Raw genomic sequence first — 57,671 nt, 5'->3', positions numbered from 1 at the left:
GCCGCGTAGGTACCGGGGTCGAGGAGGTCGACGCGTGCCTGCACCCCGGCCTCGGCCAGCAGACCGGAAAGGGCCTCCGCGACATTGGAGTCGACGTTGGACGCGGTGAGTGTCGTGGCGAAGCCGTGCGGGTAGCCGGCCTCGGCGAGCAGGGCGCGCGCGGTCTTCACCGAGCGGGTGAACGGCTTGACGGAGGCGTCGAAGCCGAAGGCGCCGCGCGGGATGAGGGCGGGGGTCTCGGTGGCCTTCCCGTCGAGCACCGCCTTGATCAGCAGGGGCACGTCGACGGCGTGGTTGAGCGCTTGGCGCACCCGGCGGTCCTGGAGCGGGCCCTTCTCCAGGGTGTTCAGGGAGAGATAGGAGGTGCGGATCCCGGTGAAGCCGTCCAGGGTGATGCCGGAGTAGCCGTCGAGCTGCTGGGCGGCGTCCGGGGTGAGGCCGGCGACGAGGTCGACGCCGCCGCTCTGCAAGGAGGCCAGTGAGGACGAGGCGTTGGGGGCCGGGCTGAAGACGAGGCCGTCGACGCTCGGGCGGCCCTGCCAGTGGCCGGCATAGGCCCGCATCCGCAGTTCGTGGTCGCGCTGCCAGCTGACGAAGGTGAACGGGCCGGTGCCGACGGGGTGTTCGGCGAATCCGGCGTCGCCGACCTCGGACAGGTGGCGGGGCGGCACGACCACTCCGCCGAACAGGGAGAGTTTGGCGGGCAGGATCGGGTCGTGCACCGTGGTGTGGAAGTCCACGGTGAACCGGTCGACGACGGTGACGTCCTCGACGTAGCGGAGCTCGACGATCGGAGACTTCGTCGCCGGGTCGAGCAGGCGCTTGATGCTGAACGCGACCGCCTGCGCGTCGCACGCCTCACCGTTGTGGAAGGTCACCCCGGGACGGATCCTGAACCGCCAGGTGCGCGTGTCGGTGGCCGCCCAGGACAGGGCGAGCCTGGGATGCAACTGGTTGTCCCGGCCGCGGGTGGTGAGCGTGTCGAAGATGTTGATCAGGACGTTCATCGACACCATGTCGCCCTGCTTCTGCGGGTCCAGCGTCTTCGGGTCCCCCGGTTGGGAGACCCGCAGGACGTTCCCGGCCCGGGTCGCCGACGTGCCGCAACCGCTCAGGAGCGCCGGAGCGCCGAGAGCCCCGATCAGCAGACCACCGGACCGCAGGACGTCGCGTCGGGGCAGAGGGATACGGTCCACGATGCGCCCCTGACGTATGCGTTCCATTAAGCAACACATCCGTTTCGTCAGATGGAATGTGGTTGCGCTAAGCTAAGCGACATGGCGAAAGCGGTCAACACCCGATCGGTCGAGCAGGAACCCGCGAAGGGCCCCGTCGACAAGGCGATGGAAGTGCTCGAAGCGCTCGTCCAGCCCGGCGGACCCCACCGGTTGGGCGAGATCGCCCGACGCACGGGCCTCGCCAAACCGACCGTCCACCGGCATCTGCGGACGATGGCGGAGTACGGTTTCGCCGAGTCCGCGGAAGGCGGCAGCTACCGTGCGGGCCCCCGGCTGCTGGGCCTGGCCGCCGCCGCCCTCAACGACGCCGCCGCCCTCGAACTCGCTCGGCCCGTCCTCGTCGACCTGCGCCGGCGCACCGGGCACGTCGCGCTCTACGCGGTACGGCACGCGTCCGACGCCGTGTACCTGGAGCAGTCCGAGCCGGCGCGCGAATACCGGATGAGCGCGCGACCGGGGCACCGATCGCCGCTCTACGCCTGCGGCGTGGGGCTCGCCATGCTCTCGGCCCTGACCGCCGAGGAGGTCGCCGCCTTCCTCCACACCTGCGCCTGCGAGGCCCGGACACCGCGCACGGTCACCGAACCGGCCGCGCTCCGCGCCCTCCTGGCGCAGGCGGCCTTGAGCGGCTACGCCGTCGAGGACGAGTACGACGAGCCGGACGTACGGTCGGTGGCGGCTCCCGTCCTGAACGCGCAGGGGCACGCCGTGGGCGCGATCGGCATCTCCGGGCTGACCTTCACCCTGGACGCCGAGAGCGTGGAGGTGTTCGGACCCATGGTGCGCGCCGCCGCCCGGACGGTCTCCGCCGGTCTCGGCGCGCGGACACCGGCCCTGGGCGTGGTGGACACGGCCGTCCGGGGTGAGCGGGGATGAGCGTCCTGCCCGAACTGATCGCCGCCGGACGTGAACAGCACGTCTACTCGGGTGCCGCCTGGTCCGTCGGCGACGCCGGCGGGCCGTTCGACCGCGGCCGGCACGGCACCCGGAGCCGGGACGGACACCCCCTGGACGGCAGTGAGCTGTGGGACCTCGCCTCGGTGACGAAACCGATCGTCGGGCTCGCGGTGATGGCGCTCGTCGAGCGCGGCACACTGACGCTCGACACCACCGTGGGCGCCTGTCTGCCCGGATACCGGGACGGCGACAAGGCAGACCTGACGATACGTCAACTCCTCACCCACACCTCGGGCATCCCCGGCCAGGTACCCCTCTACCGCGACCACCCCACCCGCGCGTCCCTGCTGGAAGCCGTACGCCTGCTGCCCCTGAGCGCGCGGCCGGGCACCCGCGTCCAGTACTCCTCGCAGGGGTTCATCATCCTCGGCCTGATCGCCGAGGCCGTGACCGGGCGGCCACTGGACACCCTGGTGGACCAACTGGTGTGCGCTCCGCTCGGCATGGCACACACCTTCTTCCGCCCCGCTCCCGAGCAGCGCGTACGGGCCGTGGCCACCGAGGACTGCCCCTGGCGCGGCCACCTGGTCGTCGGCGAGGTCCATGACGAGAACGCGGTCGTGCTCGGCGGAGTCGCCGGCCACGCCGGACTGTTCGCCACGCTCGAAGACATGGAACTGCTCGGCGCCGCACTCGTCGCCGACGGCCGGGGAATACTGCGCCCGGAAACCTTCGCCGTCATGACCGCCGCCCATACCGACCACCTCGCGCTACGGCGCGCGCTCGCCTGGCAGGGCCGCGACCCGGCCGACTCGCCCGTCGGAACCGCCTTCGGCCCGGACTCGTACGGACACACGGGATTCACCGGCACCAGCCTCTGGATCGACCCCGCCGCGAAGCGCTACGCCGTGCTGCTGACCAACCGCGTCCACCCGACCAGGCACGGCGACGGGATCACCACCGTACGCCGCGCGTTCCACGACGCCGCCGCGGCGCTGCCCGCCCCCGCACGGGCCGACGTGGAGCGGCGCCCGCGTGCCACCGGGTGCTGATCGGCTCTCGCCCCGCAACGGCACGTTCGCTGGTGGGCACGCACACACACCCTGCGTCACGGGGTCGGACCTGACCGTGGTGGCGGTGGTCGCGTAGGACGGGGCGGCAGGCGCCGGGCGGAAACCGGTCCCGCTCTCGAACACTGTTCAAGCACCTCGACGGCGGACCCAGCGGCCCGGTGGCCGGGGGACCCAGCGGCCCGGTGGCCGGGGGACGAGACTAGGGATTCCACGGATTACCGGGCACGCCGTCCGCTGAAAACTGAGCAGCGAGTCGAATGGCCGCGCCACGAGAGGAGTGCGTGATGAAACTCGCTACGTTCGACGCCGGTGCTGGACAGCATGTCGGTTTCGTGGACGGTGACAAGGTGATGGACCTGACGGCGGCCGATCCGTCGTTGGCGACGATGATCGAACTGCTGGAGCGGGGCCCGAGGCAGGTGTCGGAATCCGTCGGCTCGGTCCCGGGCCTTTCCCTGTCGGAGGTGAGGCTGTGCGCGCCGGTGCCCAGGCCGCCGAAGTTTCTCGCCATCGGCTACAACTATGCCGCCCATCTCGAAGAGACCCATATGGAGCGGCCCACCCGGCAGGCATGGTTCAACAAACAGCAGACCTGCATCATCGGGCCCGGCGACCCGGTATGGATCCCGGCGGTCGCCCCGAACGAGGTCGACTACGAGGGCGAACTCGGCCTGGTGATCGGCAAGCGGTGCAAGAACGTCCCGAACGAGAAGCAGGCCGTGCTGGACGTCGTCGCGGGGTTCACCATCGTCGACGACGTCAGTGTGCGCGACTGGCAGACCCTTGAGCCGGGCATGGTGGTCAGCAAGTCCTTCGACACCCATGGCCCGGTCGGCCCGTGGATCGTCACCCCGGACGAGATCGGCGACCCGCTCGACCTGCGGTTGCGGACCTACGTCAAGGGCGACCTGCGCCAGGACGGACATACGGCGGACATGCTGTACGACCTGTACGAGCAGGTCTCCTACCTCTCCAGCGCGTTCACCCTGGAGGTCGGAGACGTGCTGGCCACCGGCACCCCGAGCGGTATCGCCTGGCACCGGCCCGGCATGTATCTCAAGGCGGGCGACACCGTTCGCATCGAGATCGACAGGATCGGCTTCCTGGAGAACCCGGTCGTCGACGAACCCCGCCGACCGGCTGCGTAGCGGGATCTCCGCCGAGGCCGGGGCGTACCGAGGCGCGCGCCCGGTCGACTCGGGGGACCGGCGAGGACGCCCTGAGCGTCGGTGGCAACCGGTGGAGCGCGGTCGGTTCCTCGGTCAATCCGCGGGCCGGTGTGCCTGGTTCGCCTCGCGGAGGGCCTCCCAGGCGTCCGCCACCAGACCGACGTGCCCGAGCTTGTCGGGGTTGTTCACCGTGCGGATCGTCTTGATCCGCCCATCGAGCACGTCAAGTGCCCAGGCGCTGAGGACCTGGCCGTGCCGGTCGCGGAAGACCGAGCCCGGCTGTCCGTTCACCTGCTGCGGCTCCACCATGCCACCGCTCCTGATCACCAGCGGGACGAACGCCGCCAGCGCCCGGAGCACGTTCTCGGCGCCAAGGATGACGGGCTGGAACTGCGGGGCCTTGCCGCCGCTGTCGCCGATCATGTGAACGTCGGCGGCCAGCAGCTCGGTCAGCCCGTCGACGTCTCCTTCGCGGAAGGCGTCGAAGAACCGTTCGGCGAGTTCCTCGCGTTCCTTCCGGTCGGCCTCGAACCGGACCCGGCCCGCGTCCATGTGACGGCGTGCCCGCACCGCGAGCTGGTGGCACGCCGCTTCCGACCGTCCCACGGCCGCGGCGATCTCCGTGAAGCCGAAGGCGAACACCTCCCTCAGCACGAAGACCGCGCGCTCAAGCGGGGTGAGCCTCTCCAGCAGGAGCAGGGCCGCCATCGACACCGAGTCCGCCAGCTCCGCCGACCGCGCCGGATCCTCGTAGGGGTCGGTCAGCAGCGGTTCGGGGAGCCACGGTCCGGCGTACTCCTCCCGCCGGACGCGGGCCGAGCGCAGTACGTCGATCGAGATCCGGGTGACCACGGTCGACAGGAACGCCTTGGCCGACCCGGGCCGGGTGGAGGTGGCCTGGTAGCGCAGCCATGTCTCCTGGACCGCGTCCTCCGCCTCGCTCACACTGCCCAGGATCCGGTAGGCGATCGAGAACAGCAGCGGCCGCAGCTCCTGGAACTCTTCGGTCCTCGTCACGCCGGCTCCTCCTTGTTCGTGAACACCGCAGCCGAGTGGCCCCACTCCTGGTCGTGCGGCGGGGGCCGGAACAAGTCCGTACGGGACACCTCCTTCGATCCACGCCGCCGTGAGAGGTGCTCTGTCGCCGGACCGGGACAACGCAGTTGTCCGGGGCCACCGTCACCAGGGCACCGGACCCCCCTCACCGAAGAAGCCTCCGGTCGGTCCGTCCGTGCCGAGCGTAGCCAGGCGCACCACGACTGCGGCGCCCTGCGAGACCGTGAGGACCCCGGTGTGGTTGTTGCTGTCCGTGCCGACGAAGCCGGGGGCGACCGCGTTGACCAGGATGCCGTCCCTCCGTAGCTCATTGGCGTACTGCACGGTCAGTGCCGTCAGCGCGGTCTTGGACGGCGAGTACGCGGCCGACGGCAGCAGTGCCGTGAAGGGGCCGTCCGGATCACTGGTGAGCGTCAGCGACGCGGCGTGACTGCTGACGTTGACGACGCGGGGTGCCGGTGACCGCCGCAACAGCGGCAGCATGGCGTTGGTCACTCCGATCACCCCGAGGACGTTGGTCTCGAACACCGCCCGGACCATGTCCAGGTCGACGGAGCTGGGGACCTGATCGTGGGCGTCTTCGGGCGACACCCGTCCGGAGCCGGTGATGCCGGCGTTGTTGACCAGTACGTCGAGCCGGCCGAAGCGCTTCTCGACCTGCTTCGCGGCCTCTTGGACGGTGGCCTGGTCGGTGACGTCCAAAGTGACCGCGTGCGCGTCGCCGCCGGACGCGCGCACCGCCGCAGCGGCTTCCTCACCGCGTTCCGGGTCTCTGGCCCCGATCACGACCGTCATGCCCAGTGCGGCGAGTTGCTCGGCAACGCCACGACCGATCCCCTTGTTCGCCCCGGTGACCAGCGCGACCTTCCGGCGCGTGCTCTTCTCGCTCATCAGCTGCTCCCTGTTGTCGAGGAGGGTCGGCGAGGCGGGTTCTTCCCGGAACCCGCCTTCACAGCCTGAGACGAGACAGCCCGGCCATCTCTGACATGCGGGCAGCGGGAGTTCTTCAGCCAGGAGAGGTCCGGCCGAGGTCAGGCGGGGGCGACCGCTTGGCCTCCTGGCCTCCTGGCCCAAGAAATCGAACATGTGATTGAATCTGGGCATGGTGCACAGGATGTTTCCGCTCGACTTGGTCCAGGCTCAGCGCGACTGGAACCGCACCTACGCGGCGTTGGAGCGGCGGCCGTTCCGGACGGTCGCGCTACGGCGTCAGCTCCAGCGGCTGTCGGTCCGGCTCGCCTCCCATCCGTATTGGGGGACTGCGGCCGGCCGGTCGCCCGCGGCGAGGGTCGAGCTGCGTCAGCATGTCCGGGAGTTGCAGGAGGCGGAGGGGCGTCTCACCGACCAGCAGGAACGCATCCTGGCGTGTATCAGGGAGTGGGTGGCCGCCCGCGGTGAGACACCCTCGATGCGGGAGATCGGCAGGAGGGTGGGTCTGTCGAGCACGGCGTCGGTCGCCTACCAGCTGGACCGGATGGAACAACTCGGTGTCATCGACCGCGACCCCGGCCAGGGCCGCGGTACGGGGCGGGGGATCGCCCTGCGGTGGTGAGTGTGCATGAGTGCGTACGGGTGCGTATGGGTGCGTGTGAGTGCGTATGGGTGCGTATGGGTGCGTGTGAGTGCGTACGGGTGCGTATGAGTGCGTGTGAGTGCGTCGCGCGGCGGCTCACGCCACGCACCGGCCGCGCACACGCGGGGTCGGGGTCGGGTCGGGCAAGGCCGCGGGCGCGGGTCGGTCAGGCCGCGGAGCGGCCCTCACGGGGGCGGCGACGCAGCGCCGGTTCGGACACGGACGGCGGCGTGAAGCCGACGTCCAGCGGTCCGAGGTCGGTGCCGGGCGCCACAATGGCGTCGATCTTGTCCAGGACGGCGTCGTCGAGGACGGTTCCGGCCCCGGCGAGCAGGTCCTCCAACTGCGCCGGGGTGCGCGGTCCGATGATCGCGGAGGTGACGTCGGGGTGGCCGACGGCGAAGGCCATGGCCAGGTGGGTGAGTGACACCCCCGCTTCGGCGGCGACCGGCAGCAACCGCTCGACCGCTTCCAGCTTGGTCGCGTCGGTGAGGTGCCCGGGGACCCAGTGCATACGGGCGTTGTCGACCTGGGCGCCCTTGCGGTAGCGGCCGGTGAGCAGGCCCATGGCCAGCGGGCTCCACACGAGGACGCCCATGCCGTAGCGGCGGCACACCGGGAGGACGTCGCGTTCGACGCCCCGGTTGAGGACGGAGTAGGTGGGCTGTTCGGTGCGCATCCTGTGCAGTCCGTGCCGCTGCGCGATCCACTGGGCTTCGACGATGTCGGCCGCGGGGAGGTTGGACGTGCCGATCGCGCGGACCTTGCCGGCACGTACGAGGTCGGTGAGCGCGGAGAGGGTTTCCTCCATGTCCGTGTACGGGTCGGGATGGTGCACCTGGTAGAGGTCGAGGTGGTCGGTCCGCAGACGGCGCAGTGAACCCTCCACCGCCCGCATGATCCAGCGCCGCGAACTGCCGGACCGGTTGGGGCCCTCGCCCATGGGCCCGTTGAACTTGGTGGCCAGGACCACGTCGTCACGGCGGCCCTTGAGCGCTTTGCCGAGGATTTCCTCCGTCTCGCTGTAGCCGTAGACATCGGCCGTGTCGATGAAGTTGATGCCCGCGTCCAGCGCGCGGTGGGTCATGCGGACGCACTCGTCGTGGTCTGCGTTCCCGTTGGGGCCGAACATCATCGTGCCCAGGCAGTAGGCGCTGACCTCGATGCCGGTCCGCCCCAGTTGTCGCATACGCATGCTGATGGTCTCTTTCACAGGGGAGGGGCCGGGCCGCGGGACGCGCGGCCCGGCGATGTCGTGCGGGTGGGAGGGGTCAGCCGTTGTAGGGCGCGGTGACGTCCAGGACCCACGTCACACCGAAGCGGTCGGTGAGCATGCCGTAGAGCGGGGCCCACGGGGCCGCCTCCAGCGCGCGTACGACGGTCGAGCCCGGTGTGAGCTTGTCCCACAGGGCGCCGATCTCCTCGGCGTCGGTGCCGCGCACGGAGACGAAGAAGGGGTTCTGCCCCTGGTTCCACGGCAGTTGGGAGGGCACGTCGTAGGCCATGACGTGGAAGCCGTTGTCGCCGGCCACCTCACCCCACATCACCCAGTCGGCCTCGTTCTCGTTCTGCACCGCTCCCGCGTCCTTGTAGGTCACCGCGACCGACCGGCCGCCGAACACGGACTGGTAGAAGCCGAGCGCCGCGCGCGCCTGGCCCCGGAAGTTCAGGTGAGTGGTGGTCGTGACGGACATGGCGCTACTCCTCGCAGCCGACGGGCGCGGCCGGGCGGCCGCTGTCCCCACCCGGAGGCGTTGCTCCGGGCTCTTGCGAGGACAACACTTCCGCCAGTGCAGGACAGGTTGTGTCCTGTACTGGTGGTGCAAAAATTCTTGCTGGTCGTCACCGTGAGATCGGTGTACCGGCCGGCGGTTGACCGTCTTCGCGGGCAGGGTGGTCAGGGGGCCTGTGAGGCGCCTGATGGTCTTGTTGTCGCCGGCCTGGGGGAGCACATGGCTCCGCAGCCCGGCCGCAGGATGCCGTCGGCGGCGAGGCTCGGTCAGTCACCTTCCTGGTAGTTCATGAACCAGTGGGTGTCGAAGTAGCGGGCCATCGTGAACCGGTGGTGCGGGTCGACGAGGATGCGGCAGACGAACTCCGCGGCCTGGCACTCGAAGGGGATGTCCGCGTTGTCGAAGGACCGGACCACGACGGGCCACCGGTCGGGATTGTCGCCGACGGCCCTCCAGCAGTACAGGTCCTCGTGCTCGGTGCCCGCCCAGATGAGCAGCCCGTCCTCGCTGAGATCCGTCCACGGCTCCTGGTTCAGGTCGAGGTATCCGTCGAAGGCGCCCTTGCCGAACGTCTCGACCATGCGCTTGTAGTCGCCCGGCAGCGCGGTGCCCAGGCGCGACTCCACCTCCGCCCAGTCCACGTCCGGCCGCTGGGCGGGCTGTGTCCAGCCGGTGATCCGTGTCAGCCGCTCCATCCAGTCGACGTCCTCGTCCGCAGCTGCCGCCAGGGGTTCGGGCACCTCCCTGTGCGCGACCACCAGCACCGGCCGTTCGGTCCCCTCCGCGTCCCGCGCCGTACCCGTGCCGACCCACTGGTCCCCGTACGCCCACGCCCGTATCTTCACGGCCCGGTCCTCGAAGGGGGCCAGGAGAGCCGCGCCCCCGGACTCGTCGACCGTCGGATCGGTGAAGCCGTCGAGGACGAGGGTGCGCGGGGCGCCGTACCTGTCGGCGAGCAGGTCGGTCAGATCCCGCGTGTCCAGGTCGCTGGGCAGGTACAGGTAGCCGTCCGCCGGGCCGAGTCGGGCCAGCAGGTCGTTGACGGTCGCTTGCGTGAGCTGCATGGCGGACAGTCAAGCGCACCGCACTGACAAGGGACGTGCTCACGGACGTATCGACCTCGGTCCGGGGTGTGGGAGAGGTCTGAGGGAGAGGCACGGGGGAGAGGCCCGGCGGAGAGGTCTGAGGGAGAGGTCTGAGGGAGAGGCCCGGCGCGGAGAGGTCTGAGGGAGAGGGCGCCCCAGCTCGCCGTCCCGGAGGGCGCTCAGTCGAGGCAGAACTCGTTGCCCTCGATGTCCTGCATCACGATGCACGACTCGTTGTGGTCATCGGCGGGCAGCAGTCGCACGCGTACCGCGCCGAGCGCCACCAGCCGTGCGCACTCGGCCTCAAGCGTGGCGAGGCGTTCTTCGCCCACGAGCCCGGTGCCGACCCGTACGTCGAGATGCACCCGATTCTTGACGACCTTGCCTTCGGGAACGCGCTGGAAAAACAGCCGCGGGCCAACGCCTGAGGGATCACCGCAGGCGAACGCCGAACCCTGCCGCTCAGGCGGCAGCGAACGATCGAAATCGCCCCACGTCGCAAACCCCTTCGGCGGCGGCGGTACGACGTACCCCAACACCTCGCACCAGAAGCGAGCGACGCGCTCGGGTTCCGCGCAGTCGAAGGTGACTTGGAACTTCTTGACCGATGACATCGGCGCACCCTAGCAGGGGGACTTCGGCGCTCACTTGCCAATAATGGCAGCGGATGACGATCGCCGAGCGGCAGGAGGACTCTCCCGACGTGGTTTCCCGACGTGGTTTCCTTCACCCTGCGCCGGGCCGACGACCGGCCGTGCGCTTCCTTCCGGCCGGGCCAGTACATCCCGCCCCGGCACCGGCGGGCCTGACCCACACCGTCCCGTCATCGACGGGCCCGGCCCACATCCGTGCCGGCGATCTCCTTCTTTGAGGCCCCGTCAGGGAAGTTCCGCGTTCAGCGCTGATCGGGGTCGGCAGCCAGGTGCCGGTCGTGAACCCTGAGACGGACGACGGCGGCGTCGAGCAGCGCGGTGGACAGTCCGTGGCGCCGTCCCTCCGCGGCGAGGGAGACCAGCACCTGGTCGACCTCGGTCGGGCGCCCCTGCGCCACGTCCCGGTACATCGAAGGAACGAAGGGTGATCCCTGCCGCGAGAGCGTGGCCAGCAGACCCGCGTAGGCGTCCGCCGGGAGCGGGTGGCCGGCCGCGTCGGAGACGGCCGCGGCCTCCGCCAGGACGGCCGCGGCGAAGTCCGGGCCGCCCGGCACGCCGGCCACGTCGCCCACGGTGCCCTGGGCGAGGCACGTGATGACCGTGGCGGCACTGATGAAGACCCACTTGTGCCACATCGCGGTGCGGATGTCGTCGCATACCCGCAGATCGAACCCGGCCGACCCCAGTGTCTCGGCGGCCACCCGCAGCCGCGGGGTGTCCGCCCCGTCGAGTTCGCCGATCTCCATGCTCGCGGCGGGTGCGGACACGGTGACGGTTCCGTCCGGTGCGAGCTGTGCCTCGACCTTGACCACACCGCCCAGGACCGCATGGGGGAACCGGGAACCGATCGCGGCCAGGTGGCCGATGCCGTTGAGGAACGGGACGATCGCCGTGTCGGCGCCGACGGCCGGGGCCATGTCGCGCAGCGCCGCGTCGAGCGCGCCGCCCTTCACCGTCAGGAGGACGAGGTCGTAGGGGCCGATGAGGTCAGCGGCGGTCACCAGCTTCGGAAGCAGCCGTTCCACCTCGTCGGCCCGGCCGCCCGTCGAGATCCGCAGACCTTCGCTGCGCAGTTCGGCGGCGCGTGCCGGTCGTACCAGGAAAGTGACGTCGCGGGACGCCTGGGCCAGCCTGGCTCCGAAGTAGCCGCCCGTGGCTCCGGCTCCGACGACGAGGATGCGTGTCATGGGGGATCGATCCTTTGCTGTGGTGGCCGACCGCGGGCGGGTGCTCCTCGCGGTCGCGGGCCGCGCGGTCAGTGGGCGTCGGCAGGGGCGTGCGCCGCTGCGGCAGGGTCGGAGATGTCGGCCGCCCGTGCCGCTCGGTCCCGGGCGGCGCCGCGGGTGATCTGGAGGCCCACGAACGTGCACAGCAGGCTCAGGCACGCGGCCAGTACCCAGGAGGCGCGGAAATCCTGCCGGGAGGACGGTCCGATGTGGGACCCGACGACGGCGACGAGGACGGCGACCCCCACGGTGGCGGAGATCTGCCGTACGGAGTTGACCAGCGCGGATCCGGTGGCCGAGCGGTGCCCCGGCAGGGCGCTGACTCCCGCGGCCACCAGGGTGCCGAGCGCCAGGCCCACGCCTGCTCCACTCATGATCATGCTGGGCAGCAGGTCGACCCAGTAGTCGGGGGAGGCGGAGGCGAAGCCGGCCCGCCAGAGCATGGCGCCGGTGAAGAGGAGTCCCCCGACGGCGATCAGGGGGCCGTGCCCGTAGCGCTGGGCCGCTCGGGCGGTGAGCAGGGTGACGACGGGCACCAGGGTCGGCCCCGGCACCATCGCAAGGCCGGTGCGCAGCGCACTCCAGTGCCAGACCTCCTGGCACCACAGGACGTTCGACAGGAGCATGATCGCGAAAGCGACGCCGAAGACGAACGTTCCCGCGTTGGCTGAACCGAACCGGGGCAGTCGCAACAGGTCCAGTTCGAACAACGGGTGGCTGTGCCGGACGGAGCGCAGGACGAACGCCGATCCGCTCAGCACCGCGACCGCGAAGAGCAGGACGGTCCTGCCGTCCAGCCAGCCCCAGTCGGGTCCCTGGACCAGGCCGCCGGACAAGGTCGCGACCGCGACCGTGACCAGAAGCGCGCCCAGCATGTCGGGCAACGGTCCGTCCTCCCGGGCCTCCGTCCGCGGCAGCACCAGGAGGCCGGCGATCACGGTGGCGATGCCGAGGGGCACGTTGATCACGAAGACCCAGCGCCAGTCGACCTGGACCAGCAACCCGCCGGCGACCGGTCCCGCCGCGGCGGCGAGTCCGCCGATGGCCGCCCAGTTCCGGGTGGCCCGGGTACGGTCCTCGGTCCGCACGGTGGCCAGCAGCAGGGCCAGCGAGGTCGGCAACTGGGCCGCGGCGCCGACCGCCTGCACGGCGCGGGCCAGTACGAGCGCCCACAGATCGGGTGCGAGGGCGCAGGCCAGTGAGGCGAGCGTGAAGACGGTGACGCCGCCGAGGAAGACGGGCCGCTGCCCGATCCGGTCCGCGGTCCGGCCGGCCACGACGAGCAGTGCCGCCAGGGCGATGGCGTACGCGTTGAGGACCCAGGACAAGGAGCCGAGTGTGGCGGTGTCCCCCTGCCCCGGCGAGAACGACGCGCCCATGGCGGGCAGGGCGACGTTGACGATCCAGAGGTCGAGGTTCGTCATGAAGACCGCCAGCAGGATCACGACTCCGGCGACACGTTGCTTTGATATTCCAATCAAGGCCATGTGCTCCAGCAGAGCACAGGCTGATTTGAATTTCAAACCGAACTGATGGGTGTCTCTCCCGGTCCGTCCTGGCCCGGCCTCGGTCCGACCCCGGAGGCTGGCTTTGATATTCAAAGCATCCGGTGTGATACTGGCTCGATGACGACGAAACGCATCGATCCGCACGAGCTGGCCGGACGTCCCTGTTCGCTGGCCGCCTCGCTCCAGGTGATCGGTGACCGGTGGTCGCTGCCCGCAATCCGTGAAGTGATGCTCGGCAACCACCGGTTCCGGCAGATCGCCAGGAACACGGGCGCACCCACGGACCGTCTCTCTGCACGCCTGAAGAACCTGGTCGCCGCCGGTGTGCTGGAACAGCGCCCGCTGCCGGACGACCCCCGGCACCACGGCTACTACCTCACCGGCGCCGGACAGGACCTGGTGGGCGTCGTCCGGGAACTGCTCCGCTGGGGAGACCGCTGGGCGGTCACCTCACCCCCGTTGCGCATGCGGCACCGCGACCACGAACTCCTGCCCCGGACCGTCTGCGAAAGCTGCGGTGAGACCGTCGATCCGCACGACGTGCACCCCGAGGTGACCGTCGAGGGCTGGACCCTGGCGGGCCCCACCGGCTGACCCGGCCCCACCGGCTGACCCGGCCCCACCGGCTGACCCGGCCCCACCGGCTGACCCGGCGTCACCGGCCGAGCAGGTGCGTTCTTCCGCTCCACCGTCATCGGCGGTGTGCGGTGTCGGCGAATCAGCTTCCCGTCGACGGTTCCCCACGTGTCGACTGCCGTTGCGGTGTGCGCAGCAGGCGTAGGCCGGCGAGGCTCTGGAGCGTCATCGCGGTGGCGGCCGTCGCGGTGACCGCGAAGCCACCGCGTGACCCCAGCGAGTCGATCGCCCAGCCGGAGACCGCCGCCGCGGTGGCCGAGCCTGCCGCGCTCGCGGAGCCCAGCCAGGAGAACGCCTGGGTCAGAACGGTCTGGTGGACGGTGGACTCGGTGAGCACGGAGAAGAGTACGAGCAGGGGTGGGACGGTGGCACCGGTCAGCACCACGACGAGCCCGAGCCCGAACGGTGAGCCGACCGTGAGGAGCAGTAGTGTGCCCAGCGTCAGTGTGCTGCTCGTCACGAGCAGTTGCACCGGGGGTGCGGCACGCCACCGGCGCAGCCCGTACAGCCATCCGGCCAGCAGTCCGCTGCAACTGGAGACGGCGAAGACCGGGGCCGTGGCGCCCGGTGCGCCGTGCTCCACCGTGAACGCGGTCACCGACACCTGCATGGCACCGAAGTAGACGCCGATGGCCAGGTTGAGGCCCATCAGTACGACGATTTCGCCGCGAAGCGACGACCGGTCCGCACGGGTGCGCGCGGCGCTGTCGGCCGCCGGGGAGGGTGCGCTGCCGCGCTGCGCGGCGAGGAGCAGACCGCCGCCCACCGACAGGGAGGCGGCCAGCGCCGTGCCGACCACGGGGTGTCCGGCCGCGGCGAGTGCGCTGACCGACGCCGGGCCGACGAGGTAGGCCACCGCGTTGCTGAGGGACTCCAGCGTGAAAGCGGTGGGGAGTTCAGCCGCTCGGCCGGTGCGCAGCAGTGCCGCCCAGCGTGCCGCGGACATCGCACCGAGTTGCGGCACGCTGACCCCGACCAGCGCTCCGCCCAGAGCCAGGAGGGCGTCGGAGGCGTCCGCGGCGACCAGGGACACGAGGGCGGCCACCGCGAGGGCGTGGGCGAGAAGCGCGGGCGGCAGGACGCGGGTCTGTCCGAACCGGTCCACGAGCCGGGCCAGTTGTGGCGCCCCGAGCGCTTCGGACACCGCGAACCCGCCGGTGACCAGGCCGGCCGCGGAGAAGGTGCCGGTGTGGGCGTGCACGAGCCAGACGATGCTGAGGCTGGTCATCGCGCCGCCGACCTTTCCGAAGGAGGCCGGCAGGAAGAAGGCCGCCGCACCCGGGGTGCGCAGCAGGGAACGGTAGTTCGCCGACGGCACGGCGAGTCCTGTCCGCTGCCCGGCGGGGCGGCCCACCTGGGTCGTCGGTGCCCGAAGTACCGACCCGTGGTCGCCGCCTGGAACCGTCCAGTGTTGGCGCGGAGAGGGGGCACGCGCCCCGCACCGACTCCATCACCGGGCAGAAATCGTGATCTGTTGTCGTTGGCAATAGTCGTTGGCAATACTCACCGCTCGGACCGGCGATGTCCATCACGACACTGATCGGGACCTTGCCTTCCGACGCCGCGCGTTCGTCGGGGGCCTCCTCCACCAGCCAGTGCCGGAACCGGGTCATGGCGGTGACGTAGGCGTCCGCCCGTGCCCAGGCCGGGCCGGCAGGGTGATCACAGGACGAGCATGAGCTTGCCGCCGGGCCGGCGGGACTGGCTGAGCCCGGCCGCTTCCTGGATCTGGTCGAGCGTGTACGTGCGGGCGACCGGTACGACCAAGATGCCTTCGCCGGCGAGCCGGGCGAAGTCGTCCATGTGGTCATAGCGGATCTCGGTGGTGATCCGGACGCCCAGTTCGGCCGCGGCGGCGAAGTCCGAGACGGTGAGGACACGGTCGGGATCCCCGGTCAGCTCGATCAAGGTCGGTAGCGAGCCGCCGGCCGGGCTGGGCTGGTCGGCGCGGTCGATCCGGCCCCCGGTCGGCGCCGTGTCCAGGGCTCGGTCGACGCGGCCTCCGGCCAGTGTGCCGACGCGTTCGGCCATGCCCTCGCCGTAGGCGGCCACCTGGGCGCCGATCTCTTCCAGGGCGGCGGCCCGGGTCGGCCCGGCGGTGGCGATCACCCGTATACCCCGGTGCAGTGCGAAGCGCACCGCCGCCTCACCCACGGTGCTACCCGCGCCGTGGACGAGCAGCAGCTCACCGGGCTGGACACCGAGGTCGTCGAGCGCGCGCCACGCCGTCTCGGCCGCCATCGGCAGCGCGGCGGCCTGCTCGTCGGTGACGCCTTCGGGGATGCGTGCCCAGGCCGGCATCAGCGCGTACTCGGCGGCGCCGGCCGTCGGGCCGTGGAAGGTGGCCGGGCCGAACACGCGGTCGCCGATCCGGACGCCGGTGACGCCCTCGCCGAGCGCGTCGACGGTGCCCGCGATCTCAAGGCCGAGCCCGCGCGGCAGCGGCGGCAGCTGGTCGGCGAGGAGACCGTCGACGATGTGCCAGTCGGCCGGCGTCAGGCCGCACGCCCGCACCTCGATCCGGATCTGACCGGGACCCGGCTCCGGCAGCGGGACGTCGCGGAGCGCGATCACGTCCGGGGAACCGAACCGGTCGAATTGCAGAGCCTTCATGACGATCTCCAAGTTGATAACAGCATCTGTTGTCATTGACTCATCGGACCCTACCAGCTGATGACAGCTTCTGTTGTCGTACCCTGGTGGGCATGCCGAGATGGGAATCCGACGCACAGGGCAGGCTTGAGCGCGCGGCGCTCGAACTGTTCGAGAAGCAGGGCTTCGAGCGCACCTCGGTCGCGCAGATCGCGGGCGCCGCCGGTCTGAAGGAGCGCTCCTTCTACCGCTACTTCCCCGACAAGCGGGAAGTCCTCTTCGCCGGTGACGAGCTGGAGGCCCACCTCGTCGCCCAGGTCGAGGCGACCGACCCGGGCCTCCCGCCGATCGAGGCGCTGCTGACCGCGCTGAGAACCGCGGAGGAGATCTTTCGCCCGCGCGAGTTCCTGCTGCGCCGCGTCAGAGTGATCGCCGCCAACCCGGCACTGGCCGAGCGCGATCTGATCAAGCTCGCCGACATCGCCGACGCGCTGGCGTCGGCGCTTGAGCGCCGCGGCGTCGAGCCCGGCAAGGCACGCTTCATCATCGACGTGGTGCTGGCGATCCACCGACGGGCAGCGTCCCGCTGGCTGGCCGACCCGGACGCCTCCCTCTCCCAGCTCATCACCCAGGCCGCCGACGAGCTGCGCGAGGCGGTCACGCTGCCCGCTCCGACGGCCCGCTGAGTCGGCCCAGGACTTTCGTAGCTGTCCGCAACGGACACGACGGTGTCCCGTCCAGGTGCGGGTAGGGGGTCTCATGGTCCGGTGTCTCGTACCGGTCGCCTTCCCGACGCGTTCCCCGACATGCCGACTCGGCCTGCGGTAGCCCGGTCGATGGGGTCGTCACTCACTGGTGTCGTGCGGTGTCGGGTTCGGGTCGGTCACGGTAGAACGCCTGCTCGAATCTGCGGAGGAAGGCCAGGTAGGCCCGGTTCTGGGCCGAGTTCAGGTGAATGCGCGCTGTCGGGTGCGATGCTGTCGCCGCCCGGAGGGCCGCCATCAGCTCCGGAGGGGGCTGGAGCCGGAGGGCGGTGAGGATCCGCCGGCAGGCGTCGACGAGCCGTTCGCCGGGTTTCTCGATGTCTTCGAGGGCCTCGGCGAGTTGGGTGGAACGCTCGCGTTCGGACCGGGCGAGCAGCCCGTGAAGCAGTTCCATCGTGGCCAGGTCGACGGGGCTCAACTCGACGACGTGCAAGCACCTTCCCTTGACGGCCCCATGGCAGGGGCCCGGCGCGACAGGAGCGTTCCCGCCGTCGTGGTCCGTCCGGCGAGTGCGGCAGGGGCATGTCGTCCAGGCCGGTGGAAGCTGCTGGGCGATCCTCCACCAGCCCTCGTACGCGGCCTCCGCCGTCCAGATCTCCTCCGGGGACAGGACCCCGGGATAGAGGGACGTCAGCTCGTGGAGCAGTTCCTCAAGCCGACGGAAACCCGCCAGGAACACCGCGTCGTTGGGGATGAGGGATTGCATTCAGAACCTTCCGTTCGATGCGGGGCCGGCCGACCTCCCCGCGGGTCGTGCGTGCGGAGGTCAGCCGCGCACGAGTTCACTTCACCGCCAGGACCGTGCGGCGGTGCCGTCAGCCACGCTCTGCCAGGACGCCGCTCGTTTCGCGGCGGTCAGGGGCGTGCGGGTAGGAGGCATAAGGCGATGGCCGGACCGGCTGCCGGACACCGTCCAGGTCGTCCGGGCCCGGGACAGGTCGCACCACGGAGGACGATCCGGGGACACGTGTGACGGTGGCCGCGTCGATGGCTGCGTCCGCGACGGTGGCCGCGCGAGCTGTCCGCCGCACCCGGCCACGGAGAGAGCCACCGGCCACTCGGGGTCCACCCCGGCACACCTGTGTCGTGCGGGCGCTCCGCGCCTGCGCCACGTAGCAGCTCGTCGGCTCGCGCCGGCACGCCCGGTTGCCCCTCCTCGATCTCCATCCCCCAACGAGTCGACGTGTGATCCGCCCCGTGAACACAACCAGCCAGGCGTTCCAGGGCCGGCGGCTCACCGGTCCACATCAAACTACGCACCGGCCATGGCCCGGAAGCAGGTGATCTTCACGGCCGGCCCAGATCATTTTACGAGGAACGTGATGAAGAAGGCATGGTGAACCGTGGCGGAGGGAGCAGACATATCAGCGCGCGCCGTGCGGCGACGGCTGTCACCGTACGTGGCTCTCGGCTCCAGGTGTGAGGCGGCCCGTCTCCGGCGGGCCTCGGCGCGCCGGCCGGACACCTCCGTCCGCGACGCATCGGGCCCGTGCCGCCTCCCCCTCAGGCCGTCAGTCGGCCGTGCCGTCCGGCACACCGGCCTTTCGCTGGTAGTCGGCGTCGGTGATGTAGCTGCTCGCCCAGTCCGACTCGGCGATCAGTGTCAGACCCCGCTGGACGTCGAATACCAGCTTGTCGAAGATCTCCTGGGTCACGACGCCGCGCACCGCCCAGACGTTCATCTTCGCGATCCGCCGAGGCAGTTCGTCGACGGTGCGGCGGCACCTCAGGTCGTATCCCGTGAAGGCCATGACCCAGTGCTCGGCCACTTCCGCCGGATCGACGTCCGCCAGCAGTTCTCCCTCCTCCGCCGCCTCGGTCAGGATCCCCGTGACCATGGGGACGTAGCCGTCCCAGAGAGCGCCGAAGGTCTCTGGGTTCTCCTGCTCCGTGACGATGCGGGCGGCGGCTCGGACCACCGGCGACATGACCGTCAGCCAGGCCAGCACGATCGACGCGTCCACGACCGCCTGCACGCGAGGTTTCCCCGGCAGCGCGGCGTCCATGCTGAAGCCCTCCCGCACGATCGCGAGGGCAATCTCCTGTTTGGTCTTGAACACATGCTGTCCCGACCCCCTGGACACACCTGCCTTGTCGAAGATCTGCTGGAGGCTCACCCCCGCGACTCCGTGGTCGGCGATCAGGCGTGCGGCCGCTTCCAGTACGAGCCGTCTCGTCCTCTTCGAACGCTCCTGGACTGGCTGTCGCACTTCTCCGCACCCTCCTGTTGTGTGTGTCCTCGTCCGCATCCGCCTCGCGGGAGCCGCCCCGGCCCGGGACGCGACAGCCACTTCATCACGTTGAGTCAGTGCGCGACCGCCGTGCAAGCGAGGCTACGTCCGCACCTTCACCGTCCCTCAGGTGATCTATCTCACACCCAAGGGTCGACTCCGTGCAAAACCATGCCTGTTGGATGATTCGCCGCCGCGCCCGAGCACCAGCAGATCATCGCACCTCCACTCCGCCGACGGCCAAGTCGGCCGGGACCGCGGTGCCGTTCCTCGAAGAACCCGCTGGTCCATCCACAAGTACGTCCTGACGACGAGGTCGTGTGCAGGAGCCCGGAAATGGATCACCGGATGGAGATCATGCTTCAAGGGCATCGGGACGTGTTAATGATCATGCTGAATCATGCGCGCTGCATGCTTTATCGTCCCCGGGTGATCACTCAGACCAGCTCTCAGCAGGACGACTCGGTTGCGGCAGAACTTAGGCAAGCACTCTTCGACGGTCAGTTCGACCAGATCCACGCGCCCTGGCGTGACCTCTTCGGCACCACCACGTTCCATCACCGTGAGTTGCCGCCGGAGGAACGCATGGCGCTCTCTTACGAGCGCCTGCGGACGGTCAACAAATCCCTCCTGGACGGTGCCGACGGCCCCGAGACCCTCGCGCGGAACCCGACGCGACTTACCGCCCTGCACGAGTGGGTCGGCCCGGTGGACCCGGGACTCGGCACGATCCTGAGCATCCACTACAACCTCTTCCTGGGCAGCCTGCTGAACGTCGAGGGCGAGCACGACCTGCGCCCCTTCCTGGACATGGACCGCACCGGCGTCTTCCTGTGCACCGAGCTGGCCCACGGCAACAGCGCCCCGCAACTGGAGACCACCGCCACCTACGACCCGGCCACCCGTGAGTTCGACCTGCACACGCCGCGGCCGGAAGCCGCGAAGTTCATGCCGAACACGAGCCCGCTCGGCGGTCCCAAGACCGCTCTGGTCGCCGCCCGCCTGATCACCGGCGACCGTGACGAAGGTGTGCACCTCTTCCTCGTACCCCTGCACGACGAGATCGGCGGAGAGTGCCTGCCGGGCGTCACCGTCGAACGCCTGCCGCAGACGGCGAGCGCCCCCGTCGACCACTGCCTGACCACCTTCACCCACGTCCGCCTGCCCTACGCGGCCATGCTGCAGGCCGACCACGGCCGGCTGACACCCGAGGGCAGCTACGCCAGCTCCATCGGCAGCCCCCGCAAGCGGTTCCTCAGCTCGGTGACCCGGGTCACCGACGGCAAACTGTGCATGCAGGCGTACCACCTCGGCACCACCCGCCACGCCCTGACGGTCGCCGTCCGGTACGCCCATGCCCGCCACACCTCCAGCGGGACCAGGGGCGGCAGCGTCCCGCTGTGGCAGCACCGCAGCCACCACGCCCCCCTCATCGACGGCCTGGCCACCGCCTACGCCTCGACATTCCTCCATCGTGCCGCGGTCCGGAAGTGGGAAGAGGCCGCCACGGCCGAGGAGCGCGACGAGGCCGAGCGGCTCGCGGCCATCACCAAGGGCTGGATCACCTGGCGCGGTCGCCAGGTGATGAGCGAGTGCCGGGAACGCTGCGGAGCCCAGGGCTTGTTCCTGGCCAACGGCATCGCGGGTCAACTCCAGGCCGGCGAGGGAGCGATCACCGCCGAAGGCGACAACAAGGTCATATGGATCAAGGCTGGCATGGAGCTGCTCCTGGGGCACTTCACCCCGAGGCCGTCCCGCTCCGGCCCGGCCGACCTCGACGACCCCGAGGCGCTGCAAGACCTGCTGGGTGACATCGAGCGCATATGGTTCGAGCGCGCCGGCGAGCGGCTCCGCCCCTCGAAGGAGACCGCCGAGCCGACGGACACCGGCGACGGCCTCCCGGCCGCCCGCGCCGGACGGCGCGGCCCCCGTCCGGGCAGCGCCCTGGACCGAACCGTCCTTCCCACCCTCGAACTGGTCGACGCCCACGCCCACTTCCTCGCGGCCGAGGGCCTGCTGACGGCTGCCCGGCAGGCCACCCACCCGGTGGCAGGTCGCCTCCTGTACGCCCTCCACCGGCTGTTCGCTCTGCGTCGCCTCGCAGCCCATTCCGGCGACCTCCTCGGGGCACGGCGGCTGGAGAGCGACCAGGTCCTGTCGTTGCCGGACACGATCGAGGACGTGCTCGACGAACTCGCGCCCCACGGCCGGCTCCTCGCCGACGCGCAAGGTGTCTCGGAGGAACTGCTCCGCAGCCACCCCATCATGGCCATCTAGCCGGAGAGCGGGCCGCACCCCGTCCTCGTGGGCGCCGCGCGCGCCGGGACCGACACGTAGGCACCTTGGAGCCGGCTTGTCGCGGCGTTGACCAGCGGCCGGCGGCGTCCCGTCACACTCGCTCGCCGAACCGACCGTACGAACCCACCCGCACCAACAGGCTCCGGTGCGCGGGCCGCCACCCGAACCGGGCGCCGGCCGCTACGCACCGGAGCTTCACCAGGTTTCTCTGCTGCGGCGCCGCACGCGCGACTGTTCAGAACCGGAGCACGAGCCGAGTGAGGTGAGGTCCTGTCCCGAGGCGCTGTCCCGCGTCGTGCCCGGCGGGGGAGGGGCGGGGTTCGCCGTTGGCGAATCGGCCTCGGGATGCGCCCTGGGCGGGTCATGGTGGCTGAATGATCGAGGACAGGCTGGAGCAGGTGTTCGCGGAGGCCGGGTGCGAGGGCAGTCTGGCTGTCCTGGACATCGGCGGTCCGGGACGGGTGGCGTTCGGAGACACCGGGTCGGTGGTCGCCGCGTCCACGTTCAAGATCGTGGCTGTCGACCACCTTCGCCGTCATTCCGGGAAGTCCGGGAGGACGGCAGACGCCACTGTCCCGACGCAATCCCCTGAGTGACGCGACGACATGAACCCGGACATGCCGGGGGAGGCGGTCCCGTGAGGAGACCGTCCCCGTTCGGTCGACAGGGCGTCGTGATCCGACTGACGGCCCGGACGGCGTCTTGGCTGCGGCGCGGGTGACTGTCCGGTCGTACGTTCGCCGGGCGGGCGGGTTGGCTCCGGCCGCTTCCAGCGTCGGGCGCGGCAGGTCAGGCCGGGCGCCGCCCGGGTCGTGGCCGAGGCCAGACTCGTAGCCCAACTGGGGCTCACCGTCGGCGAGTCGGGTGAAGAAGCGGGTCGGATCTCTGGGCAGGATCACGCGGATGGCGGGTCCGAGTTGTCGTCCTCGCCGACCTTGCGCACATGTGCCGTCGATGCCGTGACGGGTCGGCCGCTCCGGTCCAGAACGTGGAAGGGGGGTACCTCGCGTCCGCTGTCGTCGACCAGGACGGAGTGTTCCTCGTCGGCGGCGAAGGCATGGCGCTCTCCCCACTGCCGGAGCGCGACGACGACGGTGAACAACTCGCGGCCGGCGTCGGTGAGCCGATAGGTGTGGCGTTTGGCGCCGGGCGGGGTGTTCGTGGTCAGGATGCCGTGGGCGGTGAGCTTGCGGAGCCGGTCGCTGAGGATGTTCCGGGCCACGCCGAGGCGGTTGCGGAAGTCGGTGAACGACGCGGCGCCGTCCATCGCGTCCCGGACGATGAGCAGGCTCCACCGGTCGCCCACGAGATCGACGGCGCGTGCGACCGGGCAGGTGGGATCGGTCCAGCTCTGGCCGGTCGTCACCAGGTCCGCCATCGGACCACCTCCCTCTTAGGTTGCATTTCAAAACCATTATGCCCTACTCTTTGATTGGTTTCATATTGAGACCAATCACAGTTCCGACTTGTGAGGGGAGGTCGCCCATGATCAGGCGTGGCGGGCTGGTCGTTCTGGCGTCGGTGTGCGCGGTAGCGGTGTCCACGATCTACGCGATCCAGCCGGTGCTGAAGACCGCGGGCAGCGATCTCGGGCTGACCGAGGGAGCGCTGGGGTGGCTGGTCGCAGCCGGCCAATTCGGCTATCTCGCCGGGCTCGTCCTGCTGGTGCCCCTCGGGGACGTCTTCAACAGGCGCACGTTGATCGTCGGGCACCTGATGCTCACCGCGACGGGCGCGGCGATCACGGCGGTCGCGCCCGGCGGAGCGATCGCCGCGGCCGGGATGGCGATCACCGGCCTGTTCGCGGTGGTGGTGCAGATCGCCGTCGCCTATGTCGCGGCGAACTCGTCGCCGGGTGAGCGCGGTCGCAACATCGGCACGGTCACCGCGGGGGTGGTGGCCGGGATTCTGGGGATCCGCGTAGTGGGCGGCGCGCTCGGCGACGCCCTCGGGTGGCGGGCCGTCTACGCCGTCCTCGCCGTACTGTGCGTCGGGCTGGCCCTGACCGTACGTATCACCTTCCAGCCGGACGTCCGGCTCGCGAAGACCCCTTATCCGAGCGTTCTCGCCGCCGCGGGGCGGCTCGTCGTCACCGACCGGTTCTTTCTCAGCCGTGGCTTGATCGCGTTCTTCCTGTTCGCTTCCTTCGGCACCCTGTGGAGCGGGCTGGCTCTGCCGCTCGGGGCCGCGCCGTGGCAGTTCGGCACCACGACGATCGGGCTGTTCGGACTGGCCGGCCTCGTCGGCGCGGCGGGTGCCTCACGGGCGGGGCTCTGGGCCGACGCGGGGCGGGCCCAAGCCGTCACCGGCTGGTCGCTCGCGCTGCTGGCCGTCTCCTGGATCCTCACCATGCACACGACACCGACCCTCTGGATGCTCATCGCGGGTGTCGTGCTGCTCGATTTCGCCGTCCAGGCCGTGCACGTGAGCAACCAGCACCTCCTCACCGCCGCGTATCCCGAGCGCTCCAGCAGCGCCATCGGCACCTACATGGCCTTCTACTCGCTCGGCTCCGCCCTCGGCGCGGTCACCACGACCTGGGCGTACACCGCCGCGGGATGGCAGGCGTCCTGCCTGCTCGGCGCCGCCTACGCCGTCGCCGCGCTGATCGTGTGGACGCTCGCCAGGAACACCACCGCTGCCCCGTGCGCCGTACCCGCCGCGACGGAGCCGGCCTGACCGGCCAGGTCCGGCAGGAGCACCGGTTCACCGCCCAGCAACTTGCCGCCGGCCCGCACGCCGCGCGTTACCTCGTCGGGTGGGCCACGGCCGGGCCCTCATGGAGGCGCTGATCCGGGCAGCCGCCGAGAGACCGGCTCTCGTCACCCGGCTCAGCCTGAGCGTCGAGGACGGCAACCCCGCTGTGCGCCTCCACACCTCCTTCGGCTTCACCCGGATCGGGCGCAACGGGGGATCGGACACGACGGTCCTGGACGTGCGGACCCGTAGGCCGTGACGCGCGGTGCGGCCCCATACGCCGTGAGGCGCGTTGCGGACCGTACGCCGTGGCGCGTGTATCGAAGGTGTTGGACACCGAGGCGGAGGCGGTGGTCCGTGTGCGGGTCGGGTCGGGGATGTGATCGGGGATCAGTCCGGGACGAACCCTGATGTTCGGGCACGTGCCCTGCTGACAAAGTGAGGAGCATGACCTCAACGCGCATGTCACGACGGGCTTTTGCGGGCACCGCTCTCGCGGGGACGGCCGCGCTGGCCGCCACCGTGATGCTGCCCGCGCACCGTGCCGCCGCCTCGCCCGCGTCGCTCCCGCCGCCGGACCCCACCGCCCTGCAAGCGGCGATCGACGACCTTGGGCAACCGCCGTCGACGGCGGCCCAACTGACCGTCGCCGGCACGGCCGGCTCCTGGCGCGGCACCTCGGGCGTGGCCGACATCGCGACGCGGCGGCCGGTGACGCCGCAGGACAAGGTTCGGATCGGGAGCATCACCAAGGTCTTCGTCGCCACAGTGGTGCTGCAACTGGCGGCGGAGGGCCGGGTCGAGCTGGACGCGCCGGTGCGCCGTGTCCTGCCGGGGCTGCTGCCGGACCGGTTCGCGGCTGTCACCGTGGCGCACCTGCTCGATCACACCAGCGGGCTGCCCGACCACGTCGGCATCCCCGAGCCGGAGACCGCGGAGGAGGTGTTCCGCCACCGCTTCGACCACTGGACGCCGCAGGAATGGGTGGCGACGGCGACGCACGGACCGCTGAAGTTCGCCCCGGGCACCCGGCAGGAGTACCGCGGCATCAACTACGTACTGGCCGCACTGATCGTCGACAAGGTGACCGGCCGCCCGTACGGTCAGGCCGTCGCGACCCGCATCCTGCGTCCACTGGGTCTGGCGCGCACCGTCGTGCCCGGCGACGACCCACGCATCCACGGCCGGCACGTGCACGGCTATCTGGCGGTGGCCGACGGCAGCCTGCGGGACATCACCACGTACGACCAGTCGTCCAGCCGGGGCGAGGGCGACATGATCTCCACCACGAGCGACCTCGACCGGATGCTCACCGCGCTGTTCTCCGGCGAGTTGCTCCCGCCGGAGCTGCTCCAGATGATGTTCACCCTGCCACCGAACGGCATACGGATGCTGGACGGCTCTCCGGCCCGCTACAGCACCGGGCTGCAGCAGGCCGTCGTGAACGGCACCACCTTCTGGGGCAAGACCGGCGAGACGTACGGCTACAAGAACGCCGCGTTCTCCACTCGCGACCAGCAGCGCCGTTTCGTCCTCGCGTACAGCCCGACAGCCGCCCGCGGCGGCGAGGAGAGCCAACTGATCGCTCGGGTCGCCGACCTGCTCACCCGTGTTCCGACCAGCGAAGGCAGAGCGGCCGCCGTACCGTCCCTCACGGACTGATCCCTCAGTCCGGTCGGCGCACCGCCATCACCAGGGGGGCGGGCACGGAAGCCGTCCGGCCGGTCGGCTTCAACTCGCCCGTCGCGGGATCGATGCTGAACTGGACCACGTTGTTCGCCGTGCCGCTGTTCACGTAGAGCCAACGTCCGCTCGGGTCGATGGCAAAATTGGTAGGACCGCTGACACCTTGCGTGGCGTAGCCGATGACGGTGAGTTTTCCGGTCGAGCGGTCGATCCGGTAACCGGCGACGGTCTGCGAGCCGCGGTTGGACGCGTAGAGGAAGTCGCCCGACTGATGCACGGTGATCTCGGCGCCGCTGGGCGGACCGGAATAGTCGGCGGGCTCGGACGCAATGGTCTGCAAGGTCTGACCGACCGCACCTGTCACGGGGTCATAGGCGAAAGCCGTGATGGTTCCGTCGAGTTCGCCGAGCACATAGAGGGTCTGGCCGTCCCGCGCGAACGTGACGTGGCGGGGCCCCGTGCCGGGCGGGAGCGACGTCTCGCTGACGCGCTCCAGCCCACCGTCGGCGAGCCGGAAGATCTGCACCTTGTCGATGCCGAGATCGGCGGTGGCGAGGAACCGGCCCCGCGGATCGAAGACGACAGCGTGGGGATGCGCCGAGTCCTGGCGTGGCTTGGGGCCGCTGCCGGTGTTCTTCACCGCACCGCTGACGGAACCGAGCCGACCGTCCTTCCCGACGGGCAGCACGACGTACTCACCGTAGTAGTAGTTCGCCACCACCACGTGTCGTCCGTCCGGCGAGACCGCCAACTGCGCGGCCCCGCTGTCCCCCAGCGACACCCGGTTCAGGAATGTGAGTGTGCCCGTGCGCGGGTCGATCGCGAAGGCGTCGACCTGACCCACTCGTGCCGTGTCACTGCCCTGCAAGGAGTAGCAGGCGTAGAGGAACCGGCGGGAAGGGGCGACCTCTATCCAGACCGGGCTGGATCCGGCCACCTGCTGCACCGGTTCCAGCGCGCCGGTCTCCGGGTCGAGCTTGAAGACGTACAGCCCGGTCCCGTCCGGGCTGCCACCCCCGGAAGCGTTCGCGTACGAAATGACATACGCATAAGTCGACCTGTCTGCCGCGGTCGACCCACCCGTACCCATGGCCCGACCCAAGACACCGGGCAGGACCGGCAGTGCCGCTCCGGCCGCGCCGACGGCCAACACCTTACGGCGTCCGATGTGCCGCCTCGCCGAAAACATGCCTTCCAAGTCCATGATCTCCTTTCAGTCCAACTCCGACAGTGCTCCGCCCGACTCACCGCCCGCGGGGTGACACCTGTCCAGGCAGGTCCCGGCGTTCCGTCCCCTGATCCGGCACACCCGGAAGCGGCAGCGCTCGGGTGCTCGACACCGCTGCGGGACATGCCGGGTGTGCGTGATCAGGGCGCGTCATGGGGCCTCTCGGCTGCTGGGCCTGCCAACCGCTCTGAGGTCAGCTGGTGTTCGTAGGGCGTCGGCTGGTGACTTCGTCAGTGGCCGGGCGTCAGGGGGCGCGGTCACCGCGAGGACCCAGGAGCGCCGGAGGGCCCGCGAACACCGGAGGACCTGCGAACACCGGAGGGCCCGCGAACACCGGAGGACCTGCGAGCGCCAACAGGCAGGCGACTCGCACCCAGTGGCACCTGACCACTGACAGAACCAGTGTGGCCGTCGTGGCTACGCCGTCTCAATGTGCACACGACCTGCTCTGACGTGCGTGCCTTGTGCGGCAGAACCACGCCCGGGACGGCGTCGAGCCGCCCGGGACGACGCCGTCACCTCGGAGATCACCAAGCAGCCCGCCGCACCGCGCGATCTGCGCACGGGCGGCCGTCCGGCCGGCCAGGACGAATCTCCGTTCCCCACGCAGGTCGATCAGTCGTCCCCGATACGGACCTGGTCGCGTGCGGGCCATCCGAGGTCGGTGAGGCCGAGAAACGCCGCGTGCGCGGCGGCCTCCTGGGCGGAGGGATGCCAGATGAGTTCGACCCGGTTGCCGTCCGGGTCGAGGACGAACGCAATGGCCGTCTCACCCGGACCCACGTCACCTGCCGTCTGTCGCCCGTTGCCTGTCACCTGCCGTCTGTCGCGCGTTGCCCGTCGCCCGTCGCGCGTCCCCGGACGCGTCGCGACCCCCGCACGGCTGCCTCGGCGAGGTCTCAAGGCACCCCTGGGCACCCCGAGGCACCTGAAGGCATCCGGGAGGTCGGTTTCTATCATGGGCGCTGTGCTGGACAAACGAGCTGAATTCCAACGTGCCCGCCGCCCCGGTGAGATCGAGGCCCGCCGACTGGCCATCCTGGACGCCGCTCGCGGCATGCTGCTCGACCGTCCCCTGGCCGACATCAGCCTGCGCGAACTGGCCACCGAGGTCGGACTGGCCAAGTCGAACGTGCTGCGGTACTTCGAGAGCCGCGAGGCGATCTTCCTTGAGCTGCTGAACGTGTCCTGGCAGTCCTGGCTGGACGGTCTCGAAGTGCTGCTCCAGGAACCCCTGCCGACGGACGGGCGTCCCTATGCGAGGGAGGCGGCGGTCGCCACGAGAATCGCCGAGAGCCTGGTCTCCCAGCCGATGCTGTGCGAACTGCTCAGTGCGACGGCCGCCGTGCTGGAACGCAACATCTCTCTGGAATTCGCTCGCGAGTTCAAGGGGAAGGCGAAGGCGAACAACGACAGGCTGGCGGCCGTCGTGGCCGCACGGCTGCCCGGCCTCCCGCGTACGGCGGCCCAGCAGTTCGCCGCCGCCGTCCTCGTCATCCTCTCGGGCCTGTGGCCCTTCGCCAACCCGACGGACACGGTCGCCACCGTGAGCCGTGAGATGGGTTTCCCGCCGGCTGCCCAGAAGTTCTCAACCGGCCTGCGTTCGGGACTCGCCGTGCACCTCATCGGGCTGACCGCCCAGGACGGAACGCTCGGCAGCGAATAGGGTCGTTGCCGGTCCGAGACACACGTCTGCAGTGGTTCCTCACTGAACCGGTGACTCGGGCGGTGGCAGACGGATGGTGCGGTCCCTTTCGACGGCCTCCACGCCGTCGATGGCCCGCAGCAGCGGTAGCCGCTCCTCGGCGATGGTTCCGGAAGCGGTGCCGATGAGCGGCTGCTCGCTCACCACGGTGAGCCCGGCAGCCCGAGCCGCCCGGATCGTCTCGGCGAACCGCCCGGTGTCGACCGACAGAATGACGCCCACCTGCGTGGAGTCGGTCACGGGGCCTGTCCAAGCCCGGCGCCCACGTCCTGCGCGGGCTGGGCCAGCTTGTACGCGCCGGAGACGAGGCGCCTCTTGAGATCGGACGCCGTGGCGTCCGGGTTCTCCTGGGCCAGTAGCGCGACGATGCCCGCGACGTGGGGTGTGGCCATGCTGGTGCCGCTGATCGTGTTGTACGCCTGAGGCATCGGCCAGGCCGAGCGTACGTCCACCCCGGGTGCGGCAATATTGATCTCGGAACCGGCGAGGCTTTGCTCCCGGCAGGAGAACGGCGCCACGTCAAGTGCCTTGCCCACAGCCGCGACAGCCAGAATCGAGGGGCAGTTGGCCGGGTGGTTGACCGGCCCGCGCTGCATGTCGTTCCCGGCCGCCGCCACGATCAGCGCTCCCGCGGTGACGACGCGCTGTGCCAGGTTCTCGAAGACCGGCGAGAACAACTGCCCCGGACTGACCGGAGCACCGAGCGACATGGAGATCACCTTCGCGCCCTGGGATACCGCCCAGGCGATGCCCGCGAGGATCTGGCCGTCGCTGCCGCTGCCCTGATTGCTGAGCACCTTGCCGGCCAGGATCTCCGCCCCGGGAGCGACGCCGTAGCGCGGCGGCTGCCCGGGGTCCGTCGGTCCCGTCGCCGTGCCGATGCAGTGTGTACCGTGGCCGTTGCCGTCCTGCACGGACTGACCCGGCACGAAGGACGCCGTCCCGGCGATGCGCGCGGAGAGGTCGGGGTGATGGGCGTCCACTCCGGTGTCGAGCACCGCGACCTTCACGCCCTGTCCCGTGAGACGGGTCTGATTGGCCCGGACCGCTTGCAGACCCCACGTGTGGCCGGACTCGTCCCAGGCCGGCCCCAGCGAGGCGGCCAGCGCGGCCGTGGTGTGCCGCCGCAGGACGTCCTCGTCGCTGCGGTAGGTAGGGTAGTACCCGGTCATCTCTCGCACGCGGTCCGTGATCGTCGAGATGTAAACCATGCGCTCCGGCTCCGCGGCGGTGATCGCCGGCTGTTCCTGAGCCGTCGTCACCAACGCCTCGCGCTGGTCGGGTGCCACATCGACGACCGCGACGCCGAGGTCCGCGAACAGCACGGACGCCCGGGGTTCTTCGAGTATTCCGCTGATGCTCTCCGCCTCGGCCCCCTGTACCCGCTCCGCGGTAGAAATGCCGGCCCGGGAATGCAGCGCCTCCATACCGCGCTCCGCTTCCTGGGGGTCGAGAAGGACAAGATATCTCCCCGTGTACGCGTTCTCGCGCTTGACCAGGCTCTGATCGAAAGGCTCAGGGTGTTCGCCGCGCTCACGGCGGTCGAACGGTTCGTTCGTCATGGCGTCTCCGCTCCGGCCTTCCCCCCACCCGGCGAAAGAAGCGTCGAGCGCACGCCGAAACGCGTTCAGCAAACGGGTGTTGTGATGTCCGACCGTGACACATCGACGTTCCCGAGTCGCCCCTTCGGCAGTCCTTCGAGTCCTTTCTTCCACCGTCCTGCTGTCCGGGAGGGGCCGCAACTCGACTGAGTGACTGAGGTGAGTGACAGAGCTGGGCAACGCACGGGCAGGCGTGAGCGCCGACCGCGGCTGATGGACCGTCCGGTCACGTCGAACGCGGGCCGGCCGCCGCGCAGGGGTCGTGCGGCTTGTGGTCCCGCATGCACGGTGGGGCTCCTGCGGTCCCAGTTGCGGGGCACCCCGGGCGCAGTAGCCTTGAATTGACGACGCTGCCTGTTCTGGAGGTGGGCGATGTTTCTCCGACTGCTGCGACGTCGTTTGCCGCGGGGGCTTTTCCTTGTCGGCAACGGCCGTCTGATCCGGGGATTCAGCGGGGGCTTCTACGACGGTCACGGATACCAGTCCTGACACCACCCGCCAGGTGAATCGCGCCCGCCGCAGCGTTGATGCGCAGCGGGCTGACCGTGGAGGACGTGCGGTGACAGAGGATTCCGATGCGCTGGTGGCGATGGAGCGGATCCTGTCACCGCAGTGCCGTGTCACCAGGATGTCCGCAGGAGCGCTGATCGCGGACTGGAAGAGGACCCGCTTTCTGGGAATGGCGACGCCCGACATTCGTAAACTCACTGGCGGAAGCCCCGCGGAACGCGTCGAACTCGTCAGCGGCCTGATCCGCGCCGGATGCGCGACGGCCCGGCCGAAGGCGCACTCGGACGCCGAGGTCGGAGTCTGGCTGCACGGCGTGCACCTGCTGATCTCGACCTTGGGATTCGGGCGTGTCCTTCGACTCCTGCCCTTGGCGGCCCCGGACTACGCCCGAGCGGACCCCGCCTCCGAGGAGGCCGTCGCACGCCTGAAGCGAGCCGTGCAATCGCACAGCCGCGGAAGCTGGTTCGTCAACGACGACTGCAAGACCGTGGCCGTGACGGCCTTCGTCCTGCTGCGGCGGCGTGGCCTGCGGGCCGCGCTCCACGTCGGCCTGCGCGAGCACCCTTTCGCCCTGCATGCCTGGACGTCATCGGGAGGCGTGTGCATTCCTGACGCCAGTCCGCGCGGGCACGGGTTCGTACCGGTTCTGACGATCAGCGGCGGAGCGCAGTGACGTGGAAGCACTCCGCCTGGAGTGGGCCGGGGGCGTACCGAAGCTCTCGGCAGCCGAGCCCATGGGGCGGCAGGGACTCGTGACGACGGTCTCCTCACGGGCAGGTACCGCGGTGGTCGTCGGCTGGGTCGGTTCGGTCGGCGGGCGCGTGGCGGGGGCGCGCAGGCTCCTCGACGACTTCGGGCGACCGGGGGCCGCACCGCGCCTGCCGGCTGGCGACTACGCGGCCGTCCTGGTGTGCCGCGACCGCATCCTGCTGATGCGGGACGAGCAAGCACGCATCCCCCTCTTCTACCGGACGGCCGGCGGCCGGGTATGCGCGGTGAGCACCTCGGCGCGCGGCCTGGGCGGTGGAGCGGCGTGGGAACGCCGCTACTTCTGCCGGTACCTGACGGGGAACCTGACGCAACCGCACACGGAGCTGACCCCTTTCATCGGCGTACACCGGGTGCTCGGCGGCGAGGTGGTGGAGCTGTCGATCACCGGGCAGCGGCGCGGTCGGGTACGGCAGCGCTCGTCTCAGGTCGGGGTCTCGTCGCTGACGGCAGCAGGCGCACCACCCCTCAGCACAGCCGCGCGGGACCTGCGCGTCACACTGGAGAACGCCGTGGAGCGCCGCATGGGCGGCCTGACGGCATGTCATGTCTCCGGCGGTACCGACTCCACCGGCGTCGCGTTGCTCGCGGCGCGTGTCCTGATCACCGGAGGAGGCGACCCGGGAAACCTCGTCCTGCTCGCCGGGCGCTTCGGCCGCGGCGAACTGGCCGGGGAACAGCCGTACCTCGACGAGGCGATGGAGGAGATCCGCCGGCACGCGCCCACGGCCCGCCCGGTGATCGTCGATGCCGACGACGTGGCCGACTTCGACGACTTCCGGCACCACGCGGGAGACGCTGACGAACCGCACGCGCACGCGTTCCGCGCCCCCTTCTGGAGCAGGCTCCACACCGCCGCAGCAGAGCTGGGCTGTGACACCCTCCTGACGGGCTGCGGGGCGGATCCTGTCGCCGACGCCAACCCGTTCCACCTGCACCGGCTGGCCCGCACCGGGCGGTTTTGGCAGTTGACGCGGCAGGCCCGTGCCTGGGCCGCGGGCGACGAGCGGGGGCTGCGGGACGTCGTCTGCGCCTACGTGGTGCAGCCCGCGCTTCCGCTGACGGCCGAACGGATCACCGCCCTCGTCCGCCACCGAGGAACGGTGCTCGGCGACCTCGGCACCTTCGCCCGACCTCGGTGGCTGCGAGCCCGATTCGCGCGGGCTCACGGCTACCGTGAGGCCAGCGTCTCGGAAAGTCGCTTCGTGTTCGGGCGCAGGCCCGAGCAGTCCCTGTACGACGCGGCCAACTACATCGCCGCTCCCGACCCGCTGTCCTGGGGCCGCGCACGGCAGGACGGGTTCTTCCTCTCACACCCCTTCCTCGACCCGCAGGTCGTCGCCACGATGCGCCGCCTGCCCGCCGAGACCACGTTCCGGCCGGGCCGTCCCAAGGCCGTACTGCGCGAGGCCATGGCGGATCTCCTCCCGCCCCGCATCCGCGGCCGGACGTTCAAGGTCCCCTTCAACCAGCTGTACGCCCGTGGCCTGCGGGCGCACGGCGACCAACTCGTCGACCTCTGCCGGTCCGCGAAGAATCCGCTGATCACGGAGATGTTCGACGTCGAGACGCTGTGCCGGGCGGTGCGGGAGGCGCAGATCGGCATGGGGGACGCCTATTCCTGGGACCGGCTGAACAGCTCCCTCGCCCTGGTGGTGTGGCTGGAGCGGTGGGGGCGGCGTTCCCCCGCGCTCGACACGGCCGTGCCGGTCATCGCCCTTTGACGTCCCACAGGGTCCGCTCGATCGGTCCGGTCAGGACGTCGACGATGCCGTACCGGTTTTCCAGCTCACGGTCCTCCGACTCGGTGTTGATGTGGTCTTCCTCGCCCTTTCGCCTGATGGATTGGACCAGACCCGCACCGTGGACGCCGAACTCCCAGTACACCGTCACGTAACGGGGCGCTCTCGTGTGCGTGGCGATCGCGTTGTTCTCGTGCACCCTGCCGCGATAGACGACGTAGTCGACCTCCTTCTTCGTCTTCAGCCACTGGGGGATCTCGCTGCCGCTCCAGGAGTACCCGGCCAGAGCCATCTGTTCCAGACCCATCCGGTCCTTGCGCGCGAAGTTCGCGCTGGCATAGAACGCCAGCTGGTCGTACGGGGTGTCGAGCGGTAGTTGCACGACCGTCTGGGTGACGAACGTGTCACCCCCCTCGATCCAGTTCCCGGCGGGCACGAACGGCTGCGCCGCCACCAGTTCGCCGGGCTGCTGGATCTCCCTGCGGGAGAGCGGGTGCTTCTCCTGGTACGCCTCCCATTTCTTCGCGTCCTGGCGCCACTGCTCGCGCTTCCGGTCCGTCTCGCTCAGCGCCACTCGTTCCCCCATGGCGTGGAACTCCGTGCCGAGCACGTAGAAGCCCACGTCGCTCTGGTTCTCCACCTTGATGTCGATCGGCACCGCGAATGCCTTGCGGTCCTGCCTCAGCACCGGCGCCCCCACGGTCATCTTGACCACGGGCCTGGCCCCGCGCTGGTACGGCTGGTAGAGACGCTCGTAGCCGAAATTCGCCAGTGCGATGACCCCGGTGACGATCACTGCCGCGGCCACCCGCTTCGGAGCGGGGATCTCGATCGACGTCCGCCACACCGCGAAGACGGCCCAGGCGGTACCCACCGTGATCAGGCACCACAGCACCCGGTAGGCCGTGGAATCCACGTCCTTGAAGGTCAGGAGCAGCAGCATGGCGTTGGTCAGGAACGCGGCGACCGTGCCGATCAGCGCGGCCGTGCCGGAGTAGGGGATGCGGTTCCGGAGCCAGTGGTCCCAGACCGCCGCGGCGCCCAACAACGTGGTGACCGAGATCAGGAGGAGAATGGCACCGGTCATACGACCCGCGTACGTCAGGGCACCGCGGAGGTCTTCGACGCCGAGCCAGCCCAGAGGCAGACCTGTCAGAAGCAGCACCACCATGATCGCCACCATGGTGGCCGGTGACCGCCTGGTGCTCGTCGGGACCAGCAGCACCCGCAGCGTGGCACCCACACCGGACCAGCGGGAAGTCGTCACCTGGTCACCTCCCGGATTCTCTTCGGCCGGCACTGGGGCGCCGCACGGTCGCGGCGCCGTCCGGTGCCGCGACCGGACAGACGCACCAGCCCGCGGCGCCCGGCTGCGGCCCCCGCACGCCCGGCCGCGCTCGTGCGGACAGGGACTCCCACGCCGCGTTGTCGCATCACCCGAGTACATCCGGTACGCGGGCGATGCTCCGCCGTGCGGTACACCGCACCGGACGCCGCGCATCTGCCGGGGTACCTCTCCGGCCGCGACACCGGTGAGCCCCCGTCGGCGTTCCCCGGCGCGCACTTGGCGGTGACGTCGCCGGATCGTCCGAACCACGCCGCGGCTCCAGGAGATCCAGCGCTGCGGGGCGGGGGCTCGACGAGCACCATCATCCGCGGTGATCCGGCGGAATCCGTGGTGATCCGGCGGATCATCATCCGCGATGCCTCCGGACGGCCTACAGCGGCCGGCCGCGCGCACGGCTCGTCGACCTCCAGCACGCTGACGGCGATCCGCCCCCTCGGGCTCGGCTGCGTACACTGCCGGGCATGGCATGCCGTATCAGTGAGTTGGTCATCGACGCCGCCGACCCGGACGCGCTCGCCGCCTTCTGGAGCGAGGTCCTCGGCTATGTCGAACTCGGCCGGGAGGACGACGGCAGCATCGAGATCGGGCCGCCCGGCGTCGGATTCGGCGGCCCGCAGCCCACCCTCGTCCTCAGCCCCAGCAGCGACCCGCGGCCCGGGAAGCTCCGCCTGCACCTCGACGTCAACGCCACCGACCGCGACCAGGACGCGGAACTGGAACGACTGCTCGCGCTCGGCGCCCGGCGGGCCGACGTCGGCCAGACCGGTACCGAGAACTGGTACGTCCTGGCCGACCCGAACGCCTCTAACTAGCGGTTCTGGAAGATACACCAGGTCAGCGGGCATGCGGAAGCCCCCGCCATGCGCCACGGGGGAAGCACACGACAGGGGCCGGACCGACACGCTGAGCCTTGCTCGCCGTTCTCAGCGTGCCGGGGTCTACTCCTCGCGGGTCACGCGCGCGTGGTCGGTCACGACTCTCCGGAAGAGGTCATGACCCGTCCGGCCGGTGTGCCGCAGGCACCAGTCCTGCGCCGATTCCTGGTCTTTCTGCGGTCCGGAACTCTCGCCGCAGTCGGACGTGGCGCAGAACGCCTGAAAGGTGACTGGGGACGCTGCCTCATGCCGGATCGTGTGGCGGACGTACCGCAGAACTGCGCGGCTCATTCCGATGTCCCCAGCGCCAGGGGAAGCGCGTTCAGGAGCTTCACCGCCGAACCGACCGGAAGGACCCCGATCTCCACGTACGCCCGTCCCTTGTTGGTGACCAGGGCACGCACCCACACCGTCTCGTGCTCGGGGATCCCGGCGCGTTGCAGGGCCGCCCGCAGCAGAGCCGCTGTGTGATCAGCCTCAGCACGCGCGCTCTTGTACTGGACCATGGGGATCACCGCCCCGCCTCCTTCAGGGCACAAGCCATGTGCCAGTAAGCCACGACCGGAGACGAGTCCCGCCGGGCGAGCAGTCCCCGGCGGCAGCCTTCCAGGCTCTTGACTGGTTTCCCGCACGCCGGGCAGGTCTCTCCGGCCGGGGCGTACGTCGTGTACTCCCACCGGCGCGCGTCGGTCTCGGCCCTGCTCACCGCACCGCCCCCGATCCCGCATCCGCCAGACGGCACAGTCCGAGGAGTCCGGTTGTAGCTTTGGGCACTGTCGTCAACCCCTTATCGGTTGGTGGCCGCGCCCCCGGACGTTCGCACCGTCGCGGGGGTACTCGCTGCCCGGCACGGATGCGTGCCGTCTCCAGAGCTTCGAGTAGGCACGTCACCAGGGGGAAGTGCGAACGGGGAACCCCACAACCCTCTTTGGGGATCCCCGTTACCGGGCATTTGGGGAACCCCGTCGCGCGGCTCGGACTACTCTGAAGAGATCACTGCCGTCCCTGCTCAGGTGGCCCATGGACGAACACGAGAACCGGCGCAGCAGCTATCCCCTGACGATCCCCGACGCGCTTCTCCAAAGTGAGGCCATGCAACAGGCCTGCGCAGCACGGAACTTCCGAGAGATCTTCCGGCTCGTGAACCGGCGCACCGGGACAAGCCACGCGGCCATGGCGGCGGCTATCGGCAAGATGACCAGTTCCCGCGTGAGCGACGTCATCCGAGGCGTTCGCGGCATCCGTGGGCAGGAAGTCATGGAACGCGTGGCCGATGGATTCGGTATCCCGGGCGAAATGCTGGGCCTGCCAAGACGGCCGTGGCAGGGTTCCCCGGAAGACAGCGTTCGGCCGGAAGCTTCGACCTATCCCGATTCTGCTGATCAGAAAACATCGGGCGCTCTACCCATTCCAAGAATGGGCGACAGCGATGAAATTAATATCGAGTACTCGGATCTCCGGGGTGACGATTTCTTATCTGACTCACATGACATGCTTTTGGTCTCGGTGTGGATTGAGGGGAGGAAGCAACTTATGGCTATCAATCGGCGCTCTATACTCGCGGGAACCGTTGGTGGAGTCCTACAAGGGGTTGGAATTTCACAGGTCCCCGTCCTCGAATCCGGCTCGGCACTCAAGTCGGCATCTTTCCCCAAGCTCAAGGACTCACAGGTGGATGCAGCCATCGAGCATCTACAGGATATGTGGCATGCTCTAGTCAGAATGGACAATCTGTTCGGCCCGCGCCACGCCCTTGCGTCTGTACATCAACAGCTCTCTATCCTTGAATCACTGCTGGAGCATGTCCGAGGAAATCAGCGACATGAGGTGCTGGGACTTGCTTCAAAGTATGCAGAATCAGCAGCTTGGCTGCATGAGGATTCCGCCGATATGGCAAGCGCGGAGAAGTGGACACGGCAAGCCATGGAATGGGCTACCGAATCAGGAGACCAACTCATGGTGTCTTGGACGCTGTTCCGTAGAAGTCAACAGGCAACAACGCGAAAGAATGCGGCCCAAACCATCAGTCTGGCTCAGTCCGTCCAGCGGAACGCAGCGGCTCTTACGGCTCCGGTACGCGCGGCGGCGCGACAACAGGAGGCACACGGGTACGCGCTGGATGGAGACGAGAGGGCATGCCAGCAGCGGCTTGATGAGGCACACGCGTTCGCCGCTTCTCCCGATGCAAAGGGGGACGGACGCACAGGGCATGGAGACTTCTGCACTCCGAGCTATATCGAAATCCAACGAGCTAATTGCTGGCTCACTATGTCACGCCCGGACCGAGCAGTCCCAGTATTCGAACGCGCATTGGTCGAGCTTCCAGACGTATATCAGCGAGACCGCGGCCTAGCACAAGTGCGACTATCCATGGCATACGCGGGAATTGGCGAATATGATGCGGCGGCCACTGAGGCCGCTTCCGCACTTCAAATTGCGCGGATTTCCGGTTCTACCCGCACGCTTAACGAAGCGGTATCTGTCGCAAATGCGATCGGCGTCAAATGTGACTCTCCGGCCGTCGCTAACTTGATCACCGCCGTTAGAAGTGAGACGGAGTTCTAACATGGCCAGGGCGATCGAATTGACTGCAATGCGGCGTGCAATCGCAATTTCCGCTCACGGGTTGGGCTCCACAAGCCCAAACCCGCCAGTCGGTTGCGTAATTCTCGATAGCGCAGGTCGTACAGTCGGTGAAGGTTACCACGTCCGAAAGGGGGACTCGCACGCAGAGACAAACGCGCTTGCGGCGGCTGGGAATCAAGCAAGGGGCGGAACTGCAGTTGTCACCCTTGAGCCCTGCAATCATTACGGACGTACACCGCCGTGTCGGGAAGCCCTGATAAATGCCAATATTGCAAGGGTGTTGATTGCCGTTATGGACCCGACGTCACGGGGAGATGGCGGCGCGGCACTATTGCGTCGTGCGGGTGTTGAAGTCGAGTGTGGTTTCCTCCAAGACGAAGCCTTGTTGGTCCTGGGACCTTGGCTTGCCTCGCTTAAGAACTCACGCCCTTTCATCACGTGGCTGTACGAGGCTGATCAACACGGGCTGCCTGTTCGGGGGATGAGCCAGAGTCCCGTGCAGGAAGCCCTGCCCTTTCTTCGCAGGTCACATGATCTAATAATTGCTGAGGACGGAGAAATAGAGGAGGGAAGAAGGAAAAGTCACGGCGACGGAGTCTTTCAAGTGCCATTGTTGTCACCGTGCGAGAAATCCGCCGAAACCATAAGTAAATTGATTGCCACAGGAGCGCGTTCCGCGCTGATTGTAGGAGCCTCTGACCGAACCGCTATGTTCAGCGCTGCCGGAGTGGTGGACCGGATAATTGCGTACCTGCCACTCACGCCGCACTCATGGACCGCTGATGACCCCAAGGGCTTCTTTGCTGCCGTTCCGGACGGCTACAGATTGACCGCTGTATGCCGGCATGGTAACTACGTGCGGTTGGTGGGCGCAAAGGATTGAAGTACAGGTTATTTTTTCTAACAGAGACGCGCTCGGCGCCGGGCGCCCTCCGAAGTCAGGAGGTCAGTCCACGGTCTGGAGTAACTGAGCAGAGAACCGGCCGGACTTCAGGTTCCGGCTCATGGCTTCCGCGAGGTACACGGCCATGGACCAGTCCGACGGCTCGTAGAACTGGGACTGTCCGGACTCACCCAGCGACGCATACCAGCGCGCGGCGATCGGGTGCAGATCCTCATCCGCCGGAGGCACGGCCGGGGCGACGCCTCCCGGAGCCTTCACCAGTTCAGGGCCATCCTTTTTGTCGCGTCGTCGGCGTTGATCGCTGCGCTTGGGGATAGGTCCGGGCATGTCGCACCTCCTACTACCCTTGGAGCGTTGAATAGTTCAACCCGCTCTGGGGGCCTCGTGGATCAAGGACTGGCAGCCATACTGGGGGCGCTCGCGGGCGCCGTCGCAACAGGGTTGGGCGCGTATGTCGCGGCCAAGGCAACCTCACGCCTGAGCAAGCGGCAGGCCCGACGTGAGGCGTACAAGAACTATCTCTTGGATCTTGCCCAAGTGAGGTGGAGACTCGACGAGGTACACCAGCTCATCGTAGGAAGCCCAATAGCGGGAACCTTTCAATTCTCCAGTGGGACCGTTGATGAGCGGTTGAGCGAGATCGAGAGTCTCTCAACTTCACTTGAGCGCAACACTGTGGCGGTTGGCCTCGAAGGGCCCTCCACGGTCGCTGAACCAGCGCACTTCGCCATGGTTAACGTGATCTACCTGCGCAGCACCCTCAACCAGTGGCGAGCGATGGACCAGGCAACCCGCATTTCCGAAGAGGAGATCCAGTACACAAACGAACTGATTCAGGATCTGATAAGAGCTTCCGCTATGTTGGAGAAAGAAGCCCGAAAGCACCTCTAGGCCTGGCAGCCCTGGAACCCGTACACGATCTGAGCTGCTATACGCTTGCGGGCAGGGGGTAACGCCCCACCCGAAGGGGGCTACTACGCGATAGTGCGTAGCAGCCCCCGATTCTGCTTACTCACGGCGTGAACGTGACCTTGGTGATTGCAGGAGGATGCGGGAAGCCGAATCCGACGCGCATGGTGCCGCGCACGGCCACCTGGTCAGAACTGAAATAGGCGTCCGTGCTTATGTCGATGCGTGCGTCACGCCGCTGTACGACGAATACCCGGTCCCGTGGTATTCCCCACACGGTGCCCGGCGTGACGGCTGAAGAGACATACAGCGGAACGCCAGCGATTACCCGCCGTGTCGGCGTGGTCGGGTCCGAGCCGAGCAAGGGCCGGTTGCTTCCGGGCTGTTCCTTGAGCTGGGCCAGGGCGAGAGCATCGTTCGGATGCGCGGTGAAACTGGTCAGCGTGGCACCGACGTTCTCTGCCGCCGCGATGGCTGACAGGAAGGGGTCGAGGTTGGTCCACTTACGGCCGGCCGGGACAGACGTAACACCGGTCAGCTTCTCCATTCCATTCGGGGCCGGGCGGGGCAGATTTCCGAAGAATGCCGCATCGACCCGGCGTGCAATGGATCAGGCGAGGCCGTTGCCGACAATCTGTTGCGCGTCGGGGTTGGAATCCTCCGCGAGTTCGGAGGAGACGACCGTCAGTCCGGCGACCTTGGCGGGAATGACGACCTCTTCCCCAAGGGGCGCATTCTCGTTGGGGATTTCGTTTCCCTCACTGACCCATGCGGCCCCGGCGTCTTCCACCACGATCGGCAGATGCATCCGGGTGGACGCCGTGGTCAGTTGTGTGGAGACCTGAAAGGCCGTCGATTCCGCCTGTACCGGCTGGACGACAAGAGCCCCGTAGTCATCGGGCGTGATGCCCTCAGCTCCGGGCGCCGTGGTGAAGAGTGCCAATGCTCCGTTCCTTTCCTGCCGTTCGCCGGATTACCGGCTGTTGCTGAGATAGGTCACGCCGCTGCCGCCCGTCTGCTGGTTCTCCCGAGCGCGCCGGAATGCTTCGGGCCAAGTCGCGCGCGAGCGGTCCCGTTCGTTGGGGTCCAGACCTCCACGCCCCCGGGGCAATGTGCGCGACCGGAAGAGTCCCGCCAGAGTCCTGGCGTCCGCTTCCCGCTCCTCGGCAGTGTCGCCGTTGATCCGGGCGGCCACGTTGTTGGGGAGTTGGTGAACGCGGCCGAGGCGTTCGCGGTGCAGTTCCGTCTCCAGTTCGGCGACGCGCTTCCTGAGCGCCGCTATCCGCTGCTCATGCCCAGCGGTGCCGCCCGTCGTCTCGGCGTCCGCTCCGGGCTTCTCCTGGCGGTCGGCAGGCTCGTGCCCGTGCTCTGGTCCGTCCGGCGTGTTCTCGCGCGCTGGAGGAGCGTTCAGCGGTTCAGAAGACACGGGCGGTCTCCGGGCTCGCGATGGGAGACAGACCGCGCGAGGCCTGCTGCCGGGTCAGGGTGCCCTCGTCCAGGGCAGCGTCAACTGCGCCGTGGAGCTCGCCGCTCAGATCGCGGCGCATGGCTTTGTACTTCGCGTGTGTGTCCCACTCCCCGCACTGTGCCGCGAGCCTCAGCAGGTCGCCCATGATGGCGATCTGGCATCGGAGCTGGTTGATCACGTGCTGTGTGTCGGTCACCGTGTTTCCTTCCTGCGGACATGAGAAGAGCCCCCGCGCCGGGGTGTGCGTCATCGCTGGCCGCAGATCCTGCGAGAGCAACACCCGCCGACGCGGGGGCCATGGAAAGGCGCACCCCCTCATACAGGGCGGTGTCACCAGTCGGGGGAGATCGGTGTCCGGGGTGCTCTGCGGGCACTCCGGAGGGCAGGCACCACGCAGCGGGTGACGCGCGCTTCGCAGCGTTCGGAGTGCGGAAACTGCCCTCACTCACCGGGGAGCGCAAGGGGTGCCCGTGACGGTGGTGCGAGGTGGTGACGAGTGACGGTTTCGAGTGCTCCGCGAGGTTGTTTGCACAGGGGGCAGGGCTTCAGCTCTCGCAGAAGCGATTGGACATCTACGTATTCTCGTCACCCGTCACCACTTTATGACTCTAGGTAAACGGAATGGTTACCTTCCGTTTACGAGTGAAGGGTTCGACTCCGGATCGGGTCGGCACACCGCGATCACATGAAGTTTCGGTGACGTGATACAGGTCACATCAACGTGTTCCGGTGGGCGGTGGCGGAGACTGCCCCCAGACACACCGACGGCCCGCCCCCGGGACCTCCCAGGGACGGGCCGCGAACATGGCTCAGGCGTGCGTCAGGCGGCTTCCTCCCACTTGATGGCCGACAACTCATCAAGGGCATCAGCCAAGTCCCCTTCCTCCACGGTGAACTTGACGCGCGACTCGTCCAGGCGCCGCCAGCCGCCCCGAGTCCCCCGCTTCACGGTCAGCCGCGCACCAGCGCCAACCAGCATCCGCCGCCTGCCGACCACATCTCTGTCGTTCCACTCGTCGGCGTACGTACGACCGGTCTTGACCACCTCCCGGCGCGGTTCCACCTTCGGTGTGTTCTCCAGCTCCGCCAAGCGCGCGTCCAGCGCGTCCGCGCGACGCTGCCACGCTTCCCGCGCAGCCCTGGACTTCTGGCGCCCCTCCTGCCTCTGATGCTCCTCGAACTCCTCGGCCGTGGCCGCGATCTCCGGCGCGGGGTCGTACCCGGGAATGGTGTGTGTCGTGACGACGCTGAGGGAGCCCGCCAGGCGCAGGAATTCACGCTGTACGTACTCGTCCACCCATTCCGCCTTCACATAGGCAGGGGACGCGCATGTCTCGCCCCGCGCATGAGCGTTGCAGTTGTACGAAGCAGCCTGAGGGCTCTTCCCCCGGTTCTGCCGGTTCAGATACATCCGGCCCCCGCATCCCGCGCAGTGAATGACCCGCAGCAACAGCGCGTCCGTATCGGCGCGCTCCCGGTTCTCGATCGTCCGTTGTGCGAACAGCGCGCCTACAGCGTCGAACTCAGCCCGTGTGAGGATCGGTTCGTCCGTCGCCATGACCGGGCGTCCCTCGCTGTCGCGTACGGGCTTGCCCTGGTGCGTCTTCCAGCCGATCAACGCCGGGGACGTCAGCAGACGCTTGATGATGCCCGGAGTCCACTTGAACCGCTTGCGCGTGACGCCCTCGCCCTTCGTCCCGCCGGTCCTGCCTCCAGTCCCGCGCTCGTTCTTCAGCGCCCAGTAGTCGCGAGGGGAAGGCTCGCCCTCGGCGTTTAGTTCGGCCGCTATGACGCTGGCCGTCTTCTCCTCCTTCAAGTCTCGGAGGATCCGTGTGATGACCTCGACCGCGTGAGGGCCGGGAACCAGGGTCCAGCCGCCGCCTTCCAGCTTCGCGGGCATGTAGCCGTAGTGCGGACGCGAGCCACGCCACCGAAGCGGCATCGCACGCATGGCCGCCTGGGCGCCCGATACGCGCTCTGCGATGGACTGGGCTTCCATCTGCGCGGCGAACGCCAGAAGCGTGGCGATCAGCTCACCGATGACGTTGCCCATGTCGAGTTCGAGGCGGGCACTACCCGGTCCCTCAGCGAACACCAGTCGCTTGCCGTGCTTGCGCGCCCACCCGACGAGGGCGGACATGTCGGCCATGGACCGGACGGCACGGTCCAGGCACCACCAGATGATCATGTCGAAGTCGTCGGGGCGCTCGAACCAGGGACCAAGCTGGGGGCGCTCGAACGGCGTCGTCTTGGACGCCGACACGTCCAGGTCCTCAGCCTCACCGACGATCACCGCGCCCAGCGACGCGGCGGCTTTCTCGTTCGCCTCACGCTGTCGACCGAGTGAGGTGGTCTCGTCGGTCGCGACGCTCAGACGGATGGCGGACAGGGCACGGGGCTGTGCTGCGTTCTCCATACGCTTTGGGGAGCGCACCGGGTGCTTTACGGCGCTGACCGGCGGGGATATTGCCACTTCCGGACCTCACAGAACATGTAGTTCCATGCGTTCGGAGACCCGGAAGGCAACGAGTTCTGCCTCCTGCACACCCGGCTCCAGCCCCTCTGACCACCCGCGGCCCGGCACCGAGCCGCCCGGCCCGACGCGTGGGGCCGGGGTCGTTCCTCGGTGAGCGCGGAGGTGACGAAGCCCCTGACCGGCGCGGCCGGTCAGGGGCTTCGCTTCGGGGGCGCGCGGTCCGCGAGGGACACGGTGCTGTGCGGAGCGCACGGTCAGGACTCCGCGGTGCGCGGGGCCCCGAGCGTCAGGACGTGCGCAGCGCCAGGTCGGCCGTCGTCCGGCTGCCCCGGGTGAGTTTCACCTTCTGACCGGCCGCCAGAAAGCCGTCGGCGGTCGCGGTGACGGTGTAACGGCCCGGCGCCGGCTTGACCCACAGGTCGTACCCGCCCCGGCTGTCCGTGGCCACCGTCGCCGTGGGGTGCGGGCAGGTGGCGTGACCTGCCGGGCACAGCGTGACGGTCGCACCGCACAGGGCGTCACCCGTGGCGGCGGTGGTCACCCGGCCGCTGAGGTGTGACCAGGACGCGGGGGCCGTGACCTTCGTGGTGACCGACAGCGGTGCCGACGCGTACGGCGTGTCGGTGATCAGGGAGAGGTCCGCCGCGTAGCCACCGGGGGCGCCGAGCGCCGCGGAGTCGACGGTGACCCGGACGGTGACGGAACGCCCCGGCGCGATCTCGACGCTCTGCTTGTTCGTGCTCAGCCAGGTGGCGTCGTCCTCCGCGCAGCCGCCGTAGCCGGGCAGCGTCTCGGCCTGCCGGTTGCCGGAGGGGAACGACAGCCCGTCGGCGATCGCCCCGCCGACCTGGGTGAGACCGCACCCGCTGCCGCCGCCGCGGAAGACGGGGTAGGTGGCGTTGGGCAGGTGGCTCCAGTGGCCGGTGACCGGGTCGTACTGGAGCGCCTGGTTGGTGCCGTCCGCGCCCACGATGCCGCCGACCACCTGGAGTTCGCCGTTGCCTGCGCTGGAGGAGGCCCCCCAGTCGGTGTACGGCATGTCGGCGTTGCGGGTCCAGGTGTTCGCGTGCGGGTCGTAGGTGTACGTGGTCGCGAGGCCCACCGTGTGGCCGCCCGCGTCACGGGTGTCGCCGCCCGCGCAGACGACGCCGCTCTCCAGTCCCTCGCACGCGGACCACTGCACGGCCGTCGGATAGTCCGCGACGCGGCTCCACCGGTTGGTGGCGGGGTCGTAGCGGTGGACGGCCGAGGTGAGGTGGTCGCCGTCGTCGGTGGAGCCACCGATGACGTACAGCTTGCCGTCGTACACGGCGGCGGAGGCCGTGGCCAGCGGCGTCGGCAGGTCGGCCACGCGGGTCCAGGTGTCGCTGACCGGGTGGTACGCGTAGACGGTGGACTGCGGCTCGCTCGCGCCGGCGGTTCCGTGCCAGCCACCGGTGAGGTAGAGGGTGCCGCCGAGGAAGGAGGCCGTGGGGCTCTGTAGCGCCTGCGGCAGCGGCGCGATGGCGGACCAGGCGGCCGTCGCCGGGTCGTGGACGTAGCCGTCCGTGAGGCCGACCCCGCCCACGATCTGGGCGACGCCGCCGACGGAGTAGGTCCTGCCCTGGTAGGTGGCGACGCCGTTGTCCATGACCCGCTCCGGGTAGTCGGTCAACTGCTGCCACGCGGTGTCCGCGGGCGCGGCGGAGACGTCCGGTGCCTGCTGTGAGTCCTTGGTGTCCTTGGTGTCCTCGGCAGCCGGGTCAACGCCTCGGTGAGCAGGGTGAGTTCGTCCGCCCGGCCGACCAGGCGCGGCGCCGCGACACGGGGCGTGCCGGGGACGCCGGAGGTCCCGGCCGGACGGGACGGCGGCGGTGCGTCGTCCGCTTCCGGCAGGTCGTACGCGACCGGAGCAGCCGCGCTCACGGCGGCGGCCCGTCCACCGGGGCCGCCTCGGGGTGTCGACGCGGGTTCGTACGGTGGAGGCGGGGCCACCGTCCCGGGGGAGCCCGCGGGAGGCGTCGCGCGGGCCCGTGGCTTCGGGCCGGTCCGTCCGCCCGGACCGGCCGGTGCTCCTTGGTCCTGCGTCGTCCGTTCCCGCAACCGGGTTCACCTGCTTCCCTGCCTGCGCACGTGTGTAGGGCGGATCATTGTCCGCCGGGAGGCGGACCCGGCGCCAGTACGGGCGACGCCCTCACGGGCGATCAGGGGGTTCACCCACAGTCCGCCGGGGCGGCGTAGGTCGGCCGGAACGACCGCCGACCTCCCGGCAGCCGCCGATAACCTAGTGCCTCGGCAGGCAACGTTTGCCCGTCAAGGAGCGGCGTTCGGTGCGTGCTCTCGGTGTGCCGGCCGGAAGTCCTCGTACTGGACGTACTTGGGCTTTCGGCCGGTGCGGCGAGAGTGCGTGCCGGGCGTCGCGACGGGGCGAACGTTGCCTGCCGGGGCACTAGCTCGGCAGGGGTCCCGTCCGACGAACGGGGCGTCGTCGACAGGGAAGTCATCGGGGGCAGGATGGGTTGGGCCGAGCTGTATTCCACGGACGTGCCGAAGGCGGAAAGGTTCGACTGGTGGTGCGACCGGGTGAGGCAGGACCTTCCGCCCGTCCACATCTTCTGTGACGAGCAGGACGACTTCCGGGCGTCGACCGCCGCGTTACCCCTCGGGCCCGTGAACCTGTCGGTGCTGTCGTTCCCGACGCTGGCTTCGGCGCGCACCGCGCGGTTGATCCGGCAGTCCGATCCCCAGTTGTGGGAGCTGGCCTACGTGGCCAGCGGCATCATGGTGGTGGACCAGGAACGCAGCCGGGCCCAGGTCCAGGCCGGCGACCTGCTGCTGTACGACACGTCGCGGCCCTTCGAGATGCGCATGCCGGAAGGCGCCCGGATCATCCTTCTCCACCTGCCCAAACACGTGGTACCGCTGCCGGACCGGTCGATACGGGAGCTGTTGTCGCGCAGGCTTCCCGCGCAGGGCAGCGGCGCCCTGCTCGCGGACTTCCTGCAAGGGCTGGCGAGTGGCCGGTGGACCGGGCTGGAGGCCGAGCGACTGGGGTCGGCCGTGGTCCAACTCGTCTGCGCCTTTCTCGGCGCCCTCGCGGAACGGGAGAACCTCCTACCGCCCGAGACCCGGCAGGCCGTGCTGCTGCGCGAGGTGAAAGCCTTCATCGAGGCACACCTGATGGATCCCGGCCTGTCACCGCAGGCAGTCGCGAACGCCCACTGCATCTCGGTGCGCTACCTGCATCATCTCTTCCGCGGGGAGAAGCAGACCGTGGGCACCTTCATCCGGGAACTCCGACTGGACCGGTGCCGCACCGATCTGGCGCAGCCCGGTCTTGCGCACCGCCCCGTCGGGGCGATCGGCGCACGGTGGGGGTTCGCGGACGCGGCGGCGTTCAACCGGGCCTTCAAGGTCGCGTTCGGGATGCCTCCCGGTGAATACCGCAGGTGGCTGGGGACGTACGGCGCGGGGCAGCTGACCGTGGGGGAGCAACGTCAAGGAGGCGGCGTTGCCGTCCCCTTCGAAAGGGGCACACCGCAGATCGTTCCGTCGGACCGCTGAGCCGGCCGGGGCGGCGCGGTCGCCTGCTCGTGCGCGGAGTTCATGGACGAGCAGGCCACCACCGCGGCCCGCTCATCCTCACCTCGCCGCTTCGCGGCCGGTGTCCGCGCCAGGGCCGCACGGTCCCGGCGTGCCCACCGCCCTCACCCGTACGACGGCTTGTAGCTCGGGCTGGCGAGGGGCTTGAACGCCGCTTCCAGCTCCTCGGACTTGTACGCGTCCAGCAACTCCTGCACATGCGCCCCGTTCTTGCCGCCGACGGTGTACTTGTTCAGGTCACCGGAGAGGACCTTCCGCATGGTCCTCTCGTCGGTCTTCGCGTCACCGGTGAGGTGGACCAGGCGCCCCGAAGGGTCTCGGAGCTGGTTGCGCACGGCCAGCAGGGTGAGGGTATGGGTGAAGCCCCCGACGGCGAGCTTGTTGTTCACATCGTCGGTGTCGGGATGCTTGCCGTCCGAGAGGCCGAGGTTCTCGATGATCGGGTCGTTCGCCGAGACCGCGCTCTGCACGACGCCCACCGCCGCCGAGAACGCGATCTTGGCAAGCCATGCTTCCGGTTCCAGGAAACCGATTGTCAGGAACGCCGCGTTCACATAGCCGCCCTGGAGCATGCTCTTCATGAGTTCGTGGTCGGGTTGTGCGTCGTGCAGCGCCTTGAGGAAGAGCGCCACGTCCTCACCGTTCTGCGCGCCCGTGACCCGCTCCCACTCCTCCACTCCCTCGCGGGAGAAGTCGGTCGGCGCCGAGACACCGTTCAGCAGGCCCGCGCAGTAGAACGCGCGGACCGGATCCAGCAGTTTCTTCCAGTCGCTGTTCTTCAGCTGCGGCGCCCCGCTCCCGAACAGCCCGAGCGACACCCTGTGCATGAGGTCACGGGCCGCCTCCGGGGAGTGCTCCTGGTTCATCGCGGTCTGGAGAATCGCCATCACCTTGACGCTGAACTGCCGGTCCCCGTAGAACATCTCGCGCACCTCGGCCGGCGTGAGGGCCTTCGCGAGGTGGTAGGACGCCGACGGGTTGGCCGCGAAGGCGTCGAGCAACTGGGCCTTCTGCTCGCTGGTCATCCGGTACAAGGGGCTGGTGGGGCTCTCCGGGCCCCCGACGACCGCCGGGATCCCGATGCGGGCCGCGACCATCGCGGTGGTGCGCGGGCTGACGGCGCCGCTGGAGTACGCGCTGACCAGAGCCGGGATACCGCCGAGCGCCAGCACCGTGGTGAGATGCGGCTGGAGCGTCAGCGCGTTGAAGAACCCGGCGCAGAAATAGGGGTCGTCGGCGTGCTTGGCGAGTTCCTCGACGATCGGCCGAGCGGCGTCGGGGTTGTCGCGGTCGTCGACGTCCTGTAGCGGTGTCAGCCTGGCGGCCAGCGCGGCACCCTCCTTCATCTTCGCCTGGTTCTGCCGCAGCAGTTGGTTGTAGGCCGTGTCGACGTCCGATTCAGGGGCCCTGACCAGTCCGCCGGACCCCAGTGCGCTGCTGTGCTGGGTCTGCTGGAACGCCCGCGCCACGTCGTGCACGTCCCGGTCGGTGTAGTACGCCCGAGAGATCGCCACCGCGACGTCGGCGTCCAGCGCGACGCAGGGGTGACCGGTGTTCTGGTACGCCAGCAGCGCGGGGGTCAGTACGCTGCTGACCCAGTTCTGGAACTCCTGGGCGGCTGCGGTGCAGGTCGCGGAGTACTTGATGAGGTTCTCGGGAATCGCCGACACCATGGAGAGGGAACTTTCTCGTCAGTGGAGGGGTTTCTGGGTTTCGGCCAGGACCTGGGCGACCGTCCGCTGGAAAGAGGCCGCGGCTTCCTTCAGGCCGACCAGCGCGTCATGCTGGCTCTTGAAGTCGGAGTCGAACTGCTCCCGTTTCTTCCCCTGCCAATTGACGCTCTGCGAGGAGCCGAGCAGCGCCTTGCGCTGGTCGGTGCGGAGTTGGAGGAACTTGTCCAGCCTCGCGTTGAGCTGGGTCAGCTGCCGGTCGAGCCAGTCGGCAGCGCGCGCTTCCGTGGTCTGCGCCATTCGCCTCTTCTCCTTGTGGAGGTCCGTTGTCGTGAAGGCCGGTAGTAGGGAGGGTCCGTTGTCGTGAAAAACGGCGGTAGCGAAGGCCCGTCATCGTGAAAGCCGGTCGTGGTGAAGGCCGTTGACGCGCGATCGGTGTCGCGGGGGCGCCTTGGCCCAGGCCCACGCCCGCGCCGCGCGCGTCCGCCTCATCCACGGAGCGCCGGCCAGGTCTCCACGCCCACCTGGCCGTCGACCCGGAGGCCGTTGCGCTGCTGGAACCGTTTGACGGCGGCGCGCGTGTCGTCGCCGAACTGGCCGTCGACGCCGCCCGCGCCGATGTCGTACCCGCGTTTTTGCAGGATGCACTGGACTTCGCTGACCCGCTTGCCGCGATCGCCGTACTGCGTCAGCGCGGAGCCCGAGTAGAAGGTGCAGGTCTTCCAGGGCTCGCTCTTGGACGCCGGTGCCGACGGGTGTGTCGGCCCGACAGTGACGATCTTGGTGGGTGGCGGTTCGGGCGGCTGCTGGGGCGCGGTGGGCCGGCGGTCCACCGCGCCGCCCGGGTCGCCGGGCTCGTGCGGCGGCACCTGCGGGGCGGTGTCCGATGCCGTGCGTGACGGGTGCGCGGCGGGATGCTTCTTCGGCGTGTGGCTGGGCGGCGCGGAGGGCGACGCGTCCGGCGGGACGGACGTGGCGACCGCCACGTTCGCCCCCTCGCCACGGGAGGGCCCGTGGCCGGGTACGACGAAGGCGACCACGGCGGCGGCCGCGGCGACGACGACGGCCAGCGCCGCGCCGACCGCAAGTCCGCGCCGCCGCCCGGGGGCCTCCTGCTTGAGCGTACGGACCGGTGCGCCCCGCCGCAGGACCGTCAACTGGTCCACGGGCGAGACGGCGGCGGTCCGCCCGCTCCACGCCGCGCGCCCCCCGATCACCTCGGCGACCGGCCCCGGCCACTCCCGCGCCGGGTCCCGCTCCCGCGCCTCGTCGACGATCTGCTGGGGAGACGGCCGGGCGGCCGGGTCCTTGTCCAGACAGCGGCGTACGAGGTCGGCGAGGGCCGGGGCGCTCTCCGCCACCCGGTCCACCACGTCCGCGCTCGGCGGCTCGTAGATCAGCCGGTGGATGACGTCACCGGTCGACCCCTCGCCGAACGGCGCCCGGCCGGACGCCGTGAGCGCGAGCAGCGAGCCGAGCGAGAACACGTCCGAGGCGTTGCCGACCTGCCGGCCGCTCGCCTGCTCGGGAGACATGTACGCCGGGGTGCCGACGTGCTGGCCCGTCATGGTCAGCGTGCTGGTGTCGGCGGTGTGGGCCACCCCGAAGTCGATGACCCGGGCCCCGTCCACGCCCAGCAGGACGTTGGACGGCTTGAGGTCGCGGTGGACGATCCCGGCGGCGGCGATGGTGGCGAGCGCCTGCCCGACCTCGACCGCCAGCCGCCACACCACGGGCGCGGGCAGCGGCCCGTGGCGGCGCACCGCGTCGTCGAGGCTGAGCCCGGGGACGTAGGCCGTCGCCATCCACAGGTGCTCGTCCTCGTCGAACCCCGAGCCCAGCAGCCCCGCGGTGTACCGGTCGTGCACCCGCCCCACCGTCTCGACCTCACGCTCGAAGCGGCGGCGGAACCGCGGGTCCTCGGCGTACTCCGGCCTGATCACCTTGACGGCCACCAGGTCCCGGGCTGTGTACGCCGCAGGCTGCGACTCGTCCGCGGCCACGGCCCGGCCGAGGAAGAGCCGTCCCATCCCGCCGCTGCCCAGCCGGGCCAGTACCCGGTAGGGGCCGATCGTCACCGGGTCCGTCCGGCGCAGCGGTTCGGCGCCGAGCCGGCCGAGGTCGTCGGCGGTCAGCTCGCCGGTCCACGGGTGGGCTTGTTCGGTGTCAGGCATGGAGATTCCCGCTCAGTTCCTGCTCGTGTCCCCTCTCACGCGCCACCGGCGTGCGAGATGTTGGTGAGGATCTTCTGCACCTGCTGCTGCAACTGCTCCAGCGACGACTTCATCCGGTCCAGGTCCCCCTTGGCCTGCGGCCACACCTCTCCCCGGAACTTCTGGGCGAGCGGCCCGTCCCAGTGGTTGGGGTCGCTGAGCTGCGTACCGTGGCCGTTCAGCTGCTGGATGAGGCCGGGAAGCTGGTTGTTGATGAGGCTCAGCATCTTGCTGGCCTCCGCGTGCGCGAAGTCGGTCGACTTTACCGTTGTCATGTTCTGTCCACTCCCGGGTTTCCCCGATGCTCTGTGACTTGCTCAGATCCTTTCGGCCGGGCGGCCGGGTGTCATTGGCGGTGAGCGCAGTGCCCTTGGCTCCCCGCGCAACACCGGTCCCCCGGTCACCGCGCCAACTGCACCCCGCCCGCCACTCCGTCGACCACCAGGTAGCCCCGCCCGGGAAGCGCGGCCATACGGTCGTGGCGGGGCAGGGCGGTGCCGAGGAGGTCGCCGTCGAGGTCGTGGTCGGGGGCCAGGAGGACCCCGCAGCGGCTGTCCCGGGCGGGTTGCGTCCAGTGGCCGTACAGGCGGCGCAGGGCGTCGGCGCGCCCGGCGGCGACGAGGTGTCTGCCGGGGCCGGCCGCCGACAGCCACCGCTCCAGGGCGCCCGTCTCGTCCTCGACCGTGTCGGCGTCGTCGACCAGGAGGAGCGTGGGGCCGGAACAACCCGACAGGGCCTGCGCCAGGGCGTCGTAGGCGGTGACCACCGTGCGGGCCGGGCCCGGCGGCAGGTCACGCAGCGGGGACCGGCGCGGGGCGTACGCGATGACGTGGGGCGGCGTCTGTGCCGTGGCGACCAGCCGGGCGAGGGCGCACAGCGCCGTGGAGCGTCCGGAGCGCTGCGGTCCGGCGATCAGGGCGTGCTCGTGTTCGTACAGCCGCAGCCACGCGCAGTCCAGCGTGGCGTCGTCCAGGCCGACGGGAATCTCCCACGGGTCGGACCCGGCCCGGCCGGACGCCCCCAGCGCGGTCAGCTCGACGTCCGGGGGGAGCAGGCCGATCCGGGGCGCGGTGGCGGGCGCGTCCGGCCGGCGCGCGGCGACAGCGGCGACCGCCGCCGCCAGGTCCTCGCCCGGCCAGCCCAGCTGGACCACCTGGCGGTTGGCGGCCACCAGCGCCCGGCCCGGTACGTAGGAGGGGACCGAGCCGCGCGGCAGGTCGAAGTACCCGTACTCACCCGGGTCGGCGAGCCGCATCAGCAGCTTCGCCTGGGTGAGCGCCGCCCACGCCGACGGCACCGCGCCCGCCCGGTCGGCGGTGACGGCGAACCGGATGCCCACCGCCGGACCGTCGGCGTAGACCCGGGCCAGATCGTCGACGAGGTTCATCCCGGCCATGTCCTTGTCGAAGTCCGACAGCAACGCGCCGATGTTGTCCAGCAGCACCAGCCAGTTGGGCGGCTGCCCGGGGCCGTGCGCCTTGCGTGCGTCCAGTTCGCGCCGCAGCAGCCTGATCAGGCGGACCTGGCGTTCCCGCTCGGCGGCCCCGATGTGGGCGCCGGTGTGCGGCAGAGCGGCGAGCGGGGCCAGGTCGCCCGCCCCCATGTCCAGCGCGAAGAGGTGCAGCCGGTCGGGCGGCACGGCCCCGGCGAGGGAGAGGGCGAGCGAGGCGAGCGCGGTGGAGGTGCCGGAGCCGCCGGAGCCGTAGACCAGGAGGTTGCCCGCCGCCGGGTCCCAGCCGACCGCGTACTGCCGCTGCCGGTCGGGGTCGTCGGCGAGCGCCCACGCGGGCAGCCCGGAGGCGTCGGTGTGCAGGCCACGCTCGGCGACGGCGGGCAGCTCGGCGGTACGCAGCACGGCCGGCAGCGGTTCGGGCCAGGGCCGCCGGGGCGGCGCGAACCCCGCCAGCCCCGCCGCCTCCCTGGCCGCCGCGACCAGCCGCCGCAGGTCCGACTCGCCGTCCCCGCCCGCGGCGGCCGGTTCCCCGGCCCCCGTCCCCAGCCGGAACGGGGCCACCGTGACCGGCGCGGTCACCTCCGCGTGCGGGGTGACCCCGGTGGACAGCGCCGTCTGCACCGGCAGCACCTCGCGGGCGGAGAGCCGGTAATAGGCGCGTCCCCACTGCCGGGTGCCGATGCCGGCCGCGGCCGGGTCGTCGATGACGTCCAGGGAATCGGTGGTGGACTCCAGGCGCAGCGCGATCCGCAGTTTGACGTTGTTCTTGATGGCGTCGTTGACCGACCCGGCGGGCCGCTGCGTGGCCATGATCAGGTGCACGCCCAGGCTGCGCCCGCGTTGCGCGATGGAGACCAGCGCGTCCACGAAGTCCGGCAGCGCCTTGACCAGGGTCGCGAACTCGTCGATCACCACCGCGAGGCGGGGCATCGGCTCCAGGTCGCCGCGCCCGCCGTCACGCGTCCGCTGGTAGTCGCGGATGTGACCGAGCCCCACCTCGCGCAGCAGCCGCTCCCGGTGGTGGATCTCGGCCTCCAGGCAGCGCAGGGCACGCTCGCTGAGCTGCTCGTCGAGGTCGGTGACGAGACCCACTGTGTGGGGCAGTTCGGCGCACTCGTCCAGCGCGCCGCCGCCCTTGTAGTCGACGAGGGCGAACGTCAGGTGCTCGGGATCGGCGTCGATCGCCATGCTCGCGATGAGCGTGCGCAGCAGTTCGCTCTTGCCGGAGCCGGTGGTGCCGGCGATCAGCGCGTGCGGGCCGTCGTCGTCGAGGTCCACGGTGAACAGGTCGCGTTCGCCGACGCCGAGCACCGCGCCGACCCGCAGCGCCGGCACGCGCTTCTTCCACCCGTCGCCGACCGCGGCCCCGCTGACGCTCTCCAGACCGAGCAGCGGCAGCAGCGAGACGCGGTCGGGCAGCCCGGCGCCCTCCACCCGCAGTTCGGGGTCCTCGAAGCGGGCCAGCGCCCGTGCGGTGGCCTGCGCGTCGCCCACCGGCATGCCGTTGAACAGCACGTCCTCGACGACCTCGCCGGACGCCACACCGCGGACGGTCCCGGTGCCCGCGGCCGAGGCGGTGACCACGGTGGTGCACAGCGCGGGCAGCCGGTTCGTCAGGACGACACCCCCGCACGCCGCGGACCCGCCGGAGTGTCCGGCCAGCAGGTCGCGCAACGGGCAGGGCCGCCCTTCGAGAAGAGTCGCGCCGTCCACGACCACCAGCAGCACCGGGCCGCCGCCGGCTTCCCCCGTCCCGCGCTCGGGCACGGCCGGTGCGGCGGCCAGCGCGCGGGCGAGCGCGTCGGACTGCTCGGGGCCCACGGCCACCAGCCGGGTGCGGCCCGACCGGGTGTCGGCGCCGTGCGGCAGCCACTTCGTCCAGTCCCAGTCGGCGAGCCGGTCCGCGTCGGCGAAGACGGCGAGCCGCACGTCGGCCGGGCCGCTGCCGGTCACCGCCTGGCACAGCAGCGACCTGGCCACCGCCAGGCACGCACGCCGGTCCCCCTCCAGCCCCACCGCCTCGCCCGCCGCGACCCCCACGACCACGGGCACTTGCGGCAGTACGTTGCTGGCGCCCAGGATCCCGGCCGTCTCCGGGGCGGGATCGGACGAACCGTCGTCCAGCGGCGGGCTCCACGTCAGGTCGGCGTGGCCGACGACCGTCCGCAGGAAGTCGGGTGCCCCGGGGCGGCGCTCCCACAGCGCGACGCCCGGCGCGGTGGCCCGGTACACCACCTCGGCCGGGTCGGGGTGGGCGGCGCGGCGGGTACGGACCTCGGCGGCGTGCCGGGCCGTCACCTCGCGGGTGAACTCCGCCAGCCGGGCGGCGTGGTCGCGTGTGCCGCGCCGGAGCCGGAAACGGCCGCGCAGCCGGTCCTCGAAGAAGTTGCCGAGGAACATCAGCGGGGTGAGCGCCGCGATGGCCGCGTACCGGATGTCCTTGGTGAGGGCGACGATCGCCCCGGCCATCACCAGCGGGCCGAGCATGCTGGAGACACTGAACGGCGCCTTCTCCGCACGCCGGCGGGCGACCGGGACGGCGATCCGCGGCGACTGCGCGGGACGGCCGCCGCGCGGGGCGCGGTTGAAGGGCAGGGTGCCCCCCGGGCCGACCTCACGGACGACGTTGACGAGCTGGACCGGGCCCAGGCGATCGGGCGGCAGCACCCGCAGCAGCACCTCGCCACCGAGGGAGACCAGGTCCTCGGGGCCCACCCGGGTGCCGCCGCCCTGCGCGGTGACGCGCTCTGAGCCGACGTCGGTGCCGTTGACCGACCCCAGGTCGGTGACGCGCACCCCGCCGTCCGGCGCCACCTCGAACGCGGCGTGGGTCCGCGACACCCCCGTGGCCACCACCCGTACGTCCGCCTCGGCACCCCGCCCGACGACCGTCGTCCCGACCCCGAGCGGGACGCTGCGTCCCGCCTCCAGGCCGCCGACCACCCGCAGCACGGCCGCCGGACTGCGCGGCAGAGGAGCCGCGGTGCCCCAGCCGGCCCTGGCCACCCGTGCCCCGTGCACCAGGCCGGACTCGTGCAACGGCGTCTCCGGCGGCGCGATCCGCCCGTCGACGCTCAGCTCGGCCGGGGACAGACCGAGAGCAGCCGCGAGGTCGGCCAGAGTCGCGTCGGGACGGCCGATCCGCAACTCCAGTTCACTCTCGGACGTGCCGTCGGCGTAGACGATCCGCACAGCGCTGTGCCTTTCCTACCGGGTCTTTCACTTACGTCTGGGGTGCCAAGGCTGCTGCGCGGCGACACGGGCCGCATTGGCCTGGCGCGCAGAACCCTTGGCGGAGGACGCAGAGTTTTGCCGGGTGGCATGCGCTGGGTGACGGCCGGGGTGGTGGGCGACCGCGAACGGCTCGGCGACGGTGGGCCGTCGGGTCGGGGCCGGACCGCCACGGCCTTGGCGTCGGGCCGCGTCGGGTCGGCCTCGACGCGGCGTGGCGGACGCGATCCGTGCGCGTGCCGACGCAGGGCGGGGTATGGGGCCGTTCATGCCGTGCCGAACCGGCCGGGGACGGACGGTTCCTGCTACGGGGAGGGGTGTATGTCTGCTGACGGTGCACGGCTCGGAAGGCGAGCCGACGGCCGGCTGGTCGTCGTGATCGACTCCGAGCGGACCGGCCATCGCTCGTGCGGGAGGCGGGAGGCCGTCATGGCCCCAGCGTGTGGCGGGCATCCGGGTGCTGGGCTTCTTCAGCTCCAGCACGCGGAGCCGGCGTCCGTCGGATGGAAGTCGCCCCTGGTACGAGCCTTCGACCGTGGGCTCGTTGAGGTCAGGCGGAGCGGGGGACGGTACCCATCTCGGAGATGAAGGTCTCCGGATCGCTGTCGGACCCGCGGATCATCTCGTGCATTTCCCACTCGCCGGCGTCGTTCCTGGCGAACTCCGCGACCGTTGTCGCTCTGGCCACTGCCACGCCCGAGAAGTCGTCGGCGAGCAGTTCCTGGTGGCCCTCGGCGATCACCACTCCTGCGTTCGACATGTCACCGAAGGTCCGGGGGTCGGGCTCCTGGTGGATGACCACGCCCGCCACCACCCGTGAGTAGGCGGAGGACAGGCGGTCGAATTCAAGGGACATCACCTCGACGAACCCGAAGCCCATGCCGGTCCGGCTGTGGCGGTTCATGTTGATCGTGCCGTCGGGCGAGCGGCTGTCGTAGTGCACGACGTACGCCGGTCTGCCGAACGGATCGGCCACGGAGTAGGTCGCGGCGACGATGTCGAGGTGGCGCGGGGACTCGCCCAGCGGGCTCGGGTCCCATTTCAGCCGTATCTCGACCTTCCCCGGCCCTCTGCCGACGACCTTCACCGGCTCTCCCCTCCCGTGTTTCCACTCACCATGCAGGACTTGCGCATGTCCTTAAGTATGCTCCCTGACCTGCCTCTTGATGCCACCTTAACGCCAACGATCCGGGGAGGGGGAGTGGTTCGTCGACACTGGTGTAGAAGAACGCGGGGGAAGGCAGGGGACAGCCGCAGGCTCCTGCGTTTCTGGTTCTGCGCGATGGT

Annotated in this window: 50 protein-coding genes and 1 pseudogene (1 of these 51 running past the window's edge); 19 read left to right on the top strand and 32 right to left on the bottom strand. The window is 69.9% G+C overall.

The features are described 5' to 3' along the window. Positions 1–1,223 carry the 5' portion of an ABC transporter substrate-binding protein gene (locus tag ACFC09_RS14600; RefSeq protein WP_376527400.1) on the bottom strand. The gene continues 349 nt to the left of window position 1, outside the view, so 1,223 of the gene's 1,572 nt are visible here — the first part of the coding sequence; the start codon lies at positions 1,221–1,223; its stop codon lies beyond the left edge, outside the window. Between the two features lie 54 nt (positions 1,224–1,277). Between ACFC09_RS14600 and ACFC09_RS14595 the strand changes: the two genes are divergently transcribed. The 3 genes from ACFC09_RS14595 to ACFC09_RS14585 all read left to right on the top strand — a co-directional run bounded on the left by ACFC09_RS14595 (position 1,278) and on the right by ACFC09_RS14585 (position 4,356). Further along, a complete protein-coding gene (locus ACFC09_RS14595) occupies positions 1,278–2,114 on the top strand; it encodes an IclR family transcriptional regulator (protein ID WP_376527397.1) in 837 nt (278 codons plus the stop codon). After that, on the top strand, positions 2,111–3,187 hold the full coding sequence (locus tag ACFC09_RS14590) for a serine hydrolase domain-containing protein (protein ID WP_376527391.1): 1,077 nt from the start codon (positions 2,111–2,113) through the stop codon (positions 3,185–3,187). Before ACFC09_RS14595 ends, ACFC09_RS14590 begins: the two co-directional genes overlap by 4 nt. Positions 3,188–3,492: 305 nt before the next feature. Then, positions 3,493–4,356 carry a fumarylacetoacetate hydrolase family protein gene (locus ACFC09_RS14585; RefSeq protein ID WP_376527388.1) on the top strand — a complete coding sequence of 288 codons (864 nt, stop codon included), beginning with the start codon at positions 3,493–3,495 and terminating at the stop codon, positions 4,354–4,356. A 114-nt stretch (positions 4,357–4,470) separates the two neighbouring features. Here ACFC09_RS14585 and ACFC09_RS14580 read toward each other — a convergent pair whose 3' ends face one another. Together ACFC09_RS14580 and ACFC09_RS14575 are read right to left on the bottom strand one after the other, a co-directional pair. After that, a complete protein-coding gene (locus ACFC09_RS14580) occupies positions 4,471–5,394 on the bottom strand; it encodes an RNA polymerase sigma-70 factor (RefSeq protein WP_376527385.1) in 924 nt (307 codons plus the stop codon). 162 nt (positions 5,395–5,556) lie between these two features. Beyond that, the gene (locus ACFC09_RS14575; RefSeq protein ID WP_376527382.1) at positions 5,557–6,324 is read right to left on the bottom strand and encodes an SDR family oxidoreductase; all 768 of its coding nucleotides are present in this window, start codon (positions 6,322–6,324) and stop codon (positions 5,557–5,559) included. Between the two features lie 211 nt (positions 6,325–6,535). Here ACFC09_RS14575 and ACFC09_RS14570 point away from each other — a divergent pair, with 211 nt between their 5' ends. Next, positions 6,536–6,985, top strand: a complete 450-nt coding sequence (locus ACFC09_RS14570) for a hypothetical protein (protein ID WP_376527379.1) — start codon at positions 6,536–6,538, stop codon at positions 6,983–6,985. 187 nt (positions 6,986–7,172) lie between these two features. Here ACFC09_RS14570 and ACFC09_RS14565 read toward each other — a convergent pair whose 3' ends face one another. The 6 genes from ACFC09_RS14565 to ACFC09_RS14540 all read right to left on the bottom strand — a co-directional run bounded on the left by ACFC09_RS14565 (position 7,173) and on the right by ACFC09_RS14540 (position 13,184). After that, the gene (locus ACFC09_RS14565; protein WP_376527377.1) at positions 7,173–8,201 is read right to left on the bottom strand and encodes an aldo/keto reductase; all 1,029 of its coding nucleotides are present in this window, start codon (positions 8,199–8,201) and stop codon (positions 7,173–7,175) included. Between the two features lie 76 nt (positions 8,202–8,277). After that, positions 8,278–8,700 (bottom strand): VOC family protein, encoded by a 423-nt coding sequence (locus ACFC09_RS14560; protein WP_376527374.1) that lies wholly within the window; start codon positions 8,698–8,700, stop codon positions 8,278–8,280. A gap of 305 nt (positions 8,701–9,005) precedes the next feature. Continuing rightward, positions 9,006–9,803: an SMI1/KNR4 family protein gene (locus tag ACFC09_RS14555; protein ID WP_376527370.1), complete on the bottom strand. Its 798-nt coding sequence runs from the start codon at positions 9,801–9,803 to the stop codon at positions 9,006–9,008. A gap of 200 nt (positions 9,804–10,003) precedes the next feature. Beyond that, positions 10,004–10,438: a VOC family protein gene (locus tag ACFC09_RS14550; RefSeq protein ID WP_376527367.1), complete on the bottom strand. Its 435-nt coding sequence runs from the start codon at positions 10,436–10,438 to the stop codon at positions 10,004–10,006. Between the two features lie 281 nt (positions 10,439–10,719). Beyond that, complete coding sequence (locus ACFC09_RS14545) at positions 10,720–11,664, bottom strand: ketopantoate reductase family protein (protein ID WP_376527364.1); 945 nt, start codon at positions 11,662–11,664, stop codon at positions 10,720–10,722. Positions 11,665–11,732: 68 nt separating this feature from the next. Beyond that, a complete protein-coding gene (locus ACFC09_RS14540) occupies positions 11,733–13,184 on the bottom strand; it encodes an MFS transporter (RefSeq protein ID WP_376527361.1) in 1,452 nt (483 codons plus the stop codon). Between the two features lie 144 nt (positions 13,185–13,328). Here ACFC09_RS14540 and ACFC09_RS14535 point away from each other — a divergent pair, with 144 nt between their 5' ends. Next, entirely contained in the window at positions 13,329–13,805 is a 477-nt protein-coding gene (locus tag ACFC09_RS14535) for a winged helix-turn-helix transcriptional regulator (protein ID WP_376527358.1), read from the top strand. Positions 13,806–13,929: 124 nt separating this feature from the next. On the opposite strand, the gene ACFC09_RS14530 is transcribed toward ACFC09_RS14535, so the two are convergent. Both ACFC09_RS14530 and ACFC09_RS14525 read right to left on the bottom strand, forming a co-directional pair. After that, the gene (locus tag ACFC09_RS14530) at positions 13,930–15,165 is read right to left on the bottom strand and encodes an MFS transporter (protein WP_376527355.1); all 1,236 of its coding nucleotides are present in this window, start codon (positions 15,163–15,165) and stop codon (positions 13,930–13,932) included. A 344-nt stretch (positions 15,166–15,509) separates the two neighbouring features. Beyond that, a complete protein-coding gene (locus ACFC09_RS14525) occupies positions 15,510–16,460 on the bottom strand; it encodes an NADP-dependent oxidoreductase (protein WP_376527353.1) in 951 nt (316 codons plus the stop codon). 92 nt (positions 16,461–16,552) lie between these two features. Between ACFC09_RS14525 and ACFC09_RS14520 the strand changes: the two genes are divergently transcribed. Next, on the top strand, positions 16,553–17,125 hold the full coding sequence (locus ACFC09_RS14520; protein ID WP_376527351.1) for a TetR/AcrR family transcriptional regulator: 573 nt from the start codon (positions 16,553–16,555) through the stop codon (positions 17,123–17,125). 163 nt (positions 17,126–17,288) lie between these two features. On the opposite strand, the gene ACFC09_RS14515 is transcribed toward ACFC09_RS14520, so the two are convergent. Next, on the bottom strand, positions 17,289–17,909 hold the full coding sequence (locus ACFC09_RS14515) for a hypothetical protein (RefSeq protein WP_376527349.1): 621 nt from the start codon (positions 17,907–17,909) through the stop codon (positions 17,289–17,291). 805 nt (positions 17,910–18,714) lie between these two features. Then, positions 18,715–19,413: a TetR family transcriptional regulator gene (locus ACFC09_RS14510; protein ID WP_376527346.1), complete on the bottom strand. Its 699-nt coding sequence runs from the start codon at positions 19,411–19,413 to the stop codon at positions 18,715–18,717. A 450-nt stretch (positions 19,414–19,863) separates the two neighbouring features. Between ACFC09_RS14510 and ACFC09_RS14505 the strand changes: the two genes are divergently transcribed. Together ACFC09_RS14505 and ACFC09_RS14500 are read left to right on the top strand one after the other, a co-directional pair. Beyond that, the gene (locus ACFC09_RS14505; RefSeq protein ID WP_376527343.1) at positions 19,864–21,711 is read left to right on the top strand and encodes an acyl-CoA dehydrogenase; all 1,848 of its coding nucleotides are present in this window, start codon (positions 19,864–19,866) and stop codon (positions 21,709–21,711) included. A gap of 395 nt (positions 21,712–22,106) precedes the next feature. Further along, the gene (locus tag ACFC09_RS14500; RefSeq protein ID WP_376527340.1) at positions 22,107–22,328 is read left to right on the top strand and encodes a hypothetical protein; all 222 of its coding nucleotides are present in this window, start codon (positions 22,107–22,109) and stop codon (positions 22,326–22,328) included. 299 nt (positions 22,329–22,627) lie between these two features. Here the strand turns inward: ACFC09_RS14500 and ACFC09_RS14495 are convergent, their stop codons facing one another. Then, entirely contained in the window at positions 22,628–23,110 is a 483-nt protein-coding gene (locus ACFC09_RS14495; RefSeq protein ID WP_376527338.1) for a winged helix-turn-helix transcriptional regulator, read from the bottom strand. A 107-nt stretch (positions 23,111–23,217) separates the two neighbouring features. On the opposite strand from ACFC09_RS14495, the gene ACFC09_RS14490 reads away from it, so the two are divergent. From ACFC09_RS14490 to ACFC09_RS14480, 3 genes are all read left to right on the top strand, one after another. After that, positions 23,218–24,411, top strand: a complete 1,194-nt coding sequence (locus ACFC09_RS14490; protein WP_376527336.1) for an MFS transporter — start codon at positions 23,218–23,220, stop codon at positions 24,409–24,411. Between the two features lie 79 nt (positions 24,412–24,490). Beyond that, entirely contained in the window at positions 24,491–24,688 is a 198-nt protein-coding gene (locus tag ACFC09_RS14485) for a GNAT family N-acetyltransferase (RefSeq protein WP_376527333.1), read from the top strand. Positions 24,689–24,876: 188 nt separating this feature from the next. Continuing rightward, entirely contained in the window at positions 24,877–26,091 is a 1,215-nt protein-coding gene (locus ACFC09_RS14480; RefSeq protein ID WP_376527330.1) for a serine hydrolase domain-containing protein, read from the top strand. Positions 26,092–26,095: 4 nt separating this feature from the next. Here ACFC09_RS14480 and ACFC09_RS14475 read toward each other — a convergent pair whose 3' ends face one another. Both ACFC09_RS14475 and ACFC09_RS14470 read right to left on the bottom strand, forming a co-directional pair. After that, entirely contained in the window at positions 26,096–27,205 is a 1,110-nt protein-coding gene (locus tag ACFC09_RS14475; RefSeq protein ID WP_376527328.1) for a lactonase family protein, read from the bottom strand. 753 nt (positions 27,206–27,958) lie between these two features. Further along, the gene (locus ACFC09_RS14470) at positions 27,959–28,159 is read right to left on the bottom strand and encodes a hypothetical protein (protein ID WP_376527325.1); all 201 of its coding nucleotides are present in this window, start codon (positions 28,157–28,159) and stop codon (positions 27,959–27,961) included. Positions 28,160–28,310: 151 nt separating this feature from the next. Between ACFC09_RS14470 and ACFC09_RS14465 the strand changes: the two genes are divergently transcribed. After that, positions 28,311–29,009 carry a TetR family transcriptional regulator gene (locus ACFC09_RS14465; protein WP_376527323.1) on the top strand — a complete coding sequence of 233 codons (699 nt, stop codon included), beginning with the start codon at positions 28,311–28,313 and terminating at the stop codon, positions 29,007–29,009. Between the two features lie 39 nt (positions 29,010–29,048). Here ACFC09_RS14465 and ACFC09_RS14460 read toward each other — a convergent pair whose 3' ends face one another. Together ACFC09_RS14460 and ACFC09_RS14455 are read right to left on the bottom strand one after the other, a co-directional pair. Next, positions 29,049–29,288 carry a hypothetical protein gene (locus tag ACFC09_RS14460; RefSeq protein WP_376527320.1) on the bottom strand — a complete coding sequence of 80 codons (240 nt, stop codon included), beginning with the start codon at positions 29,286–29,288 and terminating at the stop codon, positions 29,049–29,051. Then, entirely contained in the window at positions 29,285–30,610 is a 1,326-nt protein-coding gene (locus ACFC09_RS14455) for a S8 family serine peptidase (protein ID WP_376527318.1), read from the bottom strand. Before ACFC09_RS14455 ends, ACFC09_RS14460 begins: the two co-directional genes overlap by 4 nt. 541 nt (positions 30,611–31,151) lie before the next feature. Here ACFC09_RS14455 and ACFC09_RS14450 point away from each other — a divergent pair. Continuing rightward, on the top strand, positions 31,152–31,832 hold the full coding sequence (locus ACFC09_RS14450) for a lasso peptide biosynthesis B2 protein (RefSeq protein ID WP_376527315.1): 681 nt from the start codon (positions 31,152–31,154) through the stop codon (positions 31,830–31,832). Position 31,833: 1 nt separating this feature from the next. Continuing rightward, entirely contained in the window at positions 31,834–33,651 is a 1,818-nt protein-coding gene (locus ACFC09_RS14445; RefSeq protein WP_376527313.1) for an asparagine synthase-related protein, read from the top strand. Here the strand turns inward: ACFC09_RS14445 and ACFC09_RS14440 are convergent. Beyond that, positions 33,638–34,936 (bottom strand): hypothetical protein, encoded by a 1,299-nt coding sequence (locus ACFC09_RS14440; RefSeq protein WP_376527310.1) that lies wholly within the window; start codon positions 34,934–34,936, stop codon positions 33,638–33,640. The genes ACFC09_RS14445 and ACFC09_RS14440 overlap by 14 nt on opposite strands. Positions 34,937–35,478: 542 nt before the next feature. Here ACFC09_RS14440 and ACFC09_RS14435 point away from each other — a divergent pair. Then, a complete protein-coding gene (locus ACFC09_RS14435) occupies positions 35,479–35,829 on the top strand; it encodes a VOC family protein (RefSeq protein WP_376527307.1) in 351 nt (116 codons plus the stop codon). 350 nt (positions 35,830–36,179) lie between these two features. On the opposite strand, the gene ACFC09_RS14430 is transcribed toward ACFC09_RS14435, so the two are convergent. Beyond that, positions 36,180–36,407: a hypothetical protein gene (locus tag ACFC09_RS14430; RefSeq protein WP_376527305.1), complete on the bottom strand. Its 228-nt coding sequence runs from the start codon at positions 36,405–36,407 to the stop codon at positions 36,180–36,182. A 505-nt stretch (positions 36,408–36,912) separates the two neighbouring features. On the opposite strand from ACFC09_RS14430, the gene ACFC09_RS14425 reads away from it, so the two are divergent. Together ACFC09_RS14425 and ribD are read left to right on the top strand one after the other, a co-directional pair. Continuing rightward, a complete protein-coding gene (locus ACFC09_RS14425; protein ID WP_376527302.1) occupies positions 36,913–38,457 on the top strand; it encodes a hypothetical protein in 1,545 nt (514 codons plus the stop codon). 1 nt (position 38,458) lies between these two features. Beyond that, a complete protein-coding gene (gene ribD, locus ACFC09_RS14420) occupies positions 38,459–39,361 on the top strand; it encodes a bifunctional diaminohydroxyphosphoribosylaminopyrimidine deaminase/5-amino-6-(5-phosphoribosylamino)uracil reductase RibD (protein WP_376527300.1) in 903 nt (300 codons plus the stop codon). A 63-nt stretch (positions 39,362–39,424) separates the two neighbouring features. On the opposite strand, the gene ACFC09_RS14415 is transcribed toward ribD, so the two are convergent. Beyond that, the gene (locus ACFC09_RS14415) at positions 39,425–39,709 is read right to left on the bottom strand and encodes a hypothetical protein (protein WP_376527297.1); all 285 of its coding nucleotides are present in this window, start codon (positions 39,707–39,709) and stop codon (positions 39,425–39,427) included. 57 nt (positions 39,710–39,766) lie between these two features. Here ACFC09_RS14415 and ACFC09_RS14410 point away from each other — a divergent pair, with 57 nt between their 5' ends. Further along, positions 39,767–40,273, top strand: a complete 507-nt coding sequence (locus tag ACFC09_RS14410) for a hypothetical protein (RefSeq protein ID WP_376527294.1) — start codon at positions 39,767–39,769, stop codon at positions 40,271–40,273. Positions 40,274–40,394: 121 nt separating this feature from the next. On the opposite strand, the pseudogene ACFC09_RS14405 reads toward ACFC09_RS14410, so the two are convergent. The 5 genes and pseudogenes from ACFC09_RS14405 to ACFC09_RS14385 form a co-directional block, all read right to left on the bottom strand. Further along, positions 40,395–41,240: pseudogene (locus ACFC09_RS14405) on the bottom strand (phage major capsid protein); the annotation flags it as partial. A gap of 24 nt (positions 41,241–41,264) precedes the next feature. Next, positions 41,265–41,717 (bottom strand): hypothetical protein, encoded by a 453-nt coding sequence (locus tag ACFC09_RS14400; protein ID WP_376527292.1) that lies wholly within the window; start codon positions 41,715–41,717, stop codon positions 41,265–41,267. After that, positions 41,707–41,955 carry a hypothetical protein gene (locus ACFC09_RS14395; RefSeq protein ID WP_376527290.1) on the bottom strand — a complete coding sequence of 83 codons (249 nt, stop codon included), beginning with the start codon at positions 41,953–41,955 and terminating at the stop codon, positions 41,707–41,709. Before ACFC09_RS14395 ends, ACFC09_RS14400 begins: the two co-directional genes overlap by 11 nt. Positions 41,956–42,579: 624 nt before the next feature. Then, positions 42,580–44,175: a recombinase family protein gene (locus ACFC09_RS14390; RefSeq protein WP_376527287.1), complete on the bottom strand. Its 1,596-nt coding sequence runs from the start codon at positions 44,173–44,175 to the stop codon at positions 42,580–42,582. 346 nt (positions 44,176–44,521) lie between these two features. Then, positions 44,522–45,889, bottom strand: coding sequence for a kelch repeat-containing protein (locus ACFC09_RS14385; protein WP_376527284.1), 1,368 nt, complete (start codon positions 45,887–45,889; stop codon positions 44,522–44,524). 869 nt (positions 45,890–46,758) lie between these two features. Here ACFC09_RS14385 and ACFC09_RS14380 point away from each other — a divergent pair. Next, positions 46,759–47,778 carry a helix-turn-helix domain-containing protein gene (locus tag ACFC09_RS14380; protein ID WP_376527281.1) on the top strand — a complete coding sequence of 340 codons (1,020 nt, stop codon included), beginning with the start codon at positions 46,759–46,761 and terminating at the stop codon, positions 47,776–47,778. Between the two features lie 143 nt (positions 47,779–47,921). On the opposite strand, the gene ACFC09_RS14375 is transcribed toward ACFC09_RS14380, so the two are convergent. The 6 genes from ACFC09_RS14375 to ACFC09_RS14350 all read right to left on the bottom strand — a co-directional run bounded on the left by ACFC09_RS14375 (position 47,922) and on the right by ACFC09_RS14350 (position 57,471). Then, positions 47,922–49,490, bottom strand: coding sequence for a hypothetical protein (locus ACFC09_RS14375; protein ID WP_376527278.1), 1,569 nt, complete (start codon positions 49,488–49,490; stop codon positions 47,922–47,924). A gap of 18 nt (positions 49,491–49,508) precedes the next feature. After that, entirely contained in the window at positions 49,509–49,787 is a 279-nt protein-coding gene (locus ACFC09_RS14370; protein ID WP_376527276.1) for a hypothetical protein, read from the bottom strand. A 188-nt stretch (positions 49,788–49,975) separates the two neighbouring features. Beyond that, positions 49,976–51,661, bottom strand: coding sequence for a protein kinase (locus tag ACFC09_RS14365; RefSeq protein ID WP_376527273.1), 1,686 nt, complete (start codon positions 51,659–51,661; stop codon positions 49,976–49,978). A gap of 35 nt (positions 51,662–51,696) precedes the next feature. Then, entirely contained in the window at positions 51,697–51,975 is a 279-nt protein-coding gene (locus tag ACFC09_RS14360) for a hypothetical protein (protein WP_376527270.1), read from the bottom strand. Positions 51,976–52,100: 125 nt separating this feature from the next. Next, positions 52,101–56,345 carry an FtsK/SpoIIIE domain-containing protein gene (locus ACFC09_RS14355; protein ID WP_376527267.1) on the bottom strand — a complete coding sequence of 1,415 codons (4,245 nt, stop codon included), beginning with the start codon at positions 56,343–56,345 and terminating at the stop codon, positions 52,101–52,103. Positions 56,346–56,934: 589 nt separating this feature from the next. After that, positions 56,935–57,471: a TerD family protein gene (locus ACFC09_RS14350; RefSeq protein WP_376527265.1), complete on the bottom strand. Its 537-nt coding sequence runs from the start codon at positions 57,469–57,471 to the stop codon at positions 56,935–56,937. Positions 57,472–57,671: the final 200 nt, after the last annotated feature.

Source organism: Streptomyces sp. NPDC056161, from assembly GCF_042268025.1.
GTDB lineage: Bacteria > Actinomycetota > Actinomycetes > Streptomycetales > Streptomycetaceae > Streptomyces.
This window is presented reverse-complemented; position numbering and strand designations above follow the sequence as displayed.

Bases quoted from the DNA above. Each gene is read 5' to 3' on its own strand.
- ACFC09_RS14595 (WP_376527397.1), top strand. From the start codon at position 1,278: ATGGCGAAAGCGGTCAACACCCGATCGGTCGAGCAGGAACCCGCGAAG.
- ACFC09_RS14590 (WP_376527391.1), top strand. From the start codon at position 2,111: ATGAGCGTCCTGCCCGAACTGATCGCCGCCGGACGTGAACAGCACGTC.
- ACFC09_RS14585 (WP_376527388.1), top strand. From the start codon at position 3,493: ATGAAACTCGCTACGTTCGACGCCGGTGCTGGACAGCATGTCGGTTTC.
- ACFC09_RS14575 (WP_376527382.1), bottom strand. From the start codon at position 6,324: ATGAGCGAGAAGAGCACGCGCCGGAAGGTCGCGCTGGTCACCGGGGCG.
- ACFC09_RS14570 (WP_376527379.1), top strand. From the start codon at position 6,536: ATGGTGCACAGGATGTTTCCGCTCGACTTGGTCCAGGCTCAGCGCGAC.
- ACFC09_RS14565 (WP_376527377.1), bottom strand. From the start codon at position 8,201: ATGCGTATGCGACAACTGGGGCGGACCGGCATCGAGGTCAGCGCCTAC.
- ACFC09_RS14560 (WP_376527374.1), bottom strand. From the start codon at position 8,700: ATGTCCGTCACGACCACCACTCACCTGAACTTCCGGGGCCAGGCGCGC.
- ACFC09_RS14555 (WP_376527370.1), bottom strand. From the start codon at position 9,803: ATGCAGCTCACGCAAGCGACCGTCAACGACCTGCTGGCCCGACTCGGC.
- ACFC09_RS14550 (WP_376527367.1), bottom strand. From the start codon at position 10,438: ATGTCATCGGTCAAGAAGTTCCAAGTCACCTTCGACTGCGCGGAACCC.
- ACFC09_RS14545 (WP_376527364.1), bottom strand. From the start codon at position 11,664: ATGACACGCATCCTCGTCGTCGGAGCCGGAGCCACGGGCGGCTACTTC.
- ACFC09_RS14535 (WP_376527358.1), top strand. From the start codon at position 13,329: ATGACGACGAAACGCATCGATCCGCACGAGCTGGCCGGACGTCCCTGT.
- ACFC09_RS14525 (WP_376527353.1), bottom strand. From the start codon at position 16,460: ATGAAGGCTCTGCAATTCGACCGGTTCGGTTCCCCGGACGTGATCGCG.
- ACFC09_RS14520 (WP_376527351.1), top strand. From the start codon at position 16,553: ATGCCGAGATGGGAATCCGACGCACAGGGCAGGCTTGAGCGCGCGGCG.
- ACFC09_RS14515 (WP_376527349.1), bottom strand. From the start codon at position 17,909: ATGCAATCCCTCATCCCCAACGACGCGGTGTTCCTGGCGGGTTTCCGT.
- ACFC09_RS14500 (WP_376527340.1), top strand. From the start codon at position 22,107: ATGATCGAGGACAGGCTGGAGCAGGTGTTCGCGGAGGCCGGGTGCGAG.
- ACFC09_RS14495 (WP_376527338.1), bottom strand. From the start codon at position 23,110: ATGGCGGACCTGGTGACGACCGGCCAGAGCTGGACCGATCCCACCTGC.
- ACFC09_RS14490 (WP_376527336.1), top strand. From the start codon at position 23,218: ATGATCAGGCGTGGCGGGCTGGTCGTTCTGGCGTCGGTGTGCGCGGTA.
- ACFC09_RS14480 (WP_376527330.1), top strand. From the start codon at position 24,877: ATGACCTCAACGCGCATGTCACGACGGGCTTTTGCGGGCACCGCTCTC.
- ACFC09_RS14475 (WP_376527328.1), bottom strand. From the start codon at position 27,205: ATGGGTACGGGTGGGTCGACCGCGGCAGACAGGTCGACTTATGCGTAT.
- ACFC09_RS14455 (WP_376527318.1), bottom strand. From the start codon at position 30,610: ATGACGAACGAACCGTTCGACCGCCGTGAGCGCGGCGAACACCCTGAG.
- ACFC09_RS14435 (WP_376527307.1), top strand. From the start codon at position 35,479: ATGGCATGCCGTATCAGTGAGTTGGTCATCGACGCCGCCGACCCGGAC.
- ACFC09_RS14425 (WP_376527302.1), top strand. From the start codon at position 36,913: ATGGACGAACACGAGAACCGGCGCAGCAGCTATCCCCTGACGATCCCC.
- ribD (WP_376527300.1), top strand. From the start codon at position 38,459: ATGGCCAGGGCGATCGAATTGACTGCAATGCGGCGTGCAATCGCAATT.
- ACFC09_RS14415 (WP_376527297.1), bottom strand. From the start codon at position 39,709: ATGCCCGGACCTATCCCCAAGCGCAGCGATCAACGCCGACGACGCGAC.
- ACFC09_RS14390 (WP_376527287.1), bottom strand. From the start codon at position 44,175: ATGGAGAACGCAGCACAGCCCCGTGCCCTGTCCGCCATCCGTCTGAGC.
- ACFC09_RS14375 (WP_376527278.1), bottom strand. From the start codon at position 49,490: ATGGTGTCGGCGATTCCCGAGAACCTCATCAAGTACTCCGCGACCTGC.
- ACFC09_RS14370 (WP_376527276.1), bottom strand. From the start codon at position 49,787: ATGGCGCAGACCACGGAAGCGCGCGCTGCCGACTGGCTCGACCGGCAG.
- ACFC09_RS14365 (WP_376527273.1), bottom strand. From the start codon at position 51,661: ATGCCTGACACCGAACAAGCCCACCCGTGGACCGGCGAGCTGACCGCC.
- ACFC09_RS14360 (WP_376527270.1), bottom strand. From the start codon at position 51,975: ATGACAACGGTAAAGTCGACCGACTTCGCGCACGCGGAGGCCAGCAAG.